Source organism: Halorubrum sp. GN11_10-6_MGM (assembly GCF_005435165.1).
Taxonomy (GTDB): Archaea; Halobacteriota; Halobacteria; order Halobacteriales; family Haloferacaceae; genus Halorubrum.
In genome coordinates, this window is sequence record NZ_SGUC01000020.1 from 1 (window position 1) to 51,274 (window position 51,274).

Here is a 51,274-nt window from a genome sequence, read left to right on the forward strand (position 1 = left end):
TTTTTCGTGAGGTAAAACGCAGAACTATCAGTTTCTCAAACTGTTTCAGCAACGCCGAAGCAGAAACTGCTGACGAGTGGCTGAGATCGTTCGCCTTCGCATGGAATCAGCTTATCTGAACACTACCACCCGAACCGTGCGTGTCCTTTTGTCGTCCCGTCTCGTAACGCCGGCCGAGCAGTGATCTACGTCACCCGCGACCTGTTGACCGTGCTGCGCGAGCGCGCCGCGAGCGAGGACCCCGACGAGGTGAACGTCCGGCTCTCGGCGACGCCCGCCGGCGAGTTCGAGGCAGACCTCGGGCTCGACCCGGCGACGCCGGTGGTGACGCATTTCACGCTCCCCTCGGTCGGCGGCTCCGTCAGTTCGGTGTTCGGCGTCGACCTCGGCACGCCGGCCGGCGGGGGCGGCGCGCGGTTCCTCTCGCACCCGGACGGGTTCCTCGGCGTCTCGCGGACCGACGACCTCGCGGGCGTGGTGATCGTCGCCGTTCCGCCGTACGACGCCGACTCGCTCGCCGCGTTCGACCGGTCCGGCGAGGGGGTCGAACTCGCCGTCGTCGACGCCGCGCCGCCGAGCGAATCGATTCCGGAGTAGCCGGACGCGCCGAGAACAGGGGTTTCAAGCCGCCGGAGGGAGTAGACGACCTCGATGGCAGCACGGCCACCCGGCGGCGGCGATACGAAGGAGCCCGAGGCGATCGAGTTCGGCATCGCCGCGCTCGACGCCCGGCTCGACGAGGCTGACGTGTCGTTTCCCGCGACGGCCGCGGAGCTACGGGACGCGCTCGGCGATCAGGAGGTCCCGTACGACGCGCAGGGGCGTTCGCTCTCGCTCGCGGACGCGCTCGACCGCGTACCCCAGCGGGAGTTCGAAAACGAGACGGCGTTCCTCGACGCGCTCTACCCGGTGTTCGACGAGGCACGGCGGGAGGAGCGCGGCGTGATCGCCAGCCTCCGCGACGCGTTACCCTTCTGAGGCGATTTCGGCCGCCTCCTCGTCGGAGTCGCCGGCGTCGTACCGCTCGATGACGTCGTTGATCAGGACGACGTCGCCGACGGCGCGGACCCAGCGGTACGGGACGATGACGCCGGTCGAGCCGCTCACCTGTCCGGCGAACAGCTCGTGGTTGAGTTCGGCGAGGGCGAGGCCGGTCACGGCGCGGGCGTCCAGATCGAGCTGGATGTCTTCGATTTCGCCGACGAAAACGCCGTTGCTGGAGTACACCTCGCGGCCGACGAGCGACGTGATCTCTTCGGGGGCTGCGTTCATACACGATACGGTCACGAGCGCGCCTAATAAGCGTTCGTTGTCGAACGACGCGCGTCGGACAGGCGGTGGTAGAACGTGGGTGGCGGGGGTGGTGACAGAACGGGGGCGTCGGTGGCGAGTCTCGTTCCCGCGGCGCGCCGACGGCAAGAGGTTTTTCATGAGTCGACTGTGAGGGAGTCGTATGGCAACGAACACCTCGGAGCCGGATCCGACGGACGGCGGGGACTTCGACTACACGGGAGGGGACGTGGAGCGGCCGGATCTCGTCGACGCGCTCGACCGGCGGGTAGACGGCGACGTGCGCTTCGACGACTACTCGAAGCGGCTGTACGCGACCGACGCCTCGGCGTACGAGGTCACCCCGATCGGCGTCGTGATACCGGAGTCGACCGCGGACGTGGCGGCCGTCCACGAGTACTGCTTCGAGGAAGGGGTCCCGGTCCTTCCGCGCGGCGGCGGCACCTCCCTCGCCGGACAGACCGTCAACGAGGCGGTCGTCCTCGACCTCACCGGCGAGATGGACGACGTGATATCGACGGACGCGGACGCGAAGCGGGCCCGCGTTCAGGCGGGCGCGTACGTCGGCGACCTCAACGCCGCGGTCGAGCCCGACGGCCTGAAGTTCGCGCCCGACCCGGCGTGGCGCGACAAGTCCGCCGTCGGCGGCGCCATCGGCAACAACTCCACCGGCTCGCACTCGCTGAAGTACGGCAAGACCGATCACTACGTCGAGGAGCTGGAGGTCGTCCTCGCGGACGGCACCGTGGCGACGTTCGGCGAGGTCGCGGTCGAGGAGCTCCGCGAGTCCGCCGACCCCGACGCCGACGGCCTCCTCCCGCGAATTCACGCCGAGGTCGTCCGGATACTCGACGAGGAGGCGGACGCGATCGACGAGCGGTTCCCGGAGCTGAAGCGGAACGTCTCCGGCTACAACCTCGACCGCCTGCTCGCCGAGTACCGCGGCGAACACGGCGAGGAGGGCGTCGTCAACCTCGGCCGCCTCCTCGCGGGCAGCGAGGGGACGCTCGCGACCGTGACCGAGGCGACGCTCTCGCTCGTCGAGATCCCCGAGACGAAGGCGGTCGCGCTGCTCACCTACGACGACCTCCTCGAAGCGATGGAGGACGTGGCGGCGTGTATCGAACACGACCCCGCCGCCGTCGAGGTGATGGACGACGTGCTGCTCGGGCTGGCGGCCGACACGCCGGAGTTCGAGGACGTGGTCGGCATGCTCCCGGACGGCACCGACTCCGCGCTCCTCGTCGAGTTCTACGCCGACAGCGACGCCGATGGCAAACGGAAGGTCGCGGACCTCATCGCGGACCGGGTCGGCGCCGCCGCGAACGGAGGGGCCGGCGACGGAGACGGCGCCGTCGACACCGCGGTCGACCCGAGCGCCGGCGCCGCGGAGACCACGAGCCACCCCCGCCGCGCGAGCCACGCCATGGAGGCGCACGACCCCGAGAAGCGCGACCGCTTCTGGAAGATGCGCAAGGCCGGGCTCCCGATCCTCCTCTCGCGGACCACCGACGAGAAGCACATCTCCTTCATCGAGGACTGCGCCATCCCGCCGGAACACCTCCCGGAGTACACCCGCGAGTTTCAGCAGATCCTCGAGGACAACGACACGTTCGCCACCTTCTACGCACACGCCGGGCCGGGCGTGCTCCACGTCCGCCCGCTGATCAACACGAAGGACGTCGACGACGTCGACGCGATGGTCGACATCGCGGACCGCGTCACCGACGCGGTGGTCCGACTGGGCGGCTCCGTCTCGGGCGAACACGGCGACGGTCGTGCGCGCACGCAGTGGAACCGGAAGCTGTACGGCGACGAGCTCTGGGGGACGTTCCGCGACCTCAAGACCGCGTTCGACCCCGACTGGCTGCTCAACCCGGGCAACGTCTGCGGCGACGTCGACATGCGCGAGAACCTCCGGTTCGACGCGGAGTACGAGTACGACGCCGGCTTCGACCCCGCGATGGAGTGGGCGGTCGACAACGGGATGCAGGGGATGGTCGAGCTCTGTCACGGCTGCGGCGGCTGTCGCGGCCCGCAGGACACCACCGGCGGCGTGATGTGCCCGACCTACCGCGCCGCCGACGAGGAGATCCAAGCGACCCGCGGCCGGGCGAACATGCTCCGCGGGGCCATGACCGGCGAACTCCCGGACGACCCGACGGACGACGAGTTCGTCACCGAGGTGATGGACCTCTGTGTCGGCTGTAAGGGCTGTAAGGTGGACTGTCCGAGCGGCGTCGACATGGCGAAACTGAAGGCGGAAGTCGAGCACGCGCACCACGAGGAACACGGGATCGACCTCCGGACGCGGCTGCTCGGTCATTTCGAGTCGCTCGCGCCGCTCGCCTCGAAGTTCGCGCCGCTCTCGAACCTTCCGAACAAGATCCCCGGGAGCGGCCTCATCGCGGAGAAGGCGCTCGGGATCGCGGGCGAGCGCGACCTCCCGACGTTCCGCTCGGAGACGCTCGTCGACTGGTTCGAGGCGCGCGGCGGCGCGGGCGTCCCACGCGACGAGGCCGACCGCGACGTGCTGCTTTTCCCCGACGTGTACACCACCTACACGAACCCCGGCGCGGGGAAGGCCGCGGTGCGCGTGTTAGAGGCCGCGAACTGCCACGTCGAGATCCCGGACGTGGACGGAAGCGGGCGCCCGCCCCACTCGAAGGGGATGATCGACGTGTCGCGCGCGACCGCCAAATCCGCCGTGGAGACGCTCGCGCCCGACGTCCATGACGGCTGGGAGGTTGTCGTCGTCGAGCCCTCCGACGCCGTGATGCTCCAGTCGGACTACCACGACCTGCTCGACGGCGACGCGAGCGACGTACCCGACGCCGACGTGGCTGCCGTCTCCGAGAACGCGTACGGGGTCATGGAGTACGTCGACGCGCATCGCCTCGACGAGGAGCTCCCGCTCGACGCCCCGACGGAGTCGCTCACTTACCACGGCCACTGCCACCAGAAGGCCACGAAGAAGGACCACCACGCGGTCGGCGTGCTGCGACGCGCCGGCTACGGCGTCGACCCGCTCGACTCCTCCTGTTGCGGGATGGCCGGCTCGTTCGGCTACGAGGCGGAGCACTACTCGATGAGCAAAGCGATCGGCGAGAACCTGTTCGAGCAGGTCGACGCGAGCGACGGCGACGGCCTCGTCGCGCCCGGCACCTCCTGTCGGACGCAGCTGGAGGAGGGACCGGGCGAGGTGCCGGAGCCGTCGCATCCGATCGAGAAGCTGGCGGCCGCGCTGTCGTAGGCGGCCGCGACGGGGTCGGCGGATCGCCGGCGGTCCGTCACTCGGGGATCCAGCTGACGTTCGCGGCGAGGACGGCCAGCAGGTACGTGAAGACCGGGAACGTCACCGCGACCACGACGAGGAGCGCCGGGTCGAGTCCGCTAGGGTCGTCGGAGAGCCAGCCGGTGTACTGGAGGACGGCCAGCGTGAGGACCACGACGACCGTGTTGATCGCGTACTCGGAGAGCGACGGGTTCGGGAACCGCATACGGTCGGGTGGTGCCGCGGCTCACTCAACCTTTTCGACCCGGTCGCGCTCGCGTTCCCGCCGCCGCCCCAACACCCGCTTGAACCCCTTTCCCGGCCCGCCCTCGATGGGCCACCCCTTCGTGCGCCACTGGGGAGGCTCCGGCGAGAACTCGGCGCACGACCCGGAACACTCCCGCGCTGTCGGAATCTTCCCCTTCGCCGCGCAGTGCGGGACGAGCGCCTTCCCCTCCCGGCGGAGTTCGAAGTGCCGACAGTCGGGTCGCATGGTGTCGTGGAACGAGCGCCAGCCTTTCCCGTATGCGCGCTCGGCGATCTCCAGCCGCAGCGTCTCGGTCTCGGCGTCGCGGCGCTCGCCCTCGGCGGGGCGCAGATCGCTCGGGTGCCACGCCACGTCGGCCGCGTCGGCGTCGACGCCCCCGGAGAAGTCGGTCGCGAGGATCCCGACCTCGACGGGCATCTCGCGGAGGAGCGCGGGCTCGACGCGCTCGCCGGTCGTCTCCGTCGCGAGCCACGCCTCGTCGGCGAGCGCGGTCTCGACGTCGTGTTCGAGCTGGTCGGCGAGCCTGTCGGCCGCGCTGGCGTCCAAGTCCGGCTTGTTCTCGACCGCGACGATCCGCCGGACCCAGTCCGGGTACGGCCGCAGCCGGCGAATCTCGATCCGGTTGCCGTCGCGTCGTTTCTCGATCAGGTCCCGGCCGGCGGCGCGGTGAACGGCCCGCCGGACGTAGCGCCACGGGTAGCCGGGGTCGGGCAGCGCGTCGCGGTACCACGCCCACTCGGCCGGCGCGCCTCGGACGACGTGGAGGAGGTCGGAGTCGATGGTCCGGTCGCCGAACGCGCGCCGTGCCGCGAACGCCGCGGGATCGACCTCGATCACGACCGTGTCCCACCGGCGCTCCTTGGTGCCGAGCTGGCGGGCGATGAGCGCCGGTCGCGGCCCCGCGCTCGGGTGCCACGTCAACTCGGCGTACCGGCAGACCAGAAGCTCGTAGCCGAACTCGGCGTCGGGCGTCACTGGTCGACTCGTCGGGCGGAGCGGACAAAAGCGGACCGCTCGGAGGCGGAGCCACCGTCGATCGGGCTCCGACTCGCGTTCCGGTCAGACGTAGTTTCCGTTCTCCTCGTCTTTCCGTTCGTCGAGGTAGTCGTGGGCCTCCTCCAAGATGTCGCGCGGGCCGTCTTGGGTGATCGTGTTGAGCGCTTGGTCGTAGTCGCGCCACTGGAGGTCGCGGTGTTCCTTCGAGAGCTCGGCGCTCGCCTCGAACGAGCGGGCGATGAACAGGTGGACCGTCTTGTGGATGGTCTTCCCGTTCGCCTCGAACACGTAGTCGTACTCCCTGCGGAACCCGTCGATCAGCCGGAAATCCTCTATCCCGGCCTCCTCGCCGACTTCTCGTATCGCCGTCTGCTGGAGCTCCTCGTCCCCCTCGACCCCGCCTTTGGGGAACTCCCAGTCCCCCGGTCGGCTCTTCAGGAGCAAGTACTCCCGTTCGCCGCGGGTGTCGCGGAAGAGGATGGCTCCAGCGCTGGTCGCTTCGACCGTCATTAGCCGCAGGTAAGCGATCACCCCTAAAGAGCGTGTCGGAGTCTCGAACGGATCGGAACGGCTCGGCGGCGTCGACCGGTCTCCCGCCGGGATTCGCGGTGCGGTCGCACGCGCCGAGCGCGGGTAGATGCGCTTTTACCGCTCGGGAGGCCATTGACGCACGACCCCCAGCCATGACCTTCGTCACGAAACTCGACTTCGCGTCCGGCGACCGCGACGTACTCGTCGAGACCGTCCAAGAGCTCAAAGAGACGCTCGAACGCAAGGGTGCCGAGTGCAAGGGCCCGCACGCGAGCCCCTCGGAGCGCGTCACCGTCCCGCTGTACAAGGATCTCGCGCCCGGCGACGAGTTCTCGCCCTGGCGCTACGACGTCTACCGCCGCTCGATGGAGATACACGGCGCCGACGACATCGCGCGCGACGTCGTCGGCCGCGACTTCCCCGACTCGATCCACGTCGAGGTCGAGGTCGACCAGAAGAAGCCGCTCGGCCACCGGCGGGACTGACCGACCCGCCCTCGAATCCACGGTCGACGCGGTCACGGCTGCGATTTTCGCTCCGACGGAGTCTATTCCTCGACGGAGTCTGTTCGCGAGCCCGCGGCTCGTCAGCCGAGCGTCCGGAGGTTCTCGGTCTCAATCTCGTCCGGGAGGCGCTCCAGCGCCCGCTCGCACCAGGCGTCGTGACCGAGCGTGATCGCCGTCTCGGGATTGGCGTCCGCCAGCGCGGCCACGCCCGCCGCCGCGGCGACCTGCGCCGCGCCGTCGGTCCGCTCGGGGACCTCGGCGGTGAGGGGATACGTCTCCGAGAGCGCGGGCGGGTACGGCCCGAACGGTGCTTTCACCCGCCACACCGCGTCGTACTCGTGGTTCGAGGGCGCCTTCGACTCGGTGAGCAGGAGGTCGTCGGGCACCGCCAACCGGCCGAGGCGTTCCCGGTGGCGCCGCACCTCCGGCCGTCGGGCCGCCTCGTGTGAGGTGTAGAAGAACGCATCCTTCGAGGTGGAGTCGGTCCGCTCTAACTCCTCGGCGTGGTCGAGCAGCGCGCGGTAGCCGTCGAGCATCGCCGGGTGGCCGCGGGCGCGGCGGTCGACGAGTTCGAGGAGGGTTCCCGATCGGATCGCCTCCTTCACGCGGCGCAGCTCCTCGAAAGTGACGTGGAGGTTGTGCTCGGCGAGCAGCCGCTCCGTCTCGCCGTCGTCGAAGCCGCGGAGGTCGGCCGGAGTGTGGTCGGCGCACACGGGACACGAACAGGGAAAGTAGTCGAGCTCTTCGAGGTGTTCCGTCCCCGAGACGGTGAGGTAGCGCCCGTCGCGCGCCATCAGCGCGTACGCGGCCGAGTCGAACAGGTCGCAGCCGGCCGCGACCGCCAACGCGAGCATCATCGGGTGACCGGCGCCGAACAGGTGGACCGGCGCGCCCGGGCCGAGACCGCGCTTGGCCGCGCGCACCGCCTCGACCACCTCGGCGTAGCGGTAGGAGTTCAGGAGGGGAACCATCGCACCGACCGGGAACACGTCGAGGTCGGTCGCGGCCGCGTGCCGCCCCGCCTCCTCGCGCAGGTCGGCGTACGTCGACCCCTGAACCGGCGCGTTGACGAGCATCTCACCGGTGTCGGCCGCCTCGGCGTCCGCGAGCGCCTCCTTCGTCGTCGCGAGCTCGCGCTCCGCCCGCTCGCGGTCGGCGTCGGGCGGCGTCGGCACGTCGACGGGGGTCGCGACGTCGCTGCCGATCTCCCGCTGGAACTCGATGATCTCCGCGGTCGTCACGTCGATGTCGCCGTACTCGGCCAGCTGGAAGGAGCCGGAGTCGGTCATGATCGCGCCGTCGAACCCGAGGAACTCGTGGAGTCCCTGATCGACCACGCGGTCGCGGATGCGGTCGGTGCTCCGGATGATGTAGGAGTTCGTGATCAGCATCTCCGCGCCGAACTCCGATTCGAGCCGCTCGGGCTCGATCGTGAGCACGTTGGGGTTGACCACGGGCAGAAGCGCCGGCGTCTCGACCGTGACGTCGGCGCGCGGGACCTCCAACCGGCCGATCCGTCCGGCGGCGTCGTGGTCCCGGATCTCGAAGTGATCGCGCATACCCCGACTGCGCGGACGCGAGCGGTAAGGGTTGCGTTCGGCGGCGACGCGGGTCCGCAGCCGGGCTGGTCGGCCGCCCTCAGAGCCCCGTCGGGTGCGGGAGGTAGGTCGTCTCTGGGCCCCACTCGGTGGTCAGCGACTCCAGCGCTCGCACGCCGAACGTCTCCGTGGCGTAGTGGCCGGCGAGGAACACCGTGAGGCCGGCCTCCCGCGCGTCGTGGTACACCTGCTGTTTCCCCTCGCCGGTGATCAGCGCGTCCGCGTCGGCCGCGACCGCCTCGTCGAGCCAGTCGACGCCGGAGCCGGTGACGACCCCAACGCGCTCGATCTCGTCGGGGCCGAAATCGAGGACGCGCGTCGGCGCCGACTCGCCGTCGGGTTGTCCCTCGAAGCCGTCGAGGGTCTCGCTGACCGCCGCCGTCGACCGCGGCTCGTCCGTCTCGCCGATCGTTCCGATCGTCACCGGACCGATCTCGCCGAACGGCTCCCGATCGCGCAGCCCGACCGCGTCGGCGACGCCCGCCGCGTTGCCGAGGTCCCGGTGGCCGTCGAGCGGGAGGTGCGAGACGTACAGCGCGATGTCGTGCTCGACGAGCGCCGCGATCCGGTCGTGGACGCGACCGGTGACGCGCTCGATGCCGCCCCACGAGAGCCCGTGGTGGACGACGAGCACGTCCGCGCCCGCCTCGGCGGCGGCCTCGATCGTCGCTCGCGCGGCGTCGACCGCGAACGCGACGCGCTCCACGTCGCCGTCGTCCGGACCCACCTGTAGCCCGTTCGCGCTCGCGTCGACGTCGGCGTACGCGGCCGTGTCGAGCTCGTCGTCGAGTCGGTCGACGTACTCGGAGAGTTCCATACCGGTCCGTGGATCCGGCGGGGAATAAAGCGCGGCGGTCCGGCGGGCGCGAGGCCCTCGGAGGTGGTCTCGCCGCTGGTCGACGCTCGACGCTAACTCGCTCGCGACAGGATCAGCGGGCGACCCCGGTGGCGTCCGTACGGGGCCGACCTAATCGTCGAGCTCCTCGGCCACGGAGTCCGGGACCGCGTCGGGACCCCCGGCCGCGGCGTCGGCGATGTCCGCCTCCTCCGGCCCGTCGGCCTGCGACGTGAACTCGGGGTCGAACAGCCGGAGGGCGGTCCGGATCGTCTCCCAGTCGTCCTCGCCGGCGGCGTCCCGGAGCGACCGGGTCGGGGCCGCGAGCAGCTGGCCGACCAGCGCGTCCGCGAGGTCCGCGACCGTCTCGCGCTGCTCGTCGGTCAGGTCGCCCTGCGCCTCCAGCTTCGACATCGCGCGGTCGAGTTCGCGGGCCTTCACCTGGTCCGCGCCGGCGTACATCGCCGAGATGGCGTCGTCGGCGCGCTTGCGCTTGTACGCTTCGAGGATGCGGTCGAGCTCCTCGTCGATGATCGCTTCGACCTTCCGGGCCTCCTCGGCGCGGCTCTCCCTAGTCCGACGCGTGACGTCTTCGAGATCGTCGATGTCGTAGACGGTGACGCCTTCGCGGGCGCCGGCGGCCGGGTCGACGTCCCGGGGCTGCGCGATGTCGATACAGATGACTCGGCCCGCGCCGTCGACGTGCGACGGGTGGACGACGAGATCCGGGCTCCCGGTCGCGGTGACGACGAGGTCGGCCTCGGGGATGATCGCGGGGAGGTCCGCGAGCGGCACCGCCTCCGCCGGCGTGTCGACCTCCTCGGCGACGAACTCCGCGTGCGGGACGGTGCGGTTCGCGACGACGATCTCCGAGACGGCGGTGTCGTCGAGCGTGCGGGCGGCGAGCGTCCCCATCTCGCCGGCGCCGACGACGACCGCCGACCCGTCGGTGAGGTCGATCTCGCTCGCCGCCAGCCGGACCGCCGCGGAGCCGAGCGAGACGACCCCCTCGTTGATCTCGGTCTCCGTCCGCGCGCGCTCGCCGACGTGGAGCGCCTTCGTCACGGCGTCTTTGAGCACCGGCCCGATGCCGCCCGCGGACTTCGACTCCTCGTACGCCTCGCGCAGCTGGCCGATGATCTGGTCTTCACCGAGTACGAGCGACTCCAGCCCGGACGCGACGCGCATCAGGTGCTCTAAGCTCTCCTCGTGGTCGAGCCGGCGGACCGCGCCGCCGCGCACGTCCGGCGCGAACGTCGACAGCGCCGTCGCGCCGTCGATCGTGCGGTCCGTGACGACGTACGCCTCCGAGCGGTTACACGTCTGGACCGCGAACGCCTCCTCGACCCCTTCGCGCGCGAGCAGGTCCGAGACGGTCGCGCGGACGCCGTCGCCGCCGGCGGCCTCGATCTCGTCGACGGTCGCGTCGGCGTGGGCGACGCTCACGCCGGCGATCGCACCCGTCTCTCTCATCAATTGAGTACCCCCTCTATCACGGTGTCGGCCTCTTGCCGTCCGTAAGATCTCCCCTTTTGTAAAGCCTTCCAAACCCCCCGCGATCTGACGACGCGCCGGACCGCTTCCCGGCGCTTTTCGGGCGCGACACCGGCCGCTTTCAGCTCCTCGCGGATCTCCCCCGAGAGCGCCGCCATCTCGCCCGCGCCGTCGATCTCGGCCTCGATCCGCTCGCGCAACGCCTTCGCCAAGGCGGGGCTGGTCCCGCCCGTCGAGAGCGCCACGGTCACCGGATCGTCCTCGACCGTCGCCGGGACCACGACGCTCCCGGGGTCGCGGCCGCCGGAGACGTCCGTCCGGTTGACGAGGAGTCCGCGGTCGAGCGCGGCGGACTCCACGGCGGCGTTGACCGCGGCGTCGTCGGTCGCGGCGACCGCCAGCGCCGGGGCAAGCCGGTCGATCCAGTCGGCGACGGCGTCGGCGTCCGGGGCGGCGCGGACCAGTTCGATCGACGGGCCGGCCTCGGTCCCAGACACGCCGTCGGCCTCGGATTCGCCGTTGCCGGCCGCCTCGCTGTCGGCCTCGGACTCGCCGTCGGCTCCCGCCAGCGATCGCAGCCGCTCGTCGAACGCCGGGCTGACGACGACGACGCGCGCGGCCTCGTCGAAGCCGCGCGCCTTCCGCGAGCCGACCGAACCGCCGCCGAAGACGACCACCGTCTCGCCCGAGAGGTCGTGGTACAGCGGCGTCACCGTCGCCCTCCGAAGGCGGTGATTCGGCGGGTCACGCCGTGTTGCTGTCCGCCCGGTCCGCGATGCGGATGCCGGTCTTCTTGAGGATGCGCGTCGAGAACAGGGTGTCCCAGTCGTCGGCGCCCACGTCCCAGTACTCCGCCATCAGCTCTCTGACCTCCGCGATCCGACGCTCGCTTTCGGCCTCCGTGCGGCCGTGCGTCATGGCGAAGAAGTTGTACTCCCAGACGCCGGCGTGGCGCGGCCGCTCGTAGCAGTGCGTGACGAAGTCCAGCTCCGCGACCGCGGGGCCGACCTCGTCGAGGACGTCCTCCGGGACGTTCCAGACCGTCATCCCGTTCTCGGTGTAGCCGAGCGCGTAGTGGTTCGGGATGACGCCCACGCGGCGCACCTTCCCCTCCTCGTTGAACCGCTTGATCGTCTCGATCACCCAGTCGACGTCGGCGTCGAGCGCGGCCGCCACGTCGGCGTACGGCGTCTCCGTCACCGGCAGGCCGCCCTGAATCTCCACGACGAGGTCGCGCTCCTCGGGCGTGAGCGTCCCCCGGTCGCTCGGCGCGACCTCGGGGCCGAGATCGGAGCGGTCGACGTCGCCGTCGGGGACGGGGCCGTCGACGAGGAACTTCGCGCCGACGTGGAACTCCCGGAGCTTCGGGAGGTTGTACGTCTCCTGGCCCGTGGCGTCCTCGATCTCGGCGAGCACCTCCTCGACCCGGTCGCTCCCGTCCTTGTCTGGGTCCGGGTGGTCCGCGACGCTCACCACGAACCACATGTTGAGGTGGGGGTGTTCGCGCTCGTAGTTGTGCGCGACCGCGGTGAACTCGTTGACGGCCTCCGCGATCTCCTCGTAGCGCTCCTCGGGCGCGTGCATCGCCACGAGCGAGGCGGCGCCGCCGATCTCCTCGGCGTTGACCAAGGCGCCGAACCGCGAGAGGATTCCCTCCTCGTCGAGCTCGCGGACGCGCTCGCACAGCTCCGGCCCCGTCACGTCGACGCCGCGCTCGCGGAGCGCGGCCGCCGCCGCGTCGAAGGGGCGCTCCGTCACGGGGAAGCCCCCTTGGAACGCGTTGATGATCGCGCGGTCGAGCGCCGTCAGGTCCGCGTCGACCTCTTGCATAGAGCAATATCGGGACCGAGCGAGAATAAGCGATCCGACCCGGCGCGGGCGGGGGTTCGGCGCGCGCTACTCGTCCACGTCGCGGCGGCGACGCTACTCGTTCACGTCGCGGGCGATGTCCGCGAGCGAGGAGGGCGGCCCCCGGGCGGCGTCGTACACGGTCCGTTCGCCCGGGATTCGGAGCCCGTACTGCTCGCCGGACACCACGACGTCGAGGACGACGCCCTCGCCCGGCTCCCGCCCGTTCGCGTCGAGCCACTCGACCAGTCGGTTCGTCCCCTCACCGCCCTCCCGCGCGAGTCGGCGGTTGTCGTAGGCGCCGCGGAGGAGCCGTCCGCGGGAGTCGCTCGCGACGCGGGCGTGGTACTCGGTCCCGTCGAACGCGACTCGGATCAGGTCGCCCGCGTCGACGCCGAGCGCGTCGCAGGTCCCGGACTCGACGCGCCCGTCGAGCGCGTCGTCGTCGGGGAGCCTGACGCAGGGGCGGCGAGTGCCGCCGCTCCGGGCGAGCGAGACGCGGACCGAAGAAACGTCCTCGCCGTCGGAGGGGACGCGAGGCATCGCGGCGTCGTTACTCGTCGGCTTCGTCGTCCGCGTCGCCCTCGCCGAGCGCGGCCGCCACGTCGCCGTCGCCGTCGACGACGCTCGCGTTGATCTGCGCGATGTCGTCGTCGATCTCGCGGCCGCGGACGGTGATCCGCTTGCGCTCGCCCTCGCGGGACGGCTCGAAGCCGACGCCGCCTTCGAGGAGGAGCTCCTTCAGGCGCGTGCCGGAGACGTCCTCGCGCATGGGGCGGCCGGTCTCGTCCGAGCCGCCGGTGAGTTCGATCGTGAACTCCGACAGTCCGACGGCGTCGCCGCCGATCTCGTCGCCGAGCTCGCGACCGAGGAATCGGTTTGCGTCCTGTCCGTCGACCTCTCGCTGGAACGTCTCGCCGGTCTCGGGGTCGGCGACGACGACTTTGAATTCGGCCATGCGCGAACCCAGTCCCCCGCGCATAAAAAGCACGTCGAAACGTCGGAACCGCTCGCCGCGGCGCGCTCAGGCGTCTGCCCCGTCGACGCGCACGATACGGCGTTCGCCGTCGCCCCACGGTCCCTCGACGAACGCGGCCTCGACCGCCCGGGCGACGGCGTCGGGGTCGTCCGGGCCGCCGGCGTCCGCGACGCTCCCGACCGAATCCGGATCGAACGGCACGTCGAGCGCGCCGTAGACGCGGTCGGTGACCCGGGCGATCGGCTCGGGGTCCGCCGCCGAGGCGACGAGGACGCCCGCGACGAGCGCGGCGTCGGCGCGGACGCGCTGAGCGAGGCCGGCGATTTTACCGCCGCTCGCGACCCGCAGCGAGTAGTCGCCGGGACAGAACGCGTCCGGCGGCTCTCCCCGGACCACGTCGACGCCGAGGTCGCGGAGCGCGTCGCGGAGCGTCTCGGTCGCGGTCTCGTACCGCGAGTCGATCGACCCGCGGCCCTCGCCGGTCGGCACCGCGACGCCGAACGACAGCGTCGACCCAGTGTACGCGACCGCGCGCCCGCCCACGTCGCGCTCGACGGTCGGGAACCCCGCGTCGCGCGCCGCGCGCTTCGCTCGCTCGAATCCCGGCTCGCGGACGTCCCGCCGGCCGAACGCGACCTGCCGCGGCGGCGCGGTGACGCGCACGGCCGGGACACCGTCCGCGGCGGACGCGAGCAGGTCCGCCGTCGGCTCGCGGTCCGCGGCGGGCGTCTCGAACTCGCCCCTGTACACGCGCATACCGAATCCGACGACCGGAGCGCACAAGCCCTTTGCGCCGGGGAGGATTGCCCGTCGGCGCGCTACGAGCGCCGGAGACGAGGCGGCCCGTTCGCCGGCGCGTGACACAACAGTTTTGTCGGCTCTGGAAGTGGTTCAGGTATCGATGAGCGACCTCGGCGCGCTGCCGGTCCAAGCGTACCTGACCGCCTGCCTGTTGGCGGGGGTCATCGGGCTCTGGCTCGGCCGGGTCGCGTGGCGCGAGCGCGACGAGCCCGGAGGGATCGAGGTCGCACTCTACCTGCTGTGCGGCGGCGGCGTCTCCCTCCTGTACGCGCTCCGCGTCGCCGCGACCGGCGAGGTCGCGATGACGGTCGCGCTCAACATGGCGACGCCGCTGTTGGGCGCGCTGCCGGTCCTCTGGATCCTCTTCGCCTTCGCGTTCACCGGGCACGACCGCTGGCGCACGGAGAACCGGATCGTCGCGCTCGCGGCGCCGGCGTTCGTCTGGGTCCTGCTGGCGTGGTCGAGCGGCACCCACGGGCTCGCCCGCCGCTCGGTGACGCCGGTCACGGACGGGTCGTTCACGCTGCTCGGGTACGGGCTGGGCCCCGTCGGGGGCGCGTTCGTCCTCCTCGCGTACGGGCTGTGCGTCGCCGGCGCGGTCCTCGTCGTCGACCTCTACGAACGGACGGGGAACCGGTACCGACTCCAGACGTTCGTCGTGCTGCTCGGCACGCTGTTCCCGTTTCTGGCGGGGATCACGACCGTCGTCGACGTGGGGAGCTACCCGCACCTCTCGTGGCTGCCGACGGCGTTCGTGATCCACGGCGTGTTCCTCTACGGCACCGTCTTCTGGCTCGGGACCCTCGACGCCGCGGTCGTCGCGCGAGACACCGCGGTCGAGGTGATGCAAGACCCCGTCATCGTCTCGGGCTCCGACGGGCGCATCCGCGACCTGAACCCCGCCGCCGAGGCGCTCCTCCCGCCTGACGCGGTCGGATCGTCGCTGTCGGCGGTGTTCCCGCGGCTCGAGACCGGCGTCGAACACCCGATCACCATCGGCGACCGCCAGTTCGACATCCAGGAGAACCCGATCACCGACCCGCGCGGCACCGACCGCGGCCACGTCTTCCTGCTCCGCGACGTCACCGCGCGGGAGCGGCGACAGGCAGAGCTCGAACGCCGGGAGGCCGAGCTCGAACGCCAGAACGAGCGCCTCGCGGAGTTCGCCGGCGTCGTCTCGCACGACCTCCGGAACCCGCTCGCCGCCGCGTCCGCGGCCGTCGAACTGGCCCGCCAGCGCGCGGACGACCCGGACGGACCCCTACAGCGGGCCGCGAACGCCCACGAGCGGATGGACGACATGATCGAGGGCCTGCTCGCGCTGGCGACCGCGGGGGAGACGGTCGACGACCTCGACCGCGTCTCCCTCGACGGAACCGTCAGGCGCGTCTGGTCCCGGCTGGAGACCGGAGACGCGACGCTGACCGTCTGGGGCGGAGACGCGACCGTGCTGGCCGACCGCGACCGCCTCGAACAGCTCGTCTCGAACCTCTTTCGCAACGCGATCGACCACGCCGGCGAGGACGTCACCGTCACGGTCTCCGTCGAGCGCGACGGCGACGGAATCGCGCTCGCGGTCGGCGACAACGGTCCCGGAGTCCCGGCCGACGAGCGCGAGCGCGTCACCGAACGCGGGGTGTCGCTCGGCGGCGGCACCGGGCTCGGGCTGGCGATCGTCGGCGACATCGCCGAGGCGCACGGGTGGACGCTCTCGGTCGCCGAGTCCGACGCCGGCGGCGCGCGGTTCGTGATCGGCGGGATGGAGGCGGCCGACGCGTGACGGGCGGGCCGACCGAGGCGCCGTCCGACGCGGCCGACGACTCGGACGCTCCCGGCGGTCGGTCGGACCCGACGGTGACGCTCCCGGCCGGCGTCGTCGACCGGTACGAGAAGTTCTCGCGGTTCAACTCTCCGTACCCCGCTCACGACCGCGGCCGCGCCGTCGACCTCTACCCGGGCGACGGGGTCGGCCGTTCTCCGGTCGCCGGGACCGTCAGCGCGGTCCGGACCGTCGGCTGCCCGGACCGCGCGTACGCGGCCGACGAGGACCACCTGATCGTCGTCGACCTCGCCGACGAGTGGTGCGCCCGCGCCGGCGTGCCGGCCGGCACCGTCGCCCGGATGCTCCACGTGATCCCCGAGGTGGCTCCCGGCGATCGGGTCGCCGTCGGCGACGCGCTCGGGCCGACGACCCGCTCCGGGTTCTTCGGGCAGTGGGTCGACGACCACGTCCACCTCGGCTTCCGACCGCCCGACGCGAACCCCCTCCGAGCGAGCGGGTCGCTCCCGGTCGCGGTGGACGTCCCCGTCGAACCGGTCGCGTGGGACGGGAGAGGGACCGTCGTCGAGCGCGGACCGACGCACGTCGTGTTGCGCGGGCCGCGTCGCCGGAGCGCACGCGGCTCGTTCGCCGCGCTCGCGAGCGACGAGGGGGTTCCGCTCGACGGCGGGCTGACGCACTACGCGGGCGGCGGGACGTTCCGAAGCGCCGACGCGGCCCCCGTTGCGAGCGACGCGGCCCCCGCGACGCCCGCGGCGCGCGTGACGGAGGACGCGGCGCTGTCGCTCTGCGGGACCGAAGTCGGGACGGTTCGAACCGACGACGCCGGCGCCGGGGCGCCCCGAGTCGAGTGGGCGCCGGTCGACGTCCTCGCGAACGGCGAGCGCGTGACCGGCCTCTCGCTGTTCGCGTCGCGCGCCGACCGGTTCGGCGTCAAGGTGGTCTGTCCGGACCGCGAGTTCCCGATCGGCGAGTCGGTGACGGTCGAGATCGTCCGGAGCGACGACCCGATCCGGCTCGGCGTCGGCTGAGCGCGGTCGTCAATCGGTCGCCGGTTGTCGCGCGTTTCCGGGGGGTACAAGCGGTCCGGGCGTATTCCCCGGAACATGGACCGCACGGAGATCGCAGAGATGGAGCCCCTCCCGGAGGGGGCGACGGAGTTCGTCAGGCGAAAGCTCGAAGACGATCACGGCTACCTCTCGTGGCTGAACACGTCGGTCGAGACGATCGAGCGCGGCCGCGTCGTCCTCTCTATCCCGTTCGACGAGAAGCTCACCAACGCCGACGGACAGACGATCCACGGCGGCGTCGCGGCAACGCTGATCGACACCGCCGGCGGCGTCGCCCAGCGGACGACCTTCGAGGACCCGCTCGACGGCGGCGTCGCGACGGTGAACCTCAACGCGAACTACCTCCGGCCCGCGAACGGCGACCTCCGCGCGGAGGCCGAGGTGGTGCGGGCGGGCGGCTCTATCGGTGTCAGCGAGATGACGGTCACCACCGCCGGGAACGGGGGAGCGGCTCGCGGAGGGGACCGCGGGAGCGACGGGAGCCGCTCGGAGGTCGTCGTCGGTCAGGGGTCGTTCCGGCTGTTCCGCGAGTAGCCCGGGAGGTCGCGCAGGATCGCGTCGAGGGGGGATTCCGCCCCGTCGTCACCGCCGTCACCGCCGAGCGCCGAGGAGAGCGCTGCGACCGGCTCGCGGTCGACGCGCTCGGCGGCCGCCCTGACGACGACCGACTGCTCGCCGAGCGGGACGAAGTCGCAGCCGAGCCGGTCGGCGGTCTCGCGGAGGCCGAGGCCGGCGTCGGCGTCGCCGGCGACGACCGCGCGGACGGGGCTCTCGAACGCCTTCGCCGTGCGCCCGTAGCCGTCGATCCGCTCGGCGAGCGCGCGGCGGTCGGTGTCCCGCTCGCCCGCGAGGTCGTCGAGCGCCGCGTCGAGGCCGCGCCGGAGTCCCGAAACAGTCGGGCGGTTCCGGAAGCGGAGGTCGCGGTCGACGAGGTCCGCGAGCCCGGTCACGCTCTCCGGGTTTCCGTCCGGGACGACGAGCCCCCACTCGCGGCTCCAGCCGCCCAGTTCCTCGGCGTCGACGTCGCGGTCGGTCGGCCCCGCGGTCACCGCCACGTCGGGGACGCCGTCGCGGAGGCGCCGGAGCCCTTCGCGCGAGCCGACCGCGAGGTATCGGGGGTTGTCGAGACGGTCGAGTAAGCGATTTAGCGCGGGGTCGTCCTCGCCGACGCCGAGCAGCGTCGGCGGCCGCACGTCGGGCGAGAACAGGTCGACGGCGACCGTCTCGCCGGCGTCGAGGTACTCCGTGTCCGGGTCGACCGCGACGACGCCGTCGGCCTCGACGAGGCTCGTCGTCGCCCCCGAGCCCTTGTCGACCGGGTAGACGAGCGGGCGGTCGTCGCCCGCCCCCGTCGCGCCCCCGTCGAGGTCGAGCAGACCGACCGGCATCAGCCGCATTCGGCCCTCGCCGTAGCGCTCGCCGACGCCCATTCGGCCCTCGACCGTCGCCGTCGCGGGCTCGGGCTGGCCGGCCGCCTCGCGGATCGCGGGCGCGACGAACGTCCGGAAGATGGTGAGCGCGGACACCGGGTAGCCGGGGAGCCCGATGTAGGCGGACTCGCTTCCCCGGGAGGCGTCCGCCTCGTCGGTCCGGTCCAGCCGCCCGACCAGCATCGGCTTTCCGGGCTTGACGGCGACGCCGTGGAGGAGGAGGTCGCCGCGCGCCTCGATCACGCGGTAGATCACGTCGACCGCGCTCGCAGAGGTCGATCCAGACGACAGCACGAGGTCGCACTCGTCGGCCGCCCGGCGGAGCAGTCGCTCCATCTCGTCGTAGTCGTCGCCGGCGTGCGGGTAGAGAACGGGCTCGCCGCCCGCCTCCTCGACGCCCGCCGCGATCGTCGTCGAGTTCACGTCGTAGATCTCGCCGCGGTCCGGCTCGATCGCCTCGCCGGGGCGAACCAGCTCGTCGCCGGTCGAGACGATCCCGACGCGCGGCCGCCCCTCGACCGGGACCTCGTCGACACCGAGCGCCGACAGCAGCCCGATCTCGCGGGGCGTCAGTCGCGTGCCGGGGCCGAGCGCGCGGGCGCCGGCCGCGATGTCGGTCCCGGCGGTCATCACGTGGTCGCCCGGCGCGACCGACGTGCGGACCGCGATTCGGGAGGGCTCGCCGTCGGCGGCGGCATCATCGTTTCCTCCGTCGATCTCGTCCGTCCGCTCGACCATCACGACCGCGTCCGCGCCGTCGGGCATCACCGCACCGGTGGATATCTCCGCGCAGGTCCCCGGCTCGACGGTCACGTCGGGCGCGGCGCCCGCGTGGACCGCGCCGACGAGGTCGAGTTCCGCCGGGTCGGCCTCGTCCGCGCCGAAGGTGTCGCGCGCCCGCACCGCGTACCCGTCCATCGACGCGCGGTCGAAGCCCGGCACGTCGATCGCGGCGTCGACGCGCTCGGCGAGGACGCGGCCGCGGGCCTCCCGCAGCGGCACCGTCTCCGGGGCGGGTGAGAGGTCGAGCGACGCGATCGCGTCGCGGGCGGCCTCGGGGGTCGCGAGGTCGCGGAACTCCTTGCGGTCGCTCATTCGGTCACCTCCCAGAGCTCGACGTCGACGGCCTCGCCCGCGTCGAGCCCCTCCCGCGGCTCGGGCACGACGACCCAGCCGTCCGCGAGCGCGACGCTGGAGAGGATGCCGGAGCCGCTGGCGCGCGTCGGGGTCGCGGTCGGGAGCGCGTCGGCGTCCCCCTCGTCGGCCGAGCCGTCGCTCCCCTCCTGCCCGGAGAGCGTCACCCGCGCGAACGTCCGCACGCCGGGCTCGCTCGCCACCTTCCGGCCGAGCGTCGCGCGCCGGGTGGGGAACGGCTCGGCCTCGGTTCCGCCCGCCCGCTTCGTCGCCGGGCGGAGGAACTGCGCCGCGTTGACGATGCACGCGACCGGGTAGCCGGGCAGCGAGACGACCGGCGTCCCCTCGGCGCGGCCGAGACAGACGGGGTGGCCGGGCTTCAGCGCGACGCCGTGGACCAGTACCTCGCCGAGGTCGTCGACGACCTCCGGAAGGAGGTCCCGCTCGCCGACGGAGGAGCCGCCGGTGGTGACGACCACGTCGGCGTCGAGGTCGGCCGCGATCACCTCCCGCAGCGCGTCCGGGTCGTCGGTGACGACGTCCCGGTACCGGGCCTCGCCGCCCCAGCGCTCGACGAGCCGCGAGACGGTGAGCCCGTTCGTCTCGATCACCTCGCCCGGACCGGGGTCGGCCTCGACCAGCTCCTCGCCCGTGGGGATCACCGCGACCTCCGGGGGCTCTCGAACCGGAACGCGGTCGAGACCGACCGACCGCAGGAGTCCGAGATCGGACGGTCGCAGGACGTGCCCCGGCTCGAAGAGCCGCTGCCCGTCGGCGACGTCCTCGCCGGCCTCGCCGACGTTCTCGCCGGTCGCGACCGCGTCGAACACCTCGATCTCGTCGCCGACCGCCTCGACGTGCTCGATCATCGCGACCGCGTCCGCGCCCTCGGGCACCGCGCTGCCGGTGTGGACGCGGGCGGCCTCGCCGGGCGCGACCGCGTCGGCCTCGACGGGCTTGGCGGCGAGGACCGCGGGCGAGCGGTCGCCGGCGCCGAAGGTGTCACTCGCGCGGACGGCGTACCCGTCCATCGCGGCCCGGTCGTACCCCGGGACCGGCGCCGGCGCGTCGATCGGTTCGGCGACGACGCGGCCGTCCGCCGCCGCGACCGGGACCGACTCCGTCCGGTCGTGGGGCGTGACGGCGTCGAGTAGCGTCGCCCTCGCGTCCGCGACCCGGGTCCGTCGCTTGAACCCGGACTCGCGTCTGTCGTGGCTCATGCGATCCCATTCGCGGCCGCGGCCAAAAACCCCGTTCTCCCCGTCCCGTCGCGGGGGCGATCGGTCCGGGGCGACGCCCCGCACCGGCGGCGGGCTCAGGCGAACCAGGAGAGGAACCGCCGGGTGCGGTGGACCGACTGGAGCGCGGCGACCTTCGCCGCCACCGCCCCGTCGACGGCGGTCCGCTTGGTGGCCCGGGCGCCTCGGGTCGCGCCGGTCCGGGCGTAGTACGCCGACCGGCGGCCGGCCGCGCCGACGTAGTGTTTCGCCGCCATCCGGATCGGCGCGCGGCGCCCCTCGACGGTCGTCGTGCCGCGGCGGATCGCCGCCAGCACGTCGTCGGCCGTGACCTCGTGGACCGATTCAACGCCCTCTACCGTCAGCTCCGTGAACGCCCGGCCGACGTACTGGAGGTGGTGCGCGTCGCTCGCGGCGACGCCCGGGTAGCCGTGCTCGGCCGCGAACCGCCGCGCGCGGCGGTTGCGGTACCCCGTGAACAGCCACGCGTTGAACACCTCGATCGCGTCGACCTCGGCGACCGGCGCGGCGGGGTCCGCTCCCGCGCCCTCGCTCTCGGGGGCACCGTTCGCCTCCGCGTCCTCGGCCGCGTCTCCGGGCGGTTCGGGAACCGGGATGTTGCGCTGGCGGACGCCGTGGCGCGAGCGCTGGAACGGGTGGGGAACGATCGCGACGCCGCCGCGCTCGCGGACCCACCGGACGGTCTCTGCGTAGGGGCGGCCGCGCGGGGGCATCCGCTCGACGCCGATCGCCAGCAGGTGCCCGTGCGCGGTCGACACCTCCACGCCGGGGATGCCGATCAGTCCGTACTCGGGGGCGATCTCGGCGGCGCGCTTCGACTCTCGGATCACGTCGTGGTCGGTGATGACGACCGCGTCGAGCCCGATCTCGGCCGCGTGTTCTAAGATCAGTTCGACCGGCTCGTGCCCGTCGTAGCTCCCCTCGGAGTGGACGTGCGGGTCGACGCTGACGGTGACGCGGGACACGCCCGGACTACGCGGCGTGGAGTATATAAATGGCAGAACAATCGTCGGCGGCCGAGGTTCGGGTTCGCCGCGCGCGTCGCCGATGGTCTCACCCCTCCCGCGACACCCACACGTCGCGGTCCGCGTCCCCGCGGTCGACGATCGCCACGTCGCACTCGATGTCCTGAATGCGCTCGAAGGTCGGCGGCGAGACGAGCCGCGAGGCCACGGAGCGGTCCCCGCTCGATCCCATGAGGACGAGGTCGTAGGCGTCCGCGTTCGCGCCGAGGAACGCCGTCACCTCCGACCGCGCGACCCGCGTCTCGACCGGCCCCGCCGCGGTCTCGACGAGGTTCGCCAGCTTCGTCTCGGCCCGTCTGCGGTCCGACTCGGAGTCGATACAGGTACAGACGCTCACCCCGCCGTTTCCGCCGGCCAGCCGCTCGGCGAAGTCGATCATCGCGTGGGCCGAGTCGCCGGGGCGGGCGACCAAGACGAGGACGCGCCGCCAGCTGTCGATCCCGGTCGTCGACCGGAACGCGACGGCGTCGAGGGGACCGGCGAAGACGCCCCGAGTGAACGACGAGAGGAGGCCGTCTTCGGTCTCGTACGGCGTCACGAGCAGGTCCGAGTTCGTCGCGCGGGCGGTCTCGACGGCGACCCGCGTCGGATCGCCGTCGGCCGCGACGACCACCTCGCACGGCACGTCGAACCGCGCTCGGATCTCCGTGGCGCGGCGTTCGAGTCGCTCAGCCGCCGTCGACGCCGCTCGGTCCGTGACCGCGTCCTCGAAGTCGCCGTCGAACGACTCTCGCACCGAGTCCGGGAGATCCTCCGGCGTCGCGGCGTCGTGGTCGGCGAGCACCGCCCGCTCCGCGGCCGCCATCTCCGCGTCGTCGACGACGTCGAGGAGCACGACCTTCCCGGCGTCGTGCGCCGCCGCGAGCCCCGCTCCGAAGAACGCGGTCGCCTCGCTCGTCTCCCCGCGCATCGGCACCAGCACGTGGTCGTCGGCCTGCGTCGTCCCGTAGAGATAGCGGGCGCGCTCCTCGTAGAACCGCGTGCGCCAGACGGTGAACGCGCCCGCGACGAGACCGCCCGAGACCGCGACGCCGACGACGTAGGCCGCCGCGGGGTCGACGGCAGTGCCGAACACGAGAACCGCGTCGCCGCGCGCGCTCACGAGGACCAGAAGCGCCGTCGAGAAGGCGGCCGGCTCCTCGACGTCCGCCAGCCACGTCAGACCGCCGCAGAGCATGACCGACAGCCCGGCGCTGAGCGGACTGATCGCGCCGGCCGAGACGCCGCCGACGCCGAGCAGCGAGAGCTCCAGCGCGACCCACCCCGCGAGCGCCCCCGCCACGAGGCCGCCGACGAACGTCCGCGGCGAGGAGTACTTCCCCTGCGGGTCGGCGAAGAGCGTGTACGTCCCGGACGCCAGCGGCGGGAAGAGGAGAAACGAGACGTCGGTCAGGTTCGTTATCTGGGTGACGAGCGCGATGAGCACCGGCACGAGCAGCAGCGTCGTCAGGTGGAGGAGGTTGGTCGTGTCCTCGGCCCACTGCCGGAGCTCCACCAGCTCGCGGCGTTCGATCCGACGCGCCCGCCGGCGGGCGGCGACGAGTTTCGCTCGCACCCTATCGAGCATTACCCCCGTTTCACCCGTAGCGGTCAAGAGCGTGGCGGAGCGTCCGACGCGACCGCCGAGCGCGAGAGTCGGTCGGAGTCCGCGGTCCCGAGGCTGCCGGACGACGACCGCACGAACCTGGCGGACGACGATGGTACCAACCGTTAGGTACCCTGAGGCGAACAGGGGCGTATGACCGACGCGGACGCGTCCGGCGACGCAGGCGAGTTCCACGACCTCGACGACCTCCCCGACGACCCGACCGACCGGGAGTACGTCGAGCGGACTATCCGCCTCGCCGAACAGGCGGTCGAGGCCGGCAACACCCCGTTCGGCGCGCTGCTCGTCGTCGACGGCGAGGTCGTCGGCGAGGCGCAAAACGAGACGCGGACCGAGGCCGACGTGGCGGCGCACCCGGAGCTGACGCTCGCGCGGTGGGCCGCGCGCGAGCTCGACGGCGACGAGCTGGCGGACTGTACGATGTACGCCAGCACGGAGCCGTGCCCGATGTGCTCGACCGCGATCCACTACGCGGGGATCGGGCGCGTCGTCTTCGGCGTCGACGGCGAGACGCTCGGCGAGCTCTCCGCGGACGTGGTGCCGATCCCCTGCGAGGAGGTGATCCGGCGCGCCGACGGCGAGACGAGCGTCGAGGGGCCGATCGCCGTCGAGGCCGCGATGGCGGTCCACGACGACTTCTTCCGCGAGCCGTGACGGCCGGATCTGGCGGCGGGGGCGACGAGGCGAAAATCGACGCGGGAGACGTAGACGCCGGCGACGACGGGACCGCCGCGATCCTCTCGGTCGGCGCCGCGGCGATAGACGAGTGGTACGCGGTCAGCAACCTCCCGGAGCCGGACGGCGGCGCGTTCGCGAGCGAGGTCACGTCCGCGTTCGGCGGCGTGGGAGCGAACGTCGCGGTCGCGCTCGACCGCCTCGGCCGCGACGCGGGGCTCGTCAGTCGCGTCGGCGACGACGAGTACGGGCGGCGCGCGCTGGCGTACCTCGACAAGACCGGCGTGGACGGGACCCACGTCGCGGTCGGCGACGACCCCAACATCCGGTCGCTCATCCTCCGGGACCCGGACGGGGAGCGCGCGATCGTCACCGCCGGCGAGAGCTACCGCGGCCTCCGACTCGACGACGACGCGCTCGCCGCGATGGCCGAGGCCGACGCGGTCTTCCTCACCGCCTACACGCCGGACCGCGCTTCGCGGCGGGTTCTCGACCGGGTCGAGTCGCTGCGGGAGGAGACGACCGACTCGGGTGACACCCCGCCGGCGCTCGTCTTCGACCTCTCCGGAGCCGTCGAGGAGCTGGTCGGGCGCGGGACCGAGCCGTCGACGGTGTTCCGGTTCCTTCACCGGGCCGACCTGTTCGTCGCGGACGGGGTCGCCGCCCCCGCGTTCTTCGGCTCGGCGGCCGACGCGGTCGAGCGGATCGCGGCCGCGCAGACCGCAGCGGCCGACGCCGGCAGCGAGTCGGGGGCCGAGCCCCGGTCTCGACGCGGTCCGACGTGGCCGCGCGCCGTCCTCACGCACGGCGCGGACGGGATGACGGCGATCGCCGGCGGCGAGGTCTCTCGGCTCGACGCGTTCGACGTCGAGACGGTCGACGCGACCGGCGCCGGCGACGCGTTCACCGCGGGGCTGATCGACCGGTGGATCGCGGGAGAATCGCCGTCGACGCCCTGGACGGACCGGGCCGGGCGCGACGCCGTCGCCTCCGGCGTCAGGTTCGCGGCCGCGGTCGCCGCGATCAACTGTACGAGCCGGTTCACGCAGCCGGGGCTTCCGAGCCGGGACGAGGTGGAAGCGTTCCTCGCGGAGCGCGGGTTCGGACCCAACGGGAGCCGGTAGCGGGGTCCCCGGCCGGCCGACTCACCGCACCGCGTCGGCGGCCGCGACGAGGTCCGCGACCCGGTCGGCGTCGACCGGCGCGGTCGTCTCGCCGTCCCGCTTGAGCGCGGTGCCCACGATGGCGCCGTCGGCGACGGAGAGCAGGTCGGCGACGGTCTCGGGCGTGACGCCGCTGCCGACGAGGACGGGCGTGTCGAGCCCGTGGCGGTCGCGCTCGTCGACGACCGACTCCAGCGCGTCGGCGTCGACCGCCTCGCCCGTCCCGGAGCCGGAGGCGATGACGGCGTCGGCGAGACCGCGCTCGGCGGTGTCCGCGAACGACTCGGCGGTGTAGCCCGCCGGCGTCAGCGGCGCGGAGTGTTTCACGTCGGTGTCAGCGAAGACGCCGACGTCGACGCCGAGGCGGTCGCGCAGGCGGAGCGTCTCGTGGGCGCGCCCCTGAACGATTCCCTGATCCGTCACGCGAGCGCCGGTGTGGACGTTCACGCGAACGAAGTCGGCGTCGACCGCGGCGGCGACCGAGAGCGCGGCCTCGGCGTCGTTCCGGAGGACGTTGATCCCGATCGGGAGGTCCGTCTCGGCCGCGACCGCGGTCGCTGCGCGCGTCACGGCCGCGACGACGTGCGGCGGGACCTCGTCGGGGTAGAACGGCGCGTCGCCGAAGTTCTCGATCACGATGCCGTCGACGCCGCCGCGGTCGAGCGCCCGCGCGTCGCTCGCGGCCCGGTCGACCGCCGCGCGCATCGCCTCGCGCCCGTCGTCCGGCGCTCGGGGGGAACCGGGAAGGGGCGGGAGGTGGACCATACCGAAAAGGGGCGTCGACGTGCCGAAGGTGGATTCGAACTCCATCGTCGGGGCGACGTCCCGGCCGGTGATAAGCCTCTCCACAGCGTTTAGGCGCCCCCGTCCCCTTGCGACGATCGACATGGGAATCGGCGCGACGGAACCCGGCGACGGCGACGTGACGCTCGTCTTCTCGCTCGGCGCCGCGCGGTCGCTCGCGGACCCGGCCGCGGCGTTCGCCGACGCGCGGCGCTGGAGCCGCCACGTCGGGATCGTCGCGAACGAGGCCGACCGGGTCGCGGCGTTCGCCCGCGACCACGGGATCGACAACGACTACGAACTCGCGAGCTGGGACAAGTGGGGCACCCTCGCGGACGTCCGCGAGGAGAGTTCCGCTCCCCGCTGCGTGTTCGTCGGCACCACTCGGGCCGACGAGCGCGTCGCCACCGAGACCGGCTACGAGTACCGCTCGATCGTCGAGGCCGCCGAAAAGGCCGGTTGGGATCTCTCCGATCCGGGGGCGTCGGATGCCTCCGAAACCGGAGGCACCGGGCGCCTCGCCCGACTCCGCCGCGCGGTCCGCGACGCGCTCTCGCGGTTCCGGTGACACTCGGTCCGCGCTTGCCGCCGGTCCGCCGCTCGCCGCCGGTCCGCCGCTCGCCCGCGGAAGGTACAAACCGCTCGTCGTCCAACGTGGGGTATGTCCTCACCGCTCGCGGACGAGCCGGTCGAGCCGGCCGGCGACGACGCGGAACCGCTCGACGCAGACGAGTACGCCGAGTTCCTCGACGAACTCGGCGACGCGTGGGAGGTCGTCGACGACCACCACCTAGAGGCGGGCTACGAGTTCCCCGACTTCGAGACGGCGCTGGCGTTCACGAACGACGTGGGCGAGCTCGCCGAGGCTGAGTGGCACCACCCGGACATCTCGCTCTCGTGGGGCGAGGTCGGGATCGAGCTGTGGAGCCACGAGGTCGGCGGGCTCACCCGCGCCGACTTCGTGATGGCGGCCAAGATGGACCGCCTCTACGCCGACGCCGACGCGGCGGAGTGACCCGGTCGCCCGGACCGAGCGCGATCCGACGCGGCAACGAACGGGTTTAAACCCCTCCCGGCGAAACGACGGGCCATGAGCGAGAACGTCTTCCTGGTCCCGATCGACCCGGAGAACTTCGACCGAACGGTCCGGTCTCCGGTCGATCTCACCGACTACCCCGATCGCCCCGAACCCCTCGCGGACCTCGACGAGGTCCGGCTGTGGGCCGTCGACGACGACAGCGGCAACGGGTCGACGTTCGAGAAGATGAGCGAGGGAGACCTCCTGCTGTTCTACGCGGACGACGAGTACGTCGCGACCGGCCGGGTCGGCGAGACGTTCGCGGACGACGACCGCTGGGCGAGCGGCACGTTCTGGACGGCCTTCCCGACGACGCGGGTGTACACGGTCACGGAGTTCAACGCCGTCTCCGCGCCCAAGCGCGCCGTCAACCGCATCTTCGACTACTCGTCGTCGTACACGCCCGGCTTCATGCGCGTCGCCGACGGGCGGGTGACCGCCGACCTCTCCTCCATCGAGTCCGCGCTGGAACACTACACCAAGCGGAACGCCTGAGCGCGGGCCGCACGCGGAACTTCCTCAGTTCTCGACCGCACCGACTAGCGCCGCGTACGCCGGTTCGTACGCCGCCGCGACGCGCTCGGGAGCCCCGCGGACGTCGCCGGACAGCGCCGGGAGGGGTTCGGTCGCGAGCGGTTCGATCATCTCCGTCACCGCGTCGAGGTGCTCCTCGCGGGACCCCTCGCGCGGGCCGCCGGCGGCGACCGCGCGCGCCTTCGCGTACCGGTCGCCCGCGTAGATCCGGGCGCGGCCGGGGTCGACGACGGCGACCGCGTCGGGCGCGACCGGGCCGTCGCGGGGGAGCGTCCCGGCGACGTCGGCGTACGACTCGACGACGACCGGGACGGGCGTCCGCGCGACGCGCTCGGCGAGTCGCTCGGTCGCGGGGAGGTGCGCCGCGGCCATCACCTCGTTGAACCCCCGCACGTCGGAGACGCGGGTCGCGTCCGCGAGCGGGAGGCGCTCGGCGAGCCCGTCCGGGAGCAGCCCCGCCTCCTCGGCCGCGCCGTTGACGACGAAGCGCGTCCCGGACTCGGTCGTCACGCGGTCACAGAGGAACGTGCGGTCGGCGTCGCCGAGCATGCCGGTCCGCCCCGGCGTCGGCTTCCAGAGCCGGTGGACGGGGTTGACAGACTCAGGGGTGACCGCCGACGGCGACGTCGAGGCGGACTCGTCGACGGTCGGCAGCGCGCGGGTGTTCGCGGCCGCGAGCGTCCGCGCGTCCTTCCCGTAGAGCCGGCCCGCGTCGGTCGCGACCCGGTAGTCGTCGTGGTCGAACCAGTAGTCGTTGCCCGCGCGGGGTTTGACGCCGACCGCGTCGCCCGCGCGCTCGTCGAGGTGGGCGACCAGCCCCGCCGAGAAGGTGGTCTTGCCGGCGTCGACGCGCGACCCGCCGGCGACGAGGTAGGTCGGCGCGTCGGACGGCTCCCCGGTCACGCCGACTCGTCGGTCGCGGCGTCCGCCTCGTCGTCGGGCACGGCGTGCTCCGCGACCCCGTAGTAGCCGGGGCCGTCCTCGGTCAGCGGCTCGGCGACGACCATCTCGTCGGCGTGGACCATCACCCACGGCACCGCCCAGTCGACCAGCACGGCCTCGGTGTCGGGGTCGACGTCGGCGTCCGGTTCCAACCCCTGAAGCAAGCGACCGATCTCCGGGATCGTGTACATCTGCTCCGGCTCGAATAGCTCCGCTGGCTCGTAGAAGTCGCACGGGTAGGTGGCGTCGAACGCCGACTTCGGTTCGGGCATGTGCGGCGGTACGCGACCGCGTCCGTAAACGCTGCCGATACGGTTCGAACCGATCGAGACACCGCCCGATCCGATGCGGTGGCGCGTGCCTCCGAGGCCGTATCGCGGCCGAGGAGCGCGCGCGAGGGAGTCGGCGGCGACCGACGGGAGCCGCCGACGAGGCTGGGGAGGCGTGAGGCGCGCGGCGGTGCTGTGCGGGGCGGGACTCGAAGGGGCAGTCGCGAGGCGGGCAGAGGCGAAGTAAGGACCGCAGCGAGTGAGCGGAGCGAACGAGCGAGGACCGCAACGAGTGTCTGCCCGCCTCGCGGCTGGGGCTTCGGAAGTGTCCGTGCCGATCAGCTATTTATTAGCAACCACCTCAGCGTCTGACCGAGCGGCTGAAGTTTGGTGGCGTTCGTCTTCAATTCGTCAGAAATCATTTATAAATGAGCGACTGGGTATTTAAAACCCGCTCGAACACGAATTTACTTATAAATAAACCGCCCCGAACGAATCCGTCACTCACCGGGCGAGACACTGCGAAAAAATGCGGATCTCGACGCGCGTAACGCGTCCTCTCGAACGCGCTTACTCGAAGAGCTCGACGGCCTGCTCGTAGCGGCCCGACGGCTCCTCCCAGTCGACGACCTCGAAGAAGTTGTCGACGAACTCGCCGCGAGCCGGGCCGTAGTCGTGGTAGTAGGAGTGTTCCCAGACGTCCAGGGCCAGAATCGGGTGGCCGCCCCAGACCGCGCCCTGGTCGTGCTTGTCGACCACGACGTTGCGGAGCTGATTCGAGAACGTGTCGTACACCAGCAGCGCCCAGCCGCTCGCGTTGCCCGCAGCGGCTTCGAACTCGGCCTTCCAAGCGTCGTAGGAGCCGAAGTCCTCTTCGATGCGGTCAGCGAGCGCGCCCTCGGGCTCGTCGCCGCCCTCCGGCGACATGTTCTGCCAGAACAGGTCGTGGAGGATGTGGCCCGAAGAGTTGTGGGTCACGTTCCGGATGGCGCCCGCCGACGAGGAGAAGTCGCCCTCCTCGCGGTTCGCTTCGAGCGTTTCCTCGGCGGAGTTCCAGCCGTTGACGTACCCCTGATGGTGCGTGTCGTGATGCCATTCGAGCACCTGCTCGGAAATGTGCGGCTCCAGCGCGTCGTACTCGTACGGCAGCGGATCGAGTTCGTAGCTCATGCTTGTATCACCTACTACCAACATGTGTCGGAACGCTGTTAAAGATGATGCGGCACGCGCTACCACGCGTCACCGGACGTGAGCGTTATCGGGTGTACACGACCGTTACCGGTGGTGTTGCGGTTCCGAGCCGCGACCGGCGGCGACGTTTCGGCTGTCTGGCACGCGCCGACGCAGCCGGATCAGCTATCCCCGTCGCCCGCAATCGACGGCGTGGAAGGCCGGACCGTAGGACGGCACCGGGGGACGACATGACTACGGCGAAACTCTATGTAGGAGACGCGCGCGGCGCGCTTACGGTGGGACTGGGATTCGAACCACGGTCGCTCTCTGATTCGAATCACAGCAACCGCTCTCTGCTCACTGTGTTCGCAGAGAAGCGGTGGGACTGGGATTCGAACCGATGCGAGACGTTCGCCCTCGCTCCGCTCGGGCGCTGCGACTCACAGGCTTCGAATCCCGCACGAGGCGCGCGCCGCGCGGAGTGCGCCGCGCGCTTACGGTGGGACTGGGATTCGAACCCAGGAAGCCGTGAGGCTACCTGCTTTCAAGGCAGGCGCAATGGGCCACTCTGCCATCCCACCACACGTGACCGCTCGGCGTCGGCCGACTAAGTGGTGTCGGATCCGACGAACTCGACCGCTCCGTTCCGGCCGTCCGCTCAGTCCCGGACCAGCCGCCCTTCGCCGTCTTCGACGACGACGTCTAGTCCCTTCTCGTGGACGAACGCCGCCGTGTAGTCCGGCACGACGCGCTCGGCCGCGAACCGCGCGCGCAGCATCGGCACCACGTCGAGCAGGTCGTCGCCGGTCTCCAGCGAGGGCGACGGCTGCACGAAGTCCACCGAGCGGTCCGCGTCGCGGCCGCGCTCCGCGAGCGTCGGTAACGCCGGCGCCTCGAACGCGCCGTCGAAGTCGATCGGTTCGGTGAACCCGGCGTAGTACGCCCGGCCGTTCGACGAGGGGCCGAGCACGACCTCGGTCGTCCGGAGCTTCATCGCCGCGGAGTCGACGATCGTCCGCGACAGCAGCGGCGCGGTGGGCGTGACGACCGCGACGGAGTCGGCCCCCTCTTCGCGCAGCAGGTGCGTGACGGTGTTGCCGGCGCGCGCGCCGAACGAGGAGCCGACCTGCGGCTCGAAGCGGACCTCGTCGGTGCCGCCGAGGGTGTCCGCGACGAGCGTCCGGAGCTCGGCCTCCGGGCTGGTGTCGGTCCGATGCTCGGCGGGGAGGTCGTCCTCGTCGGGGTAGTTGACGAGGAGCTCGCCGCCGGAGCGGTCGACCGCGAGGACGGCGTCACGGAACCCCGCCTCGTAGAGGTCGGCCGCCTCGGCGGGCGACAGCGGCGTCGACTCGGCGATCGCGGTTCCGACGAGCCCCTCGCGGGGCGGGTTCGCCAGCAGGGCGACGACGGTCATACGGGACCGCGGCGCGGGAGCGCCTTCAAGTCGCCGCTTCGGCTCGGGGAGCGGCGTCCGCGGTGGAACCCAGCCAGAACCGGGAGCGACGGTCGCCGACGATCAGGAGAAGTCGCGCCGCATCGCGATCTCGAACCACGGGCAGAGGCGGAGCTGCCGGTACAGCGCGGGGTTCTCGTGGAGGTGGTCGTAGTCGGCCCACAGCATCCCGCCGATCTCGTCGTCGTCGGGGTCGAGCGTCGTGTCGTCGAGGGTGACCTTCAGCACCGCGCAGACCTCCCACTCGACGCCCTCGTTGGGGTAGTAGCGCTTGTACTCGAACTTGTCCGTCACCCGGAGGTCGTCGTACTGGTCGGGCGAGATGCCGAGCTCCTCTTCGAGGCGCTGCTCCGTGGCGTCCTCCTGCGACTGCCCCTCGACCGGGTGCGAGGCGACCGTCCCGTCCCAGTGGCCGTCCCACAGGCGCTTGTTCGGCGCGCGCTGGGCCAAGAGGATCCGGCCGTCGCCGTCGAAGACGAGGCAGGTGAACGCGCGGTGCCGGATCCCGTCGCCCGTGTGTGCGTCGAGCCGGTTCACCGTGCCCTGCGCGACGTCGTCGGGGTCGACGGCGATGACGTCCTGAAGCGCGTTCTCGTGGTCCGCCTCGCTCTCGCCGCCGGTGTCGCTCGCGCCCGTGCCGGCGGAATCTCCCGGCTCTGCCGCGTCTTCGGAACTCATGCGCGGTACGTCACGGACCAGCGCTAATAAGGATTCGATACGGCGGCCGCTTCACCGCGCCCCGTGTTCCGTGTCCGTCCGCCACCTACCGACCACGACCGCCCGCCACCACGGGCGGTTCGACGCTCTTAACCGCGTCCCGGCGCTACTAGCCGCGGATGAGTGACCCGGCGCTCGACGTCGTCGAGTTCGTGTTGACGACGCACTTCTACACGCAGGACCGCGACCTCGACGAGAACGACCTGCCGCCCCGATTCCGGCAGGTGTTCTGGTCGGCCGACGCCGCCGAGGACGCCCCCGGCGGCGTGGAGCGACCGCTGAAGGCGACAGACGAGACGACCCGTACCGCCACCGGCGTCGAGCGGCCGTGGGACGCGGTCTCGGAGCTCCTCTTCACCCAGCGGACGGAGTTCTCCGGCGAGATATCGCTGACCCAGCCCGCCATGGGACTGGAGTGGTACCGCGACCGCGCGGACGACGACCGGCTCGCCGGGAACCCGACGCTCGTCGCCGCCGTGGAGGCCGCCGAGGACCTCGACGCCCCGGTGACGCGCGAGGAGGCCCGCGACGACGTGCGACCAGTTCAGGCCGACCGGGTCTGGATCGACGCGCTGCTCTCCGAGTACTTCGACGAGGACGAGGACGGCGAGATGCTCGACCTCGTCAACGTCCGCGCGCCCGAGGAGATCGAGACGACGCTGGCCGACCTCGTGTTGACCGGCGACCAGGAGGGCGAGATCCAGAAGATCGTGAAGGCGATCGAACACCGCGAGTACCTCGCGGAGATCGGCCTCCGCGAGATCGGGAAGCTGCTGTTCGTCGGCCCGCCCGGCACCGGGAAGACGACCGTGTCGCGCGCGCTCGCCCACGAGCTCGGCCTCCCGTTCGTCGAGGTGAAGCTCTCGATGATCACGAGCCAGTACCTCGGCGAGACGTCGAAGAACGTCGAGAAGAGCTTCGAGGTCGCCAAGCGGCTCTCGCCGTGTATCCTCTTCATCGACGAGTTCGACTCGGTGGCGAAGACCCGCCGCTCGGACGAGCACGCCGCGCTGAAGCGCGCGGTCAACACCCTCCTCAAGTCGATCGACGAGGTGTCGCTCGTGCGCGACGAGGTCCTCCTGATCGGCGCGACGAACCACCCGGACCAGCTCGACGCCGCCGCGTGGCGCCGGTTCGACGAGATCGTCAACTTCCCCAAGCCGGACCGAGACATGCGCGCGGACATCCTCCGCGTGGTGACCAAGGAGATGAAGATCGCCGACTTCGACCCGGAGGAGGTCGCCGACCGGACCACCGGCCTCACCGGGTCCGACCTCCGGATGGTCCTCCGGGAGGCCGTCCTCGGCGCGCTCACCGAAGACCGGATGACGATCACGCAGGACGACGTGATGGAAGCGGTCGAGGACTTCGAGGAGCGCGACAATCTCAAGAATATGGATATGATCGACGGGGAGGGCGCCGAGGTGCTCGGCGAGACGGGATCGAACGACGCCCACGACCACAGCGACCACGACCACAGCGATCACGGCCACGACCACGGCGGAGAGGACGGCGAGAGCTCCGCCGACCCGACCCGCGGCGCCGAGCCGCAGGGGCGGACGCAGGACTGACGGGAGCGTTCGCGTTTACCGACGGCGGTTTCGTGTGAGGAGACGCCGTTGGGTTCCACGTTCAGACACGAGAGCGGGCGAACCGGCCGGGTGTGCGCGTATGTATCCGTCTGCGTTCACACGGAGTCGCTGGATAACAGTTAGGTAACCGGTGAACCAACTGGTACAGATGGAGCGACGGGTAGAATCGTTTCTTCTCGGGAAGTCGTCGAAACGATCGCTTCGGTATCTCGGGGGCTCGGTCATTCTCATGGCCTCGTTCCTCGGTCAACTCTATCTCGCTGGGAATTTCGACGTGGGAACGCTATCCGATTTACTCGGGAGTCCACTCGGAGTCACAGCAGTAGCGAGTGCCTTGGCGGGAATACACACGTATCGAAACGACGGAATGCTAGTGAGTATTGCCGTCGCCGTCGTCATCGTGAACGGCTATACGCTGTACGGCGTCATCTCGCTCAATCACCCCCAACCCGACTATGGACTGTTAACCGGTGTGGGAACAGCGATTATGTATGGTACGCCGATTGGGGTTATCTCATCCACTATCGCGTCTGTGGTACGTCGATATGCTCCGAGCCAATCTCCAGCAGTGAAAGAAAAATAGGACACTGTGCTCTGTTGAAATCCCGTTCTTCAAGTATGTTCTCGCCTGAAACAGCCGGTTGGTGGGAATCGCTTATAAGACGGTTATGTTGTGGCTACTGTTAGTAGTACGAACAGGATCGATGCTTGTGCGGTGAACACTCCCGAAGCCCCAGCCGCGAGGCGGGCGCACGCTCGCTGCGCTCCTCACTCGGTCGCTCACTCCGTTCGCTCCCTGCGGTGCTTGCGTCACCTGCGCCCGCCTCGCGGCTGCCCCTTCGAGTCCCGCCCCGCACCGCAACCGCACCTCACGCCTCCCCAGCCTCGTCGCTCGCTTCGCTCGCGACTCCCTCGCACGCGCTCCTCGCGCCCGATGGGCGCTCGGAGGCGCGCGCCACCGCTCCGCAGATCGGTCGCTTCTCTCCCTGTACTGACCGATCACTGTCGGACCCCGACGATCGTGTAGCCGAACCCGCGGTCGACGATCCGCGGGTCGAGACCCGCGTCGTCCATCGCGCTCGCGAGGTCGCTCGGCGTCCGGAACCGCGACTCCATCCCGATCGCGTGCTCGCCGGCGACGAGCAGTCGGCCGAGGGGGTGCTCCGGGTCGAACTCGCGGACGACGAGCGCGCCGCCGGGCGCGAGGACGCGCGCCGCCTCCGCGAGCGCGGCGTCCTGCTCGGGGAGGTGGTGGAACGCGTCCACGATCGTCACCGCGTCGACGCTCCCGTCGCGGAACGGGAGCCGTCCCGCGTCGCCGGCGAGTCCAGAGAGCCCGCGGCCGCGCCGCGCCCGCGAGAGCATCTCGACGGAGGCGTCGACGACCGTGATCTCGGGGCCGGTCAGCGCGGCCGCCGCGCGCCCCGACCCGCCGCCGACGTCGAGGAGGCGCTCGATCGGCCGCGCGGCGTGGTCGAGCCCCACCGCCAGCGCCTCGCCGTCCGCCGGCGGCATCGCGAGGTCGTACAGCGGCGCCACCCGGTCGAAGAAGTCCACGTCGCCGAGCCCGTACATGAGCGTGGCCAGCGGTTCGACGGATAAAGGGCCACCGACCGTATTTATCCGTTCCCCGTCGTACGACGCCGCATGGAGTACGCGCTCGTGTGTCCCCCGGACGAGGGGACGACCCTGCGGCTCGACTACCGGGCGTTCGCGTACGCCGGGAAGTTCGTCGTCGGCGCGCCGGGGAAAGCGGTGATCCGAACGCCGGACGGGAGCCCGGCCGCCCCCGACTGGGAGCCCGACGAACCGCTGCCCGACACCGTCGACCCCGAGGCGTTCGACGAGGACGTCGTCGCGGCCGTCTCCTTCTCGCCCGACCGGACCGACCCCGCCACCTGCCGGCTGCGGTACGTCACGGTCCACGCCGCGCGGCGAGGGGAAGGGATCGGTCCGCGACTGATCGGCGAGACGGTCGCCGACCTCGCCGCTGCCGGCTTCGACCGAGTGAAGATCGCCGTCAACAACCCGTTCGCGTACGAGGCGTGCCACAAGTGCGGCTTCGCGTACACCGGCGAGCGCACGGGGATCGCCGAGCTGGAGCTGGCGCGGCCGACCGCGGAGCCCGCCGCCGTCGACGCCGAGCGATACCGCGAGGGGCTGCGGGCGTTCCGCGAGACGGACGGGGAGCTGAGCCGGGCCGAGCGCCGCTTCGTCGCCGAGCGACTGGAGCGGGGGCCGCCGTCGGTGGACGACGCGATGGATTCCGCGGGAGAGCGTTAGCCGAGCGGAGGAGTCGGGCGGGAGGGCGCTAGTTGAGCGCCCAGATTGCGTAGTTGAGCGCGGTCGCGAAGCAGACCCACGCGAGGTAGGGGAGCAAAAGCACCGCGGCGCGGCGGTCGACGCGGTCGAAGGCCCGGATTGTGGCGGCGACGAGCGGGAGGAGAACGGCGAGGACGACGAGTCCGAGGTCGGCGCGTTCGAGCCCCCAGAAGACCGGCGACCACGCGACGTTGACGGCGAGCTGGACGCCGAACAGCGCGAGCGCGGTCCGGACGTGCGCCGCCGATGCCGCCCGTCCCGACGCCGCGCCGTCGCGGCCGGCGAGGTAGACGAGCGCGGCCGCGGCGCCGCACAGCGCGTACAGGATCGGCCAGACCACGCCGAACGCCCATCCCGGCGGGTAGAAGCCGGGCAGCTCCAGCGACACGAACCACGCGCTCTCGGTGGTCGTGAAGGGGACGCCCACCGCGCCGATCAGGTTGACGGCGACCGCCGCGGCGGCGATCAGGAGGGCGTCGCGCCGGTCCGGGAGTCGGGAGGTCGTCGTCGTTGCCATGGACGTTCTCGACCGCGCTCGGGCTTAAGCCCTGCTCAGATCACGTCGTAGTCCTCGCGGAACGTCTCCAGCGTGGCCGCGAGCACGCCGATCACGATGGGACCGACGAACAGCCCGGTGAACCCGACCGAGTAGATGCCGCCGAAGACGCCGAGGAGGATGATCGCGGGATTGAGGTGGGCGCGCTGGTCGATGACGAGCGGCCGGGCGTAGTTGTCGACCATCGCGATCACCGCGACGCCGTACACCGCGAGGAATATCCCGGCCGTGACCTGATCGACGATCACGAGGTAGGCGGCGGCGGGCCCCCACACGAAGAACGCGCCGATGAGCGGCAACAGCGCCAGCACGGCCATCACGAACGTCCAGAACACCACGTTCGGGATTCCGGCGACCCAGAGCCCGAACCCGGCGACGACGGCCTGAAGGAGCGAGACAGAGATGTGACCGATCACGACGCCGCGCGTCATCGCGTCGACCCGGTCGACGAGGTCCGCGGTGACGTCGGGCGGGAGGGGACTCGTGTCCCGGATCCACCCGACGAACGCCGGCCCGTCGATGAGCGTGTAATAGAGGAGGAACAGCGCGAGCGACAGGCCGACGGAGGCCCTGAGCCCCGTGGTGACCACGCCGCTGAACCCGCCGAAGAGGACCTCGACGAGGAGCTCGCCGGCGGTCTGGAGCAGGTCGGCGACCTCCGGGTCCTGCCCGGTGAGCGCCGCGATCTCGGCTTCGATCGCCGCGACGTTGATCCCGGTCTCGCCCGCGGCGATGGCCGTGAGGTCGCGCACGAACACCCACGAGATGTACGCGAGCGGGATGATTACGGCGACGATGGCGGAGAAGATGAGCGTCAGCGCCGAGAGCATGTGTCCGAACCGCTTCGAGACGCGGGCCCGGAGCCACCGAGAGAGCCGCCGGTGGAACGGATAGAGGACGAACGCGAGGATAGCGGCGGCGATCACGTACTCGACGAACGGGAGGATGACGAAGAGCGTTAAAAGCGCGACCGACCCCATGAGAAGCAGGAGGAACGATTGCCCGCGGTTCATGGGACACCGTCTCTCCGGTGGATTATAAACGTGGCCGGCGGGCTACCGTAGTCGTCGACGCGGCTGCCGAGTGCCGACGGAGAGACACTAAAAAAAAACTGAGTGCGCTCAGGCGCTCGCCTCGTCCTCGTCGAGCCCGGGCGCGACCGACGGGTCGACCTCCTCCGGCTCCTCCGTGTCGCCGCCGACGACCGTCTCGCCCTCGTCGGTCTCGACGTACACGTCGTCGGCGAAGCCGGCCAGCGCGTTCTCGTACTCCGGCGTGTCGAGCTTCGCCGGGGTCTCCGGCGCCTCGGCGATCCCCTCGGCCGGGCGGAACTCGCCGAGCGGGTCGTCGATCGTGATCGAGTACCGGGTGAAGAAGGACTCGTAGCGGCGGTAGTGTTCCTCCAGCTCGTCGCCCGGGATCTCCATCATCTCCGTCCAGCCGTGGTTGAAGAAGTCGAAGTTCGCCTGGACGTGGGTGATCTCGCGCGCCTCCGCCTCGGGGAAGCCGGCCTCCAGTGCGGCGACGTAGGTGTCCATCGTCGCGTCGAAGAAGCTGTCGAGGTGGTCGCGGCGCTCCTCGCGACGGTCCTCGTCCGCCTTGTTGAGGAAGATGCTCGTGTGGAGGTCGACGAGCTTGTCGTTGGCGACGTCGCCGACGACCGGCGTGGTCAGCGCCTTCTTCGCGGCCCAGTGGCGGATGTTCTGCCGGATTTTCATACCCTCGATTGGGCCGCGACGCTCTTGAATGTGTGGCGTCGCGACCGCGGCGACCGCGCCGCTCCCGCCGCGAGCGGGCGACGCAGCGACGTCGCCGACCGCGTGTGTACGCTGGGTCCGCGTGAGACGATCAGTGTGCGAGTTCGACCGTGTACGAGTTCGATCCCACCGCGGAAGTATTATTGTGTACAAAACACAATATCGGGGTGGATATGGAACCGGACGAAGTCGACGACTGGACGGCGCAGGTGGAGGCGCAGCGCGAGGCGAAGGTCGAGCAGTTCCGCGATTCGGGGCGGTCGCCGCTGCCGGTCTCGATGCGCGGCGACGCGTTCCCGGGTCTCGACTACTTCGAGCCCGACCCGGCGTACCGATTCCGACTCCCGCTCCACGAACACGACGAGAAGGAGACGGTGACCGTCGAGACGACCGCGGACGGCGAGCAGACGTACCGGCGCTGGGGCGAGTTCCGGTTCGAGGTCGACGGCGAGTCGGTGACGCTTCAGGCGTACCGGCCGGCCGACGGCGCGGACCGGTTCTGGGTCCCGTTCCGCGACGCTACCAGCGGCGACGAGACGTACGGCGCGGGGCGGTACCTCGACTTGGAACCCGACCGCGACCGCGTCGACGGCGAGTGGATCGTGGACTTCAACCTCGCGTACAACCCGACGTGCGCGTACAACCACGCCTACGAGTGTCCGCTCGTGCCGGGCGAGAACTGGCTCGACGTCGCGATCGAGGCGGGCGAGAGGGACTTCCCCGCGGAGCCGGCCGAGCCGGACCGCTGACACCTTTCTCCGGGTCGATCGGCGCGGACCGCTGACACTCTCGCCCGGATCGATCGGCGCGGACCGCTGACGGCTCTCTGATCCCCCGCGAGCGGCGACTCGCGGGCGCCTCGCCGCTCGGTTCTCCGAGACGTGTCGGGGGTTATCACGGCCCGAACGCGGATGACAACCCACATTAACCATGAATCCGAACGGCCGGATATGAGCGATTCGTACGTGATCATCGGTGACGGTATCGCGGGCGCGTCCGCGGCCGAGACGCTCCGCGAGGAAGCGCCCGACGCCGAGATCACGGTTCTCACGGACGAGGGTGAGTCCCTCTACAACCGGATTCTGATCAAAGAGTACGCGAAGGGGAAACTCCCCGAGGCGCCGATCTCGATCCACCAAGAGGACTGGTACGACGACCACGACGTGGACCTCCGGCTCAACACGGTCGTCGTCGACATCGACGTCGACGCGGACGCGGTCCGCACCCACGAGGGCGAGACGTTCGAGTACGACTCCCTCCTCCTCGCGGTCGGCGGCACGCCCCAGCAGCTCCCGGTCGAGAACGCCGACGCCGACGGTATCCACCACTTCTGGACGTTCCAAGACGCCCGCAACATCAAAGAGAGCGTGGAGGGCGCCGAGAACGGCGTCATCGTCGGCGCCGGCCTGCTCGGGATCGACTTCGCGGCGATCTGCGGCGCGCAGGACGTCGAGGCGAAGTACCTGATGCGTGGCGACAACTGGTGGCGATACGCGCTCTCGGAGGAGGGCGCGGAGATCATGCACGAGGCGATGCGCGAGCGCGGGGTCGAGCCCGTCTTCGACTCTGGCGTCGACCACTTCGAGGTCGACGACGACGGCCACGTCGAGGCCGCGGTCGACCCGAACGGCGAGCGCTACGAGTGCGACTTCGCGGGCGTCGCCATCGGGCTGAACTTCAACACCGAGCTCGTCGAGGACACGCCGCTGGAGCTCGACGACGGCATCGTCGTCGACGAGTTCATGCGCACCAACGTCGACAACGTGTACGCCGCGGGCGACATCACGACGTTCAACGACCTCATCCTCGGCGAGCGCGGCAAGAACGGCTCGTGGGGGTCGGCCAAGGAGCAGGGGACCATCGCGGCCCGCAACATGGTCGAGTACGGCAGCGAGGCGTTCGAGTGGGTCTCCTCGTACTCGATCACTCACTTCGACTTCCCGTTCCTCTCCTTTGGCCACCCGACCATCGGCGACGACTCGGTGGAGGCGACCACCGGCGAAAACGAGTGGCGCCGCGTCGCGCTGAAAGACGGGAAGGTCGTCGGCGGCGTGCTCATCGGCGACCTCTCGCCGCAGTCGGCGTTCAAACAGCTGATGCGCGAGGGCCGCGACGTGAGCGGCCAGACGGACCTCCTGATGGAGCCCGACTTCTCCGTCGACGACCTGGCCGCGACGACCGAGCAGTAAGTCGGTCCCGCGGGCGGTCGAGATATCTTCCGGTGTCTTTTGGGCCGCGAGCGCGTACGTCCTGTTCCGATGAACTCCGGACGGGCTCCCGACGGTGACTTCTTCGCTTCCTTCGTCGCGGAGTGTTCCGACCCGGTCGTCTCCGTCGACGGCGAGGGCGTCGTCGTCTACGCGAACCCCGCGACCGAGGCGGCGTTCGGCTACGAACTGGACGAGCTGGTGGGCCGCGACCTCGCCTCCGTCGTCGCGTCGGACGACGACGCGGGTACCGAATCGGTCCGGGCCCGGATCGCCCGGGCCGTCGGACTCGACGAGGTCGGAAGCCTCTCGGTGCCGATCCGGCACGCCGACGGTCACGCCGTGACGTTCTCCGTGCGTTTTCACGGACACGCGCCGGGCGGCGGCGAGGGGACGGAGGCGGACGACCGCGACGAGGGGACGGAGGCGGACGACCGCGACGAGGTGTACACGGGGATCTTCCGCGACCCCGTCGAGGAGGCGGGCGGACAGCGGGCCGAGACGTTCCGAAACCTCGTCGAACACGCCGGCCACGCGATCTACGTCACCGACACCGACGGGACTATCGAGTACGTCAATCCGGCGTTCACGGACAACACCGGCTACGAGCCCGCGGAGGCGCTCGGCGAGACGCCGGCGATACTCAACTCCGGCGAGATGCCCGACGGGTACTTCGACGCGCTGTGGTCGACGCTCTCGGCCGGCGAGGTGTGGGAAGAGGAGATTGTCGACCGACGGCGCGACGGCGAGTCGTATCACGCCCACCAGACGATCGCACCGGTGGTCGACGACGACGGCGAGATATCCCGGTTCGTCGCCATCCAGACGGACATCACGGAGCGGAAGGCCGCCATGGGACGGTTGAAGCAGTACCGGGACATCGTCGAACGGCTCGACGACCCGGTTCTCCTTCAGAACCGCGACGGTGAGTTCGAACTGCTTAACGAGGCGGTGGGCGAATTCGCCGACGTCCCTCGGGAGGAACTGTACGGCACCGACGAGTTCGCGTTCATGGACCCGGAGACCGCGGCCGAGGTCGACGAGCGTCGACGCGAGGTCATCGAGGCCGAGGAGACGGTCGAGTACGAGGTCTCTCCCGAGTTCCCGGCGAGCGACCGCGAGGCGACGTTCAGCACGCGGCGGTACCCGTACTACGACGCCGATGGGGAACTGACCGGTACCTTCGCCATCTGTCGGGACGCCACCGACCGCAAGCGGCGCGAACGAGAGCTGGAGCAGTACGAGCACGCCGTCAACGGGGCGACCGACCTCATCGCCGCGGTCGACCGAGAGGGACGGCTCCTGTTCGCGAACCCCCAGTACCGGGCGTATCACGGGCTCGGGGACGGGGACGTGACGGAGCTAACGCTCGCCGACGTCGTCCCCGACGAGGGGTACGCGGACGTCCGGCGACAGGTGGATCGAGCGCTCCGGGGCGAGACGGTGGAGTACCGGACGACGCGGACCCATCCGACCCGCGGCAGGCGGACGTTCGACGTCCGGTACTACCCGCTCGACAGTCCCGACGGGGAGACGCCGGACGGGGTCGTCGGCGTCCTTCGGGACGTGACCGACAGCGAGAACCGCGCCCGACAGCTCCGCGTCGTCGACCGCGTTCTCCAGCACAATCTCCGGAACGCGCTGACCGTCGTCCGCGGCCGGGCGGAACAGATCGCGGCGGGCGACGCGGACCCCGCCGCCGCGGCCGAGTACGTCGTGTCCCGGGCCGACGACCTCTTGGAGACGAGCGAGAAGGCCCACCACATCACCGAGATACTGAGCGACGCGCCGGACCCGGAGCCCGTCGACGTCGGTCGCGTCGTCAGGCAGGTGGCCGCCGCGGCGGCAGAGGCGTTCCCGGACGCGACGATCGACGCCTCGACGCCCGACGACGGGGTCGCGATGGCGTCGGCGACGACGTGGCTCTCGCGCGCGATAGACGAGCTACTCCGGAACGCTGTCGTTCACCACGACCGCGACGAGCCGACCGTCTCGGTGTCGGTCGAGTCGAGTCCCGAGGGGATCGACGTGCGGGTCGTCGACGACGGCCCGGGGCTGAGCGACATGAACCGAGACGTGCTGGTCGACGGCACGGCGGTCGACGCGCTGTACCACGGCAGCGGGCTCGGTCTGTGGCTCGTCTACTGGGTCGTTCAGCAGTCGGGCGGGTCCACCGCGGTCTCCGACGCCGACCCGCGCGGCACCGAAGTTGCGGTGACGCTCTCTCGGGCGGCGGCTCCCGACGCCGCCGACTGAACGTCCTCCCGGGCCGGGGCGCGGACCGACACCGTTCGACTCGGTCGCCGCCGCGAAACGTTTATGATTAATCGTGCTATACGATAGCACATGCCACTTAGAGACACCGGGAGACGACTGCGGCTCCGTCGTACCGGCCGTGTCCCGGCCGACGCGCGGGTCCGTCATTACGACGAGCTTGACGACGACGAGCAGGACGTCGTGCGGGAGCTGGCCGGCGACCCGCGGACCGCGCCGGAGACCGGCGACCTCGACGACGGCGACGTCGTGAAGTTCACCGACTACTACCGGATTCGGGCGCGGTGAGCCGTTCGGCCGAGAATCGGCGACCCCGACGGGGGCGCCGCGGGGGCGCTGGCCCAGTCGGTAGGCGGCCGGCGCCGGACCGGCGCGGAAGCGAAGTTGTTTTCGCCGGGCGGAGGTAACCGGGCGCATGGACAGCGGCGGATCCACGGACATGACGCTGGCGTTCGAGCTGGAAGCGCTGAAAGCGCTCGCCGATCCCAACGGGGTGTTCAACAACGCCCGACAGTGGACGGAGTACGTCGGCGTCGTCAGCGAGAAGCCGACCTACGTGGTCACGAACTTCACGCGGAAACACCGCGTGCGACAGGACTTCTTCTCCGGCCCGCGCGGCGTCGAGGAGAGCTTAGAGAACATCAGCGGGCAGTTCGACACGGACCGCCACGTCTTCGTCGGCGTCGACGACGAGGACGAGGCGGTCGCCGAGGCGACCGGCTGGGAGTTCCTCCACGTCGAGGACGCCGCCGAGGCGGCCGGATGGACCCTCGCAACCGGCGACGAAACCGACGAGGCCTCCGAGGAGCAGACGCGCGACGACTGGCCCTGAGACCGGGAGGTGTTTTGTCGCGGGCGACCAACGCTGAGTCATGACTGACCAGCGTGACGGCTCCGAGGCGGACGATCACCACGACCACGAGGGCGGTCACGGTCACGAGCACGGCGACCACGACGGTCACGGGCACGGTGATCACGGCGACCACGAGCACGGCGACCACGACGGCCACGGGCACCATCACCACGACGCCGACTCGGTCGCGGTCGCGGTCGTCACGGTGTCGTCGTCGCGCAGCGCGGACGAGGACCCGGCCGGCGACTACGTCGCGGCCGCGTTCGAGGAGGCGGGCCACGAGGTCGCCGTCCGCGAGCTAATCGGTGACGACTACGACAGCGTCCAAGGGACCGTCGACCGGCTGGCCCGGCGGAAAGACACGGACGCGGTGGTGACGACAGGCGGGACGGGCGTCACGCCCGACGACGTCACGCCGGAGGCCGTTCGCGGGCTGTTCGCGAAGCGGCTCCCCGGATTCGGCGAGCTGTTCCGGCGGCTCTCCTACGACGAGGTCGGCACGCGGACCATCGGATCGCGCGCGACCGCCGGGGTCGTCTCCGCCACGCCGGTGTTTTGCCTCCCGGGCTCCGAGAACGCGGTACGGCTCGGCGTCGACGACGTGATCCTCCCCGAGGTCGGGCATCTCTCCGGACTCGCCGCGCGCGGGCTCGACGACGAGGCGGAAAACGGCGACGAAGCGACCGACGACGGAACGACCGACAGCGACGGATCGGCGAGCGAAGAGGCCTGACGCGGCGGCGGCTCAGACGGCGGTGAGGAAGTTCCGGATGAGGTCGTGACCCGACCCGGTCAACACGCTCTCCGGATGGAACTGGACCGCCTCGATCGGGTGTTCGCGGTGCCGGATCCCCATCACGATCGACTCGCCGTCGTGGTCCGTAGTGGCCGTCACCGCGAACTCGTCGGGGACCGTGGTCGCCGCCAGCGAGTGGTAACGCCCGGCGCGGAACCCCTGGTCGAGTCCGCGGAACACCCCCTCTCCGTCGTGGTCGACGGGGAACGCCTTGCCGTGGACCGGTTCAGGGGCGTGACCGACCGTTCCGCCGTACTCGTACACCGCGGCCTCCAGCCCGAGACAGACCCCGAGCGTGGGGACCGTCGGTGAGAGCTCGCGCAACACCGGCATCGTCACGCCCACGTCGCGCTCGTTCTTCGGATGGCCGGGTCCCGGACTGACGATCACCGCGTCCGGCTCCGCGGCCTCGATGTCGGCGAGCGACGCGGTGTTCTTGAACACCTCGACGGCGACGCTTTCCCCGTCTATCGTCTGGTCGGAGACGTACTCGACGAGGTTGTACGTGAACGAGTCGAAGTTGTCGACGACGACGACCCTCATCGTTCGGCCTCCGTTCCGGTGGCGAGCGGCTCGTCGGTCTCGGCGTCCGACTCGCCGTCCGCGCCGTCACCGTCCTCGCGGATGCGGTCGATCGCGGTCAACACGCCGTCCATCTTCTGTTCGGTCTCCTCGTACTCGGCCGTCGGGTCGGAGTCGGCCACGAGGCCGGCGCCCGCCCGCACGCCGACGACCGACTCCTCGCCCGACTCGTCGAGCGTCGCGGTCCGGATCACGATCGCGAAGTCGGCGTCGCCGGTCCACGAGTAGTAGCCGACGCCGCCGCCGTACGCCTCCCGCGGGGTCGTTTCGAGGGCGTCGATGATCTCCATCGCGCGCACCTTCGGCGCGCCGGTGAGCGTCCCGGCGGGGAACGTCGCCCGCGTCGCGTCGAAGGCGTCGGCGTCGGCCGCCAGCGTCCCCGTCACGGTCGACTCGATGTGCTGGACGTGGCTGTACTTCAGCACGTTCATGAACTCCTCGACGCGGACGGAGCCCGGCTCCGAGACGCGCCGCACGTCGTTGCGCGCGAGGTCGACCAACATCGTGTGCTCGGCGCGCTCCTTCCCGTCCGCCAGCATCTCGCCCGCGAGCCGGCGGTCCTCGACCGGGCTCGTTCCTCGCGGGCAGGTGCCCGCGATCGGGTTCGAGACGACGCGGTCGCCCTTCACCGAGACGAGCGTCTCGGGGCTGGCCCCGACGACGCTCCGGTCGTCGTGGCGCAGCACGTACATGTACGGGGAGGGGTTGACGTCGCGGAGCGCGGCGTAGAGGCCGAGCGAGTCGACCTCGCCCCGCAGTTCGCGGCTGCGCGATATCACGCCCTGATAGATGTCGCCGTCGAGGACGTGCCGCTTGGCGGTCCTGACCGCCTCCTCGTACTCCTCGCGCGGGTCAGCGGACTCCTCGCGCACGCGGACGCCGTCCGGGTCCGGCGGCGCGGCCTCGCGCAGTTCGGTCGCGACGCGCTCCGCCTCGGCGACGAGGTCGTCGTACACCTCGCCGGGGTCGTCGTCGACGCCGATGACGGGCGTGAACACGAGTTCGGCGCTGCCCTCCCGCTCGTCGAAGACCACGGTCCGCGTCGTGAGCGCGAACTCGGCGTCCGGAAACTCGGTCTCGGGACGGTCGACGCCGACCTCCTCCAGCCAGAGGTCGTAGACGGCCTCGTACGCGAGGAAGCCGACGAACCCGCCGGAGAGGATCTGGCGGTCGGTGTCGGGGAAGCCGCGGAGGCTCACGTCCGGGAACGCGGCGCGAACGCGGTCTATCGCGTCGCCCGCGTCGGGGCCGAGGTCGCCGTCGACGCTCGGGTCCGTGCCCGAGGCGTCGTCGAGCCCGCCGCCGACGAACTCCGCCGCGGGGCCGAGCTCGGTGACTTCGGTGCGGTCCGGGTGGACGGAGACGACCGCCTCCGGGTCGTAGCCGACGAACGAGTAGCGGGCGTGCCTGTCGGCCTTCCCGCCGGAGGTGAACGCGCCGTCGGGGTCGCTGGAGGCGACCTTCTCGCCGGATTCGAGGAGGAAGCCGTACGGCCCCTCGCCGACGAGGGTCGCGTACGCGCCGAGCGGCGTGACGTCGGCGTCGAGCGAGGCCGACGCGCGGACGACGACCGGCCGATCCGCGTCCGCGGCGAGCTCGACGAACTCGGCCTTCGAGCGATCGAGCGAGGGGGCGGGGTCGCTCATGCCAGCTCCATCTCCCGCCCCGCGTTCGCGACGAAGCGGGCGACCGCGTTGTGGTCCTTCCGCCCGCCCTCGATCTCGACGCCGGAGGCGACGTCGACCGCGAAGGGGTCGGCGACGCGGACCGCCTCGGCGACCGTGTCGGCCGTGAGCCCGCCCGCCAGCACGACCGGCGTGGTGAGCCGCGCGGCGAGCTCGCCGGTCGCCTTCCAGTCGTGCGTCTCGCCGGTGCCGCCGGCGCCCGACTCGTCGGTCGAGTCGACGACGAAGGCGTCGACCGCGCCGTCCAGCTGCTCCGCGCGGGCCGGGTCGTCGGCGTCGACCGTGAGCAGCACCGTTCGCTCCGTCTCCGCGCGGACGTACCGCAGCTCGTCGGCGGTCCACTCCCCGTGGAGCTGGATCGCGTCCGGGGCGACCGTCCGGGCGAGCTCGACCGCGCGCTCGGCGGTGTCGGGCATCGTCACGAGCGTCGCGGTGACGAACGGGGGCACGTCGGCGAGCAGCTCCGCCGCCGTCGCGGGGTCGACCTCGCGGGGCGAGTCGACGGGGACCTCCGTGATGACCCCGACCGCGTCGGCGCCCGCGTCGACCGCGGCGCGCCGGTCGGCCTCCCGGGTGATCCCGCAGATCTTCACGCGCGCCATCAGTCGTCGTCCTCCGAGCCGGAGACCGTCTCGGTCCGGGCGGTCGCTCCGTCGCCGCACAGCGCGGCGAACTTCTCGGCGGCCGCGCCGGAGTCGATCGCCTCGGCGGCGCGCTCGACGCCCGCAGCGAGCGTGTCGGCCTCGCCGGCGACGTAGATCGCGGCGCCCGCGTTCGCCAAGATCAGGTCGCGCTTCGCGCCCGTCACCGAGCCGTCGACGATCCCCCGGAGGTCCGCCGCGTTCTCCTCGGGCGAGCCGCCGGCGACCGCATCGATCGGGGCGCGGTCGAGTCCGAGGTCCTCGGGCGTGATCGTGAACTCGGTCACCTCGTCGCCGTCGACCTCGGCGGCGACGGTGTCGTCATGGATCCCGATCTCGTCCATCCCCGCGCCGTGGACGACGAGCGCGCGCTCGACGGGCATATGCGCCAGCGACCGCGCGATGACGGGGACGAGGTCGGGGTCGTAGACGCCGAGCACCTGCGCGTCGGCGCCCGCGGGGTTGGTCAGCGGCCCGAGGACGTTGAAGATCGTCCGCATCCCGAGTTCCTTCCGCGGGCCGATGACCGCCTTCATCGCCGGGTGGAAGACGGGCGCGAGCATGAAGCCGATCCCGTCTTCCTCGATCGCGGCCTCGACGGCCGGCGGCTCGGCCTCGACGTCGGCGCCCGCGACCTCCAGCACGTCGGCGCTCCCCGACGAGGAGGAGACCGAGTAGTTGCCGTGCTTGGCGATGGGGACGCCCGCCCCCGCGGCGACGATGGCGGCGGTCGTCGACACGTTGATCGTGTCGTGGTCGTCGCCGCCGGTGCCGCAGGTGTCGACGAGCGGCTCGCGGTCGGGCTCGATCGTGCGCGCCGCGTCGCGCATCCCCTGCGCGAACCCGGCGATCTCGGCCTCGGTCTCGCCCTTCGTCCGGAGCGCGGCGAGCAGCGCCCCGATCTGGGCCTCCGTCGCCTCCTCGAAGACGAGCCGCGCGGCCTCGCGCGCCTCCGCTACGGTCAGATCCTCCCCGTCCGTCACGCGCTCGACCGTGTCGTTGAGATTCATTGTGTTCACCGATGTAGTATTCCGCGTTGTGATGTACAAGTATGTACACTAATTTAACGCTGTCGCCGCGACGTGAGACGGTGACAGGGAGAAGAGGAGGAACGGCAGCACGCGACAGGATCGGAAGCTGGCGCGGCGGGGAGGGATAGAGATGGGCGCGGCGGAGAGACAGAGAGGGACAGAGGGGGACGCGTCGGAGAAACGGGGAGGGAGAAAGATCAGCGATACCACGGACGGCAGACGTGGCAGACGGAACGCCTACGCCGCGTCGAGTTCCCTCGACCCGTCCGCCTCGACGACGACGACGGGGACCTCGGCGTCGCCGACGACCGTGTCCGTCGTGGAGCCGAAGACGAACCGGCCGACGGTCCCCGTCGTCGGCGCGCCCACGACCGCCAGGTCGTAGTACGCCGACTGCTCGACGATGGCGCCCGCCGCGGTCCGGTCCTCGACCAGCCACCGGTCGACGCGGTCGAACTCGCCGAGTCGCTCCTCGGCTGCGTCGAGGAGCCGCTCGCCCGCCGCGGCGTAGTCGGCCCCCTCCGGATCGCCCGCCTCGACGGCGGTGCCGGAGGCGTCCTCGTCGGGGCCGGCGTCGGCGAGCGCCGCGTCCGAGGGGACGACGTGGAACAGTTCGAGCCACGCGTCGGTCGCCGCCGCGATCTCCCGCGCGACGTCGACGGTCGCCCCCGAGTGGGGGCCGGGGCCGACGGCGACGAGCACCGAGGAGACGCGGTCGGGCCGCTCCGCGCGGTCGGCGCCGTTGAGCGACACGTCGGCGGCGGTCGGGACGTCGCTCGCGTCGGCGACCGCGGGGCCGATCACGGCGTCGCCGACCGCGGGCGAACCCGCGTGGCCGGCGCCTCCGGTTCCGGCCGACTCGGCCGACTCGCCCGACCCGCCCCGGGCGCCACCGTTTCGGGCGCTTCCACCGTCGACGTCGCTCCCGTTCATACGTGATCGTCTGACGCTCGTCAGATAAATCCCGTTGGTTCCGCGTCCCTACTCGCGTTCTCGCGTCCTGACGGCTCCGAGACGATGGTCCGGGAAGAGTGGTCCGGGAAGAGTGGTCCGGGAGGGCGGAGCGCGCTACTCTCGGAAGAACTCGTCGCGCTCGAACGGTTCGTCCTCGCCCTCGACCGCGAGGACGTCAAGCGCGGTCACCTCGGCGGCGACCCCGAGCAGGCCGGCAAGGCTCGGCTCCGTGCGCCCCTCGTCGCCGGAGATCAGCTCCTTGATGTAGAGCCCGCCCTCGCCGCGGATCTCGACGGTCGCGCGGCGCGGGTCGCCGGCCTCCGGTTCGGCGGTGGCCTCGTACACCTCGCGCTCGCGGGTGAGGCTCGCGCGGCGGTGGTCCACCCGGTTCGGCGTGTACTGCTCGATCGTGGCGCCCACCAGTTCCTCGACCGCCGCGGCGAGCGCGTCGGCGTCGACGTCGGCGTCGAAGGTCACCTGCGCCCGGTAGCGCTTCCCGGCGTCGTGTTCCTTCACGCGCTCGACCATCTCGTAGGTCGCGAGCCGCAGCCCCTCGACCTCGACCGCGCCGTCGGCGAACGCGTTGATGTCGGACTGGAGCCGCTCGGTGTCGACCCGGCGCCGGCGCGGCTCCTCGACCTCGACCACGAACGGGCGCCCGGTGCCGAGCATGAGGGCGTCGACGTCCTCGCGGCCCGCGCCGTGGAACGTCGCCTCCGTCCCGTCCATCACGTCCTCGACGATCGGTGCCGTGTACTCCTCGACGCTGTCGTCGTAGAGGTAGCCGGAGCCGCCGCAGTGGTCGCAGGGGTCCGCCCCCTGTCGCCCGGACCCCTTACACTCGCGGCAGGGCCACTCGGTCTGCGGGATGTCGCGCTCCAGTTTCCGGTACCGGCCGTAGACGAACGTGGAGTTCACCTTGGCGTCGATCTCGTCGTCGGCCAGATCGATCGTGAACTGGACGTCGGGACGGTCGAAGGAGACCTCCGCGCCCGTCGCCCGCCCGAACCGCTTGCCGACCTCGCGGTTGAACTCCGACTTGAACGGCTCGCCCGCGTCCTCGTCGAGGCCGGCGTCGGCACGGAGGAGGGCCTCGTTCTCCTCGATCAGCGGCGGGGGGCGGGTGCCGACGTTGTACGTGGCGAACTCGACGCCCTCGACCGCCTCGGCGGCGCGCTCGGCCCACTCGTCGAACTCGGCGCAGCGCCCCTCGCAGACCCAACACTCCGCCGTTTCGACCGGCTCGTGGTCCTCGTCGTCGCGCAGCGCGAGCGACACCCGGAGCGCCGAGCCGCGGTCGGCGTTCGACAGCCCGAAGCTCCGGTCGGCGACGAGCCGGCCGAGACAGGCGTCGCACACCGGGCCGGTGTCGGTCGCGCGCGCCGCGACGTCGAGTACGTCCATACGCTCACCAGCGCGCCGCGTGGTAACTGTCTTACTACTCGGGCGGGGACCGTCGCACGGGTCGGCCGCGCCGCCCGTCGCGCTCGCGAGGCGGGCGGCGCGGCCGACC

The 51,274-nt window shown here is 71.3% G+C and carries 52 protein-coding genes, 1 tRNA gene and 1 pseudogene; 21 read left to right on the plus strand and 33 right to left on the minus strand.

Annotated elements, in window-relative coordinates; translation table 11 throughout:
• From EXE46_RS10670 to EXE46_RS10680, 3 genes and pseudogenes are all read left to right on the plus strand, one after another.
• Positions 1-119 (plus strand): annotated as a pseudogene (locus EXE46_RS10670) (IS6 family transposase); the annotation flags it as partial.
• A gap of 61 nt (positions 120-180) precedes the next feature.
• Positions 181-597 (plus strand): hypothetical protein, encoded by a 417-nt coding sequence (locus EXE46_RS10675; protein WP_137688381.1) that lies wholly within the window; start codon positions 181-183, stop codon positions 595-597.
• A 54-nt stretch (positions 598-651) separates the two neighbouring features.
• Complete coding sequence (locus tag EXE46_RS10680) at positions 652-978, plus strand: hypothetical protein (protein ID WP_137688382.1); 327 nt, start codon at positions 652-654, stop codon at positions 976-978.
• Here EXE46_RS10680 and EXE46_RS10685 read toward each other — a convergent pair.
• On the minus strand, positions 967-1,272 hold the full coding sequence (locus EXE46_RS10685) for a PRC-barrel domain-containing protein (protein WP_137688383.1): 306 nt from the start codon (positions 1,270-1,272) through the stop codon (positions 967-969). The genes EXE46_RS10680 and EXE46_RS10685 overlap by 12 nt on opposite strands.
• A gap of 181 nt (positions 1,273-1,453) precedes the next feature.
• On the opposite strand from EXE46_RS10685, the gene EXE46_RS10690 reads away from it, so the two are divergent.
• Positions 1,454-4,543 (plus strand): FAD-binding and (Fe-S)-binding domain-containing protein, encoded by a 3,090-nt coding sequence (locus tag EXE46_RS10690; RefSeq protein ID WP_137688384.1) that lies wholly within the window; start codon positions 1,454-1,456, stop codon positions 4,541-4,543.
• Positions 4,544-4,580: 37 nt separating this feature from the next.
• Here EXE46_RS10690 and EXE46_RS10695 read toward each other — a convergent pair whose 3' ends face one another.
• The 3 genes from EXE46_RS10695 to EXE46_RS10705 all read right to left on the minus strand — a co-directional run bounded on the left by EXE46_RS10695 (position 4,581) and on the right by EXE46_RS10705 (position 6,338).
• Positions 4,581-4,790, minus strand: coding sequence for a hypothetical protein (locus EXE46_RS10695; RefSeq protein WP_137688385.1), 210 nt, complete (start codon positions 4,788-4,790; stop codon positions 4,581-4,583).
• A 21-nt stretch (positions 4,791-4,811) separates the two neighbouring features.
• Complete coding sequence (locus EXE46_RS10700; RefSeq protein WP_137688386.1) at positions 4,812-5,807, minus strand: DUF5787 family protein; 996 nt, start codon at positions 5,805-5,807, stop codon at positions 4,812-4,814.
• Between the two features lie 84 nt (positions 5,808-5,891).
• Entirely contained in the window at positions 5,892-6,338 is a 447-nt protein-coding gene (locus EXE46_RS10705) for a bis(5'-nucleosyl)-tetraphosphatase (protein ID WP_137688387.1), read from the minus strand.
• Between the two features lie 173 nt (positions 6,339-6,511).
• On the opposite strand from EXE46_RS10705, the gene EXE46_RS10710 reads away from it, so the two are divergent.
• Positions 6,512-6,844, plus strand: a complete 333-nt coding sequence (locus EXE46_RS10710) for an uS10/mL48 family ribosomal protein (protein ID WP_121562205.1) — start codon at positions 6,512-6,514, stop codon at positions 6,842-6,844.
• Between the two features lie 101 nt (positions 6,845-6,945).
• Here the strand turns inward: EXE46_RS10710 and tgtA are convergent, their stop codons facing one another.
• The 8 genes from tgtA to EXE46_RS10750 all read right to left on the minus strand — a co-directional run bounded on the left by tgtA (position 6,946) and on the right by EXE46_RS10750 (position 14,375).
• Positions 6,946-8,424: a tRNA guanosine(15) transglycosylase TgtA gene (tgtA, locus tag EXE46_RS10715; protein WP_137688388.1), complete on the minus strand. Its 1,479-nt coding sequence runs from the start codon at positions 8,422-8,424 to the stop codon at positions 6,946-6,948.
• Positions 8,425-8,503: 79 nt separating this feature from the next.
• Positions 8,504-9,280 carry a Nif3-like dinuclear metal center hexameric protein gene (locus EXE46_RS10720; RefSeq protein WP_137688389.1) on the minus strand — a complete coding sequence of 259 codons (777 nt, stop codon included), beginning with the start codon at positions 9,278-9,280 and terminating at the stop codon, positions 8,504-8,506.
• A 150-nt stretch (positions 9,281-9,430) separates the two neighbouring features.
• Positions 9,431-10,771, minus strand: coding sequence for a glutamyl-tRNA reductase (hemA, locus tag EXE46_RS10725; RefSeq protein WP_137688390.1), 1,341 nt, complete (start codon positions 10,769-10,771; stop codon positions 9,431-9,433).
• Positions 10,771-11,505, minus strand: a complete 735-nt coding sequence (locus tag EXE46_RS10730; protein WP_137688391.1) for a bifunctional precorrin-2 dehydrogenase/sirohydrochlorin ferrochelatase — start codon at positions 11,503-11,505, stop codon at positions 10,771-10,773. The genes hemA and EXE46_RS10730 overlap by 1 nt, the downstream gene beginning before the upstream one ends.
• A gap of 31 nt (positions 11,506-11,536) precedes the next feature.
• The gene (locus tag EXE46_RS10735) at positions 11,537-12,622 is read right to left on the minus strand and encodes an Lrp/AsnC family transcriptional regulator (protein ID WP_137688392.1); all 1,086 of its coding nucleotides are present in this window, start codon (positions 12,620-12,622) and stop codon (positions 11,537-11,539) included.
• Between the two features lie 93 nt (positions 12,623-12,715).
• Positions 12,716-13,183, minus strand: coding sequence for a hypothetical protein (locus EXE46_RS10740; RefSeq protein WP_137688393.1), 468 nt, complete (start codon positions 13,181-13,183; stop codon positions 12,716-12,718).
• Between the two features lie 10 nt (positions 13,184-13,193).
• On the minus strand, positions 13,194-13,598 hold the full coding sequence (locus EXE46_RS10745) for a 30S ribosomal protein S6e (protein ID WP_137688394.1): 405 nt from the start codon (positions 13,596-13,598) through the stop codon (positions 13,194-13,196).
• A 66-nt stretch (positions 13,599-13,664) separates the two neighbouring features.
• Positions 13,665-14,375 carry a lipoate--protein ligase family protein gene (locus EXE46_RS10750; protein ID WP_137688395.1) on the minus strand — a complete coding sequence of 237 codons (711 nt, stop codon included), beginning with the start codon at positions 14,373-14,375 and terminating at the stop codon, positions 13,665-13,667.
• Between the two features lie 145 nt (positions 14,376-14,520).
• Between EXE46_RS10750 and EXE46_RS10755 the strand changes: the two genes are divergently transcribed.
• The 3 genes from EXE46_RS10755 to EXE46_RS10765 all read left to right on the plus strand — a co-directional run bounded on the left by EXE46_RS10755 (position 14,521) and on the right by EXE46_RS10765 (position 17,804).
• Complete coding sequence (locus EXE46_RS10755) at positions 14,521-16,200, plus strand: histidine kinase N-terminal 7TM domain-containing protein (RefSeq protein WP_137688396.1); 1,680 nt, start codon at positions 14,521-14,523, stop codon at positions 16,198-16,200.
• On the plus strand, positions 16,197-17,231 hold the full coding sequence (locus EXE46_RS10760; RefSeq protein ID WP_137688397.1) for a hypothetical protein: 1,035 nt from the start codon (positions 16,197-16,199) through the stop codon (positions 17,229-17,231). The genes EXE46_RS10755 and EXE46_RS10760 overlap by 4 nt, the downstream gene beginning before the upstream one ends.
• Positions 17,232-17,306: 75 nt before the next feature.
• Positions 17,307-17,804 (plus strand): PaaI family thioesterase, encoded by a 498-nt coding sequence (locus EXE46_RS10765; RefSeq protein WP_137688398.1) that lies wholly within the window; start codon positions 17,307-17,309, stop codon positions 17,802-17,804.
• Here EXE46_RS10765 and EXE46_RS10770 read toward each other — a convergent pair.
• The 4 genes from EXE46_RS10770 to EXE46_RS10785 all read right to left on the minus strand — a co-directional run bounded on the left by EXE46_RS10770 (position 17,774) and on the right by EXE46_RS10785 (position 23,685).
• Entirely contained in the window at positions 17,774-19,795 is a 2,022-nt protein-coding gene (locus tag EXE46_RS10770; protein ID WP_137688399.1) for a molybdopterin biosynthesis protein, read from the minus strand. The genes EXE46_RS10765 and EXE46_RS10770 overlap by 31 nt on opposite strands.
• Positions 19,792-21,054, minus strand: coding sequence for a gephyrin-like molybdotransferase Glp (gene glp / locus EXE46_RS10775; RefSeq protein WP_137688400.1), 1,263 nt, complete (start codon positions 21,052-21,054; stop codon positions 19,792-19,794). The genes EXE46_RS10770 and glp overlap by 4 nt, the downstream gene beginning before the upstream one ends.
• A gap of 95 nt (positions 21,055-21,149) precedes the next feature.
• Positions 21,150-22,058: a PHP domain-containing protein gene (locus EXE46_RS10780; RefSeq protein ID WP_137688401.1), complete on the minus strand. Its 909-nt coding sequence runs from the start codon at positions 22,056-22,058 to the stop codon at positions 21,150-21,152.
• An 88-nt stretch (positions 22,059-22,146) separates the two neighbouring features.
• A complete protein-coding gene (locus EXE46_RS10785; protein ID WP_137688402.1) occupies positions 22,147-23,685 on the minus strand; it encodes an HPP family protein in 1,539 nt (512 codons plus the stop codon).
• 171 nt (positions 23,686-23,856) lie between these two features.
• Between EXE46_RS10785 and EXE46_RS10790 the strand changes: the two genes are divergently transcribed.
• The gene (locus EXE46_RS10790) at positions 23,857-24,378 is read left to right on the plus strand and encodes a nucleoside deaminase (RefSeq protein ID WP_137688403.1); all 522 of its coding nucleotides are present in this window, start codon (positions 23,857-23,859) and stop codon (positions 24,376-24,378) included.
• A 35-nt stretch (positions 24,379-24,413) separates the two neighbouring features.
• Positions 24,414-25,523 carry a carbohydrate kinase family protein gene (locus EXE46_RS10795; RefSeq protein WP_241981537.1) on the plus strand — a complete coding sequence of 370 codons (1,110 nt, stop codon included), beginning with the start codon at positions 24,414-24,416 and terminating at the stop codon, positions 25,521-25,523.
• Between the two features lie 21 nt (positions 25,524-25,544).
• On the opposite strand, the gene EXE46_RS10800 is transcribed toward EXE46_RS10795, so the two are convergent.
• Positions 25,545-26,372: a BtpA/SgcQ family protein gene (locus EXE46_RS10800; protein ID WP_137688405.1), complete on the minus strand. Its 828-nt coding sequence runs from the start codon at positions 26,370-26,372 to the stop codon at positions 25,545-25,547.
• Positions 26,373-26,448: 76 nt separating this feature from the next.
• Between EXE46_RS10800 and EXE46_RS10805 the strand changes: the two genes are divergently transcribed.
• From EXE46_RS10805 to EXE46_RS10815, 3 genes are all read left to right on the plus strand, one after another.
• Positions 26,449-26,913 carry a hypothetical protein gene (locus EXE46_RS10805; protein WP_137688406.1) on the plus strand — a complete coding sequence of 155 codons (465 nt, stop codon included), beginning with the start codon at positions 26,449-26,451 and terminating at the stop codon, positions 26,911-26,913.
• A 93-nt stretch (positions 26,914-27,006) separates the two neighbouring features.
• Positions 27,007-27,360, plus strand: a complete 354-nt coding sequence (locus EXE46_RS10810; RefSeq protein WP_137688407.1) for a 4a-hydroxytetrahydrobiopterin dehydratase — start codon at positions 27,007-27,009, stop codon at positions 27,358-27,360.
• A gap of 75 nt (positions 27,361-27,435) precedes the next feature.
• The gene (locus EXE46_RS10815) at positions 27,436-27,918 is read left to right on the plus strand and encodes a hypothetical protein (protein ID WP_137688408.1); all 483 of its coding nucleotides are present in this window, start codon (positions 27,436-27,438) and stop codon (positions 27,916-27,918) included.
• Between the two features lie 24 nt (positions 27,919-27,942).
• Here the strand turns inward: EXE46_RS10815 and EXE46_RS10820 are convergent, their stop codons facing one another.
• The 6 genes from EXE46_RS10820 to idi all read right to left on the minus strand — a co-directional run bounded on the left by EXE46_RS10820 (position 27,943) and on the right by idi (position 32,472).
• Entirely contained in the window at positions 27,943-28,860 is a 918-nt protein-coding gene (locus EXE46_RS10820; protein ID WP_137688409.1) for an ATPase, read from the minus strand.
• Positions 28,857-29,171 carry a DUF5827 family protein gene (locus tag EXE46_RS10825; RefSeq protein ID WP_137688410.1) on the minus strand — a complete coding sequence of 105 codons (315 nt, stop codon included), beginning with the start codon at positions 29,169-29,171 and terminating at the stop codon, positions 28,857-28,859. The genes EXE46_RS10820 and EXE46_RS10825 overlap by 4 nt, the downstream gene beginning before the upstream one ends.
• A gap of 567 nt (positions 29,172-29,738) precedes the next feature.
• Complete coding sequence (sod, locus tag EXE46_RS10830) at positions 29,739-30,338, minus strand: superoxide dismutase (RefSeq protein ID WP_137688411.1); 600 nt, start codon at positions 30,336-30,338, stop codon at positions 29,739-29,741.
• Positions 30,339-30,838: 500 nt separating this feature from the next.
• A tRNA-Ser gene (locus EXE46_RS10835) sits at positions 30,839-30,922 on the minus strand.
• 77 nt (positions 30,923-30,999) lie between these two features.
• Positions 31,000-31,755 (minus strand): DUF2064 domain-containing protein, encoded by a 756-nt coding sequence (locus EXE46_RS10840; RefSeq protein WP_137688412.1) that lies wholly within the window; start codon positions 31,753-31,755, stop codon positions 31,000-31,002.
• Between the two features lie 102 nt (positions 31,756-31,857).
• A complete protein-coding gene (gene idi, locus EXE46_RS10845; RefSeq protein WP_137688413.1) occupies positions 31,858-32,472 on the minus strand; it encodes an isopentenyl-diphosphate Delta-isomerase in 615 nt (204 codons plus the stop codon).
• Positions 32,473-32,630: 158 nt separating this feature from the next.
• On the opposite strand from idi, the gene EXE46_RS10850 reads away from it, so the two are divergent.
• On the plus strand, positions 32,631-34,082 hold the full coding sequence (locus EXE46_RS10850; protein WP_137688414.1) for an ATP-binding protein: 1,452 nt from the start codon (positions 32,631-32,633) through the stop codon (positions 34,080-34,082).
• 1,020 nt (positions 34,083-35,102) lie between these two features.
• On the opposite strand, the gene EXE46_RS10855 is transcribed toward EXE46_RS10850, so the two are convergent.
• A complete protein-coding gene (locus EXE46_RS10855) occupies positions 35,103-35,678 on the minus strand; it encodes a class I SAM-dependent methyltransferase (protein WP_137688415.1) in 576 nt (191 codons plus the stop codon).
• Between the two features lie 72 nt (positions 35,679-35,750).
• On the opposite strand from EXE46_RS10855, the gene EXE46_RS10860 reads away from it, so the two are divergent.
• Positions 35,751-36,386 carry a GNAT family N-acetyltransferase gene (locus tag EXE46_RS10860; RefSeq protein ID WP_137688416.1) on the plus strand — a complete coding sequence of 212 codons (636 nt, stop codon included), beginning with the start codon at positions 35,751-35,753 and terminating at the stop codon, positions 36,384-36,386.
• Between the two features lie 28 nt (positions 36,387-36,414).
• Here the strand turns inward: EXE46_RS10860 and EXE46_RS10865 are convergent, their stop codons facing one another.
• The 3 genes from EXE46_RS10865 to EXE46_RS10875 form a co-directional block, all read right to left on the minus strand.
• The gene (locus tag EXE46_RS10865) at positions 36,415-36,942 is read right to left on the minus strand and encodes a TspO/MBR family protein (RefSeq protein ID WP_137688417.1); all 528 of its coding nucleotides are present in this window, start codon (positions 36,940-36,942) and stop codon (positions 36,415-36,417) included.
• Positions 36,943-36,977: 35 nt separating this feature from the next.
• The gene (locus tag EXE46_RS10870; RefSeq protein ID WP_137688418.1) at positions 36,978-37,994 is read right to left on the minus strand and encodes an AI-2E family transporter; all 1,017 of its coding nucleotides are present in this window, start codon (positions 37,992-37,994) and stop codon (positions 36,978-36,980) included.
• Between the two features lie 108 nt (positions 37,995-38,102).
• Positions 38,103-38,699, minus strand: coding sequence for a DUF6149 family protein (locus EXE46_RS10875; protein WP_137688419.1), 597 nt, complete (start codon positions 38,697-38,699; stop codon positions 38,103-38,105).
• A 212-nt stretch (positions 38,700-38,911) separates the two neighbouring features.
• Between EXE46_RS10875 and EXE46_RS10880 the strand changes: the two genes are divergently transcribed.
• The 6 genes from EXE46_RS10880 to EXE46_RS10905 all read left to right on the plus strand — a co-directional run bounded on the left by EXE46_RS10880 (position 38,912) and on the right by EXE46_RS10905 (position 44,805).
• Positions 38,912-39,487, plus strand: coding sequence for a DUF1684 domain-containing protein (locus tag EXE46_RS10880; RefSeq protein WP_137688420.1), 576 nt, complete (start codon positions 38,912-38,914; stop codon positions 39,485-39,487).
• 201 nt (positions 39,488-39,688) lie between these two features.
• Positions 39,689-40,927: an NAD(P)/FAD-dependent oxidoreductase gene (locus EXE46_RS10885; RefSeq protein WP_137688421.1), complete on the plus strand. Its 1,239-nt coding sequence runs from the start codon at positions 39,689-39,691 to the stop codon at positions 40,925-40,927.
• A 69-nt stretch (positions 40,928-40,996) separates the two neighbouring features.
• Positions 40,997-43,201, plus strand: coding sequence for a PAS domain S-box protein (locus tag EXE46_RS10890; RefSeq protein ID WP_137688422.1), 2,205 nt, complete (start codon positions 40,997-40,999; stop codon positions 43,199-43,201).
• Between the two features lie 90 nt (positions 43,202-43,291).
• Positions 43,292-43,507, plus strand: coding sequence for a hypothetical protein (locus EXE46_RS10895; protein WP_241981536.1), 216 nt, complete (start codon positions 43,292-43,294; stop codon positions 43,505-43,507).
• A 127-nt stretch (positions 43,508-43,634) separates the two neighbouring features.
• Positions 43,635-44,051 carry a hypothetical protein gene (locus EXE46_RS10900; RefSeq protein ID WP_137688423.1) on the plus strand — a complete coding sequence of 139 codons (417 nt, stop codon included), beginning with the start codon at positions 43,635-43,637 and terminating at the stop codon, positions 44,049-44,051.
• A gap of 40 nt (positions 44,052-44,091) precedes the next feature.
• A complete protein-coding gene (locus tag EXE46_RS10905; protein WP_137688424.1) occupies positions 44,092-44,805 on the plus strand; it encodes a molybdenum cofactor biosynthesis protein B in 714 nt (237 codons plus the stop codon).
• Positions 44,806-44,817: 12 nt separating this feature from the next.
• Here EXE46_RS10905 and trpG read toward each other — a convergent pair whose 3' ends face one another.
• The 6 genes from trpG to EXE46_RS10935 form a co-directional block, all read right to left on the minus strand.
• Positions 44,818-45,411: an anthranilate synthase component II gene (trpG, locus tag EXE46_RS10910; RefSeq protein ID WP_137688425.1), complete on the minus strand. Its 594-nt coding sequence runs from the start codon at positions 45,409-45,411 to the stop codon at positions 44,818-44,820.
• A complete protein-coding gene (gene trpE / locus EXE46_RS10915; protein WP_137688426.1) occupies positions 45,408-47,096 on the minus strand; it encodes an anthranilate synthase component I in 1,689 nt (562 codons plus the stop codon). Before trpE ends, trpG begins: the two co-directional genes overlap by 4 nt.
• Positions 47,093-47,737 (minus strand): phosphoribosylanthranilate isomerase, encoded by a 645-nt coding sequence (locus EXE46_RS10920; protein WP_137688427.1) that lies wholly within the window; start codon positions 47,735-47,737, stop codon positions 47,093-47,095. The genes trpE and EXE46_RS10920 overlap by 4 nt, the downstream gene beginning before the upstream one ends.
• Entirely contained in the window at positions 47,737-48,786 is a 1,050-nt protein-coding gene (gene trpD, locus EXE46_RS10925; protein WP_137688428.1) for an anthranilate phosphoribosyltransferase, read from the minus strand. Before trpD ends, EXE46_RS10920 begins: the two co-directional genes overlap by 1 nt.
• Positions 48,787-49,044: 258 nt before the next feature.
• Positions 49,045-49,740, minus strand: a complete 696-nt coding sequence (locus EXE46_RS10930; RefSeq protein WP_137688429.1) for a universal stress protein — start codon at positions 49,738-49,740, stop codon at positions 49,045-49,047.
• Positions 49,741-49,875: 135 nt separating this feature from the next.
• Positions 49,876-51,165: a tRNA pseudouridine(54/55) synthase Pus10 gene (locus tag EXE46_RS10935; RefSeq protein WP_137688430.1), complete on the minus strand. Its 1,290-nt coding sequence runs from the start codon at positions 51,163-51,165 to the stop codon at positions 49,876-49,878.
• Between the last annotated feature and the right edge of the window lie 109 nt (positions 51,166-51,274).

Excerpts from the sequence above, each read along its gene's own strand:
- EXE46_RS10680 (WP_137688382.1), top strand. The coding sequence starts at position 652 with ATGGCAGCACGGCCACCCGGCGGCGGCGATACGAAGGAGCCCGAGGCG.
- EXE46_RS10685 (WP_137688383.1), bottom strand. The coding sequence starts at position 1,272 with ATGAACGCAGCCCCCGAAGAGATCACGTCGCTCGTCGGCCGCGAGGTG.
- EXE46_RS10690 (WP_137688384.1), top strand. The coding sequence starts at position 1,454 with ATGGCAACGAACACCTCGGAGCCGGATCCGACGGACGGCGGGGACTTC.
- EXE46_RS10695 (WP_137688385.1), bottom strand. The coding sequence starts at position 4,790 with ATGCGGTTCCCGAACCCGTCGCTCTCCGAGTACGCGATCAACACGGTC.
- EXE46_RS10705 (WP_137688387.1), bottom strand. The coding sequence starts at position 6,338 with ATGACGGTCGAAGCGACCAGCGCTGGAGCCATCCTCTTCCGCGACACC.
- EXE46_RS10710 (WP_121562205.1), top strand. The coding sequence starts at position 6,512 with ATGACCTTCGTCACGAAACTCGACTTCGCGTCCGGCGACCGCGACGTA.
- tgtA (WP_137688388.1), bottom strand. The coding sequence starts at position 8,424 with ATGCGCGATCACTTCGAGATCCGGGACCACGACGCCGCCGGACGGATC.
- EXE46_RS10720 (WP_137688389.1), bottom strand. The coding sequence starts at position 9,280 with ATGGAACTCTCCGAGTACGTCGACCGACTCGACGACGAGCTCGACACG.
- hemA (WP_137688390.1), bottom strand. The coding sequence starts at position 10,771 with ATGAGAGAGACGGGTGCGATCGCCGGCGTGAGCGTCGCCCACGCCGAC.
- EXE46_RS10735 (WP_137688392.1), bottom strand. The coding sequence starts at position 12,622 with ATGCAAGAGGTCGACGCGGACCTGACGGCGCTCGACCGCGCGATCATC.
- EXE46_RS10740 (WP_137688393.1), bottom strand. The coding sequence starts at position 13,183 with ATGCCTCGCGTCCCCTCCGACGGCGAGGACGTTTCTTCGGTCCGCGTC.
- EXE46_RS10745 (WP_137688394.1), bottom strand. The coding sequence starts at position 13,598 with ATGGCCGAATTCAAAGTCGTCGTCGCCGACCCCGAGACCGGCGAGACG.
- EXE46_RS10750 (WP_137688395.1), bottom strand. The coding sequence starts at position 14,375 with ATGCGCGTGTACAGGGGCGAGTTCGAGACGCCCGCCGCGGACCGCGAG.
- EXE46_RS10755 (WP_137688396.1), top strand. The coding sequence starts at position 14,521 with ATGAGCGACCTCGGCGCGCTGCCGGTCCAAGCGTACCTGACCGCCTGC.
- EXE46_RS10765 (WP_137688398.1), top strand. The coding sequence starts at position 17,307 with ATGGACCGCACGGAGATCGCAGAGATGGAGCCCCTCCCGGAGGGGGCG.
- EXE46_RS10770 (WP_137688399.1), bottom strand. The coding sequence starts at position 19,795 with ATGAGCGACCGCAAGGAGTTCCGCGACCTCGCGACCCCCGAGGCCGCC.
- glp (WP_137688400.1), bottom strand. The coding sequence starts at position 21,054 with ATGAGCCACGACAGACGCGAGTCCGGGTTCAAGCGACGGACCCGGGTC.
- EXE46_RS10785 (WP_137688402.1), bottom strand. The coding sequence starts at position 23,685 with ATGCTCGATAGGGTGCGAGCGAAACTCGTCGCCGCCCGCCGGCGGGCG.
- EXE46_RS10790 (WP_137688403.1), top strand. The coding sequence starts at position 23,857 with ATGACCGACGCGGACGCGTCCGGCGACGCAGGCGAGTTCCACGACCTC.
- EXE46_RS10800 (WP_137688405.1), bottom strand. The coding sequence starts at position 26,372 with ATGGAGTTCGAATCCACCTTCGGCACGTCGACGCCCCTTTTCGGTATG.
- EXE46_RS10805 (WP_137688406.1), top strand. The coding sequence starts at position 26,449 with ATGGGAATCGGCGCGACGGAACCCGGCGACGGCGACGTGACGCTCGTC.
- EXE46_RS10810 (WP_137688407.1), top strand. The coding sequence starts at position 27,007 with ATGTCCTCACCGCTCGCGGACGAGCCGGTCGAGCCGGCCGGCGACGAC.
- EXE46_RS10815 (WP_137688408.1), top strand. The coding sequence starts at position 27,436 with ATGAGCGAGAACGTCTTCCTGGTCCCGATCGACCCGGAGAACTTCGAC.
- EXE46_RS10825 (WP_137688410.1), bottom strand. The coding sequence starts at position 29,171 with ATGCCCGAACCGAAGTCGGCGTTCGACGCCACCTACCCGTGCGACTTC.
- sod (WP_137688411.1), bottom strand. The coding sequence starts at position 30,338 with ATGAGCTACGAACTCGATCCGCTGCCGTACGAGTACGACGCGCTGGAG.
- EXE46_RS10840 (WP_137688412.1), bottom strand. The coding sequence starts at position 31,755 with ATGACCGTCGTCGCCCTGCTGGCGAACCCGCCCCGCGAGGGGCTCGTC.
- idi (WP_137688413.1), bottom strand. The coding sequence starts at position 32,472 with ATGAGTTCCGAAGACGCGGCAGAGCCGGGAGATTCCGCCGGCACGGGC.
- EXE46_RS10850 (WP_137688414.1), top strand. The coding sequence starts at position 32,631 with ATGAGTGACCCGGCGCTCGACGTCGTCGAGTTCGTGTTGACGACGCAC.
- EXE46_RS10855 (WP_137688415.1), bottom strand. The coding sequence starts at position 35,678 with ATGTACGGGCTCGGCGACGTGGACTTCTTCGACCGGGTGGCGCCGCTG.
- EXE46_RS10860 (WP_137688416.1), top strand. The coding sequence starts at position 35,751 with ATGGAGTACGCGCTCGTGTGTCCCCCGGACGAGGGGACGACCCTGCGG.
- EXE46_RS10865 (WP_137688417.1), bottom strand. The coding sequence starts at position 36,942 with ATGGCAACGACGACGACCTCCCGACTCCCGGACCGGCGCGACGCCCTC.
- EXE46_RS10870 (WP_137688418.1), bottom strand. The coding sequence starts at position 37,994 with ATGAACCGCGGGCAATCGTTCCTCCTGCTTCTCATGGGGTCGGTCGCG.
- EXE46_RS10875 (WP_137688419.1), bottom strand. The coding sequence starts at position 38,699 with ATGAAAATCCGGCAGAACATCCGCCACTGGGCCGCGAAGAAGGCGCTG.
- EXE46_RS10880 (WP_137688420.1), top strand. The coding sequence starts at position 38,912 with ATGGAACCGGACGAAGTCGACGACTGGACGGCGCAGGTGGAGGCGCAG.
- EXE46_RS10885 (WP_137688421.1), top strand. The coding sequence starts at position 39,689 with ATGAGCGATTCGTACGTGATCATCGGTGACGGTATCGCGGGCGCGTCC.
- EXE46_RS10890 (WP_137688422.1), top strand. The coding sequence starts at position 40,997 with ATGAACTCCGGACGGGCTCCCGACGGTGACTTCTTCGCTTCCTTCGTC.
- EXE46_RS10895 (WP_241981536.1), top strand. The coding sequence starts at position 43,292 with ATGCCACTTAGAGACACCGGGAGACGACTGCGGCTCCGTCGTACCGGC.
- EXE46_RS10900 (WP_137688423.1), top strand. The coding sequence starts at position 43,635 with ATGGACAGCGGCGGATCCACGGACATGACGCTGGCGTTCGAGCTGGAA.
- EXE46_RS10905 (WP_137688424.1), top strand. The coding sequence starts at position 44,092 with ATGACTGACCAGCGTGACGGCTCCGAGGCGGACGATCACCACGACCAC.
- trpG (WP_137688425.1), bottom strand. The coding sequence starts at position 45,411 with ATGAGGGTCGTCGTCGTCGACAACTTCGACTCGTTCACGTACAACCTC.
- trpE (WP_137688426.1), bottom strand. The coding sequence starts at position 47,096 with ATGAGCGACCCCGCCCCCTCGCTCGATCGCTCGAAGGCCGAGTTCGTC.
- EXE46_RS10920 (WP_137688427.1), bottom strand. The coding sequence starts at position 47,737 with ATGGCGCGCGTGAAGATCTGCGGGATCACCCGGGAGGCCGACCGGCGC.
- trpD (WP_137688428.1), bottom strand. The coding sequence starts at position 48,786 with ATGAATCTCAACGACACGGTCGAGCGCGTGACGGACGGGGAGGATCTG.
- EXE46_RS10930 (WP_137688429.1), bottom strand. The coding sequence starts at position 49,740 with ATGAACGGGAGCGACGTCGACGGTGGAAGCGCCCGAAACGGTGGCGCC.
- EXE46_RS10935 (WP_137688430.1), bottom strand. The coding sequence starts at position 51,165 with ATGGACGTACTCGACGTCGCGGCGCGCGCGACCGACACCGGCCCGGTG.